Annotated in this window: 52 protein-coding genes (2 of these 52 cut by a window edge); 38 read left to right on the forward strand and 14 right to left on the reverse strand. The window is 39.5% G+C overall.

Annotated elements, in window-relative coordinates; all coding sequences use genetic code 11:
• The 6 genes in view from E3D81_RS12920 to E3D81_RS12945 are tightly spaced (at most 41 nt apart) and all read left to right on the forward strand, a layout consistent with a single transcriptional unit that may run on beyond the window.
• Positions 1-749: the 3' end of an FAD-binding and (Fe-S)-binding domain-containing protein gene (locus E3D81_RS12920; RefSeq protein ID WP_245153218.1), read on the forward strand. It extends 2,179 nt beyond the left edge of the window; 749 of the gene's 2,928 nt are visible here — the last part of the coding sequence; its start codon lies beyond the left edge, outside the window; it ends in the stop codon at positions 747-749.
• A gap of 41 nt (positions 750-790) precedes the next feature.
• Positions 791-1,432, forward strand: coding sequence for a hypothetical protein (locus E3D81_RS12925; RefSeq protein ID WP_099368021.1), 642 nt, complete (start codon positions 791-793; stop codon positions 1,430-1,432).
• Positions 1,433-1,461: 29 nt separating this feature from the next.
• Positions 1,462-2,355, forward strand: a complete 894-nt coding sequence (locus E3D81_RS12930; protein ID WP_134777687.1) for a hypothetical protein — start codon at positions 1,462-1,464, stop codon at positions 2,353-2,355.
• On the forward strand, positions 2,355-3,173 hold the full coding sequence (locus E3D81_RS12935) for an alpha/beta hydrolase (protein WP_134777688.1): 819 nt from the start codon (positions 2,355-2,357) through the stop codon (positions 3,171-3,173). The genes E3D81_RS12930 and E3D81_RS12935 overlap by 1 nt, the downstream gene beginning before the upstream one ends.
• A 28-nt stretch (positions 3,174-3,201) precedes the next feature.
• Complete coding sequence (locus E3D81_RS12940) at positions 3,202-5,538, forward strand: TonB-dependent receptor (RefSeq protein ID WP_134777689.1); 2,337 nt, start codon at positions 3,202-3,204, stop codon at positions 5,536-5,538.
• A gap of 4 nt (positions 5,539-5,542) precedes the next feature.
• Positions 5,543-6,343, forward strand: coding sequence for a DUF4249 domain-containing protein (locus E3D81_RS12945; RefSeq protein WP_134777690.1), 801 nt, complete (start codon positions 5,543-5,545; stop codon positions 6,341-6,343).
• Between the two features lie 25 nt (positions 6,344-6,368).
• Here E3D81_RS12945 and E3D81_RS12950 read toward each other — a convergent pair whose 3' ends face one another.
• Entirely contained in the window at positions 6,369-6,977 is a 609-nt protein-coding gene (locus E3D81_RS12950; RefSeq protein ID WP_134777691.1) for a polysaccharide deacetylase family protein, read from the reverse strand.
• 67 nt (positions 6,978-7,044) lie between these two features.
• On the opposite strand from E3D81_RS12950, the gene E3D81_RS12955 reads away from it, so the two are divergent.
• Positions 7,045-8,034 (forward strand): ComEA family DNA-binding protein, encoded by a 990-nt coding sequence (locus E3D81_RS12955; protein ID WP_167554296.1) that lies wholly within the window; start codon positions 7,045-7,047, stop codon positions 8,032-8,034.
• On the forward strand, positions 8,031-8,567 hold the full coding sequence (locus E3D81_RS12960; RefSeq protein WP_134777693.1) for an adenine phosphoribosyltransferase: 537 nt from the start codon (positions 8,031-8,033) through the stop codon (positions 8,565-8,567). The genes E3D81_RS12955 and E3D81_RS12960 overlap by 4 nt, the downstream gene beginning before the upstream one ends.
• 307 nt (positions 8,568-8,874) lie before the next feature.
• Here the strand turns inward: E3D81_RS12960 and E3D81_RS12965 are convergent, their stop codons facing one another.
• Positions 8,875-9,435: a hypothetical protein gene (locus E3D81_RS12965; RefSeq protein ID WP_134777694.1), complete on the reverse strand. Its 561-nt coding sequence runs from the start codon at positions 9,433-9,435 to the stop codon at positions 8,875-8,877.
• Positions 9,419-10,954, reverse strand: coding sequence for a 2,3-bisphosphoglycerate-independent phosphoglycerate mutase (gene gpmI, locus E3D81_RS12970; RefSeq protein WP_134777695.1), 1,536 nt, complete (start codon positions 10,952-10,954; stop codon positions 9,419-9,421). Before gpmI ends, E3D81_RS12965 begins: the two co-directional genes overlap by 17 nt.
• Positions 10,955-11,148: 194 nt before the next feature.
• Here gpmI and E3D81_RS12975 point away from each other — a divergent pair, with 194 nt between their 5' ends.
• The 7 genes from E3D81_RS12975 to E3D81_RS13005 all read left to right on the forward strand — a co-directional run bounded on the left by E3D81_RS12975 (position 11,149) and on the right by E3D81_RS13005 (position 19,367).
• Positions 11,149-11,490 carry a DUF4783 domain-containing protein gene (locus E3D81_RS12975; RefSeq protein ID WP_167554297.1) on the forward strand — a complete coding sequence of 114 codons (342 nt, stop codon included), beginning with the start codon at positions 11,149-11,151 and terminating at the stop codon, positions 11,488-11,490.
• A 74-nt stretch (positions 11,491-11,564) separates the two neighbouring features.
• Complete coding sequence (gene nadC, locus E3D81_RS12980; RefSeq protein WP_099368009.1) at positions 11,565-12,422, forward strand: carboxylating nicotinate-nucleotide diphosphorylase; 858 nt, start codon at positions 11,565-11,567, stop codon at positions 12,420-12,422.
• Positions 12,423-12,435: 13 nt separating this feature from the next.
• Entirely contained in the window at positions 12,436-13,086 is a 651-nt protein-coding gene (plsY, locus tag E3D81_RS12985) for a glycerol-3-phosphate 1-O-acyltransferase PlsY (RefSeq protein WP_099368008.1), read from the forward strand.
• A 73-nt stretch (positions 13,087-13,159) separates the two neighbouring features.
• Complete coding sequence (locus E3D81_RS12990; protein WP_134777696.1) at positions 13,160-13,960, forward strand: M48 family metallopeptidase; 801 nt, start codon at positions 13,160-13,162, stop codon at positions 13,958-13,960.
• Between the two features lie 126 nt (positions 13,961-14,086).
• Positions 14,087-14,971: an ABC transporter ATP-binding protein gene (locus E3D81_RS12995; RefSeq protein WP_134777697.1), complete on the forward strand. Its 885-nt coding sequence runs from the start codon at positions 14,087-14,089 to the stop codon at positions 14,969-14,971.
• A complete protein-coding gene (locus E3D81_RS13000) occupies positions 14,964-18,626 on the forward strand; it encodes an ABC transporter permease/M1 family aminopeptidase (RefSeq protein WP_134777698.1) in 3,663 nt (1,220 codons plus the stop codon). The genes E3D81_RS12995 and E3D81_RS13000 overlap by 8 nt, the downstream gene beginning before the upstream one ends.
• A gap of 33 nt (positions 18,627-18,659) precedes the next feature.
• On the forward strand, positions 18,660-19,367 hold the full coding sequence (locus tag E3D81_RS13005; protein WP_134777699.1) for an AAA family ATPase: 708 nt from the start codon (positions 18,660-18,662) through the stop codon (positions 19,365-19,367).
• Positions 19,368-19,651: 284 nt separating this feature from the next.
• Here the strand turns inward: E3D81_RS13005 and E3D81_RS13010 are convergent, their stop codons facing one another.
• Together E3D81_RS13010 and E3D81_RS13015 are read right to left on the reverse strand one after the other, a co-directional pair.
• Entirely contained in the window at positions 19,652-21,277 is a 1,626-nt protein-coding gene (locus E3D81_RS13010) for an ABC-F family ATP-binding cassette domain-containing protein (protein ID WP_134777700.1), read from the reverse strand.
• A 60-nt stretch (positions 21,278-21,337) separates the two neighbouring features.
• Positions 21,338-22,228, reverse strand: coding sequence for a hypothetical protein (locus E3D81_RS13015; protein WP_099368002.1), 891 nt, complete (start codon positions 22,226-22,228; stop codon positions 21,338-21,340).
• Between the two features lie 244 nt (positions 22,229-22,472).
• On the opposite strand from E3D81_RS13015, the gene E3D81_RS13020 reads away from it, so the two are divergent.
• From E3D81_RS13020 to E3D81_RS13030, 3 genes are all read left to right on the forward strand, one after another.
• Positions 22,473-23,930 carry an alanine/glycine:cation symporter family protein gene (locus E3D81_RS13020; protein WP_134777701.1) on the forward strand — a complete coding sequence of 486 codons (1,458 nt, stop codon included), beginning with the start codon at positions 22,473-22,475 and terminating at the stop codon, positions 23,928-23,930.
• 337 nt (positions 23,931-24,267) lie between these two features.
• A complete protein-coding gene (locus E3D81_RS13025; RefSeq protein ID WP_134777702.1) occupies positions 24,268-25,593 on the forward strand; it encodes a Na+/H+ antiporter NhaC family protein in 1,326 nt (441 codons plus the stop codon).
• Positions 25,594-25,690: 97 nt separating this feature from the next.
• On the forward strand, positions 25,691-26,950 hold the full coding sequence (locus E3D81_RS13030; RefSeq protein WP_167554298.1) for a TlpA family protein disulfide reductase: 1,260 nt from the start codon (positions 25,691-25,693) through the stop codon (positions 26,948-26,950).
• 118 nt (positions 26,951-27,068) lie between these two features.
• Here E3D81_RS13030 and E3D81_RS13035 read toward each other — a convergent pair whose 3' ends face one another.
• A complete protein-coding gene (locus E3D81_RS13035; RefSeq protein WP_245153219.1) occupies positions 27,069-27,671 on the reverse strand; it encodes an NUDIX hydrolase in 603 nt (200 codons plus the stop codon).
• Between the two features lie 22 nt (positions 27,672-27,693).
• Here E3D81_RS13035 and pyrE point away from each other — a divergent pair, with 22 nt between their 5' ends.
• Together pyrE and E3D81_RS13045 are read left to right on the forward strand one after the other, a co-directional pair.
• The gene (pyrE, locus tag E3D81_RS13040; protein WP_099367996.1) at positions 27,694-28,341 is read left to right on the forward strand and encodes an orotate phosphoribosyltransferase; all 648 of its coding nucleotides are present in this window, start codon (positions 27,694-27,696) and stop codon (positions 28,339-28,341) included.
• 17 nt (positions 28,342-28,358) lie between these two features.
• On the forward strand, positions 28,359-28,757 hold the full coding sequence (locus E3D81_RS13045) for an SRPBCC family protein (RefSeq protein WP_099367995.1): 399 nt from the start codon (positions 28,359-28,361) through the stop codon (positions 28,755-28,757).
• A gap of 106 nt (positions 28,758-28,863) precedes the next feature.
• On the opposite strand, the gene E3D81_RS13050 is transcribed toward E3D81_RS13045, so the two are convergent.
• The 4 genes from E3D81_RS13050 to E3D81_RS13065 all read right to left on the reverse strand — a co-directional run bounded on the left by E3D81_RS13050 (position 28,864) and on the right by E3D81_RS13065 (position 32,075).
• A complete protein-coding gene (locus E3D81_RS13050; protein ID WP_134777704.1) occupies positions 28,864-29,793 on the reverse strand; it encodes a transporter in 930 nt (309 codons plus the stop codon).
• Positions 29,793-30,821: a cytochrome-c peroxidase gene (locus E3D81_RS13055; RefSeq protein ID WP_134777705.1), complete on the reverse strand. Its 1,029-nt coding sequence runs from the start codon at positions 30,819-30,821 to the stop codon at positions 29,793-29,795. Before E3D81_RS13055 ends, E3D81_RS13050 begins: the two co-directional genes overlap by 1 nt.
• Positions 30,814-31,623, reverse strand: a complete 810-nt coding sequence (locus tag E3D81_RS13060; protein ID WP_134777706.1) for an MbnP family protein — start codon at positions 31,621-31,623, stop codon at positions 30,814-30,816. The genes E3D81_RS13055 and E3D81_RS13060 overlap by 8 nt, the downstream gene beginning before the upstream one ends.
• Positions 31,624-31,706: 83 nt before the next feature.
• Positions 31,707-32,075 (reverse strand): hypothetical protein, encoded by a 369-nt coding sequence (locus E3D81_RS13065; RefSeq protein WP_134777707.1) that lies wholly within the window; start codon positions 32,073-32,075, stop codon positions 31,707-31,709.
• A gap of 140 nt (positions 32,076-32,215) precedes the next feature.
• On the opposite strand from E3D81_RS13065, the gene E3D81_RS13070 reads away from it, so the two are divergent.
• On the forward strand, positions 32,216-33,157 hold the full coding sequence (locus E3D81_RS13070; protein ID WP_134777708.1) for a 3'-5' exonuclease: 942 nt from the start codon (positions 32,216-32,218) through the stop codon (positions 33,155-33,157).
• 18 nt (positions 33,158-33,175) lie between these two features.
• Positions 33,176-34,138 (forward strand): thioredoxin-disulfide reductase, encoded by a 963-nt coding sequence (trxB, locus tag E3D81_RS13075; protein ID WP_134778447.1) that lies wholly within the window; start codon positions 33,176-33,178, stop codon positions 34,136-34,138.
• Between the two features lie 279 nt (positions 34,139-34,417).
• Here the strand turns inward: trxB and E3D81_RS13080 are convergent, their stop codons facing one another.
• Entirely contained in the window at positions 34,418-35,206 is a 789-nt protein-coding gene (locus E3D81_RS13080) for a Cof-type HAD-IIB family hydrolase (protein ID WP_134777709.1), read from the reverse strand.
• Between the two features lie 98 nt (positions 35,207-35,304).
• On the opposite strand from E3D81_RS13080, the gene E3D81_RS13085 reads away from it, so the two are divergent.
• The 12 genes from E3D81_RS13085 (at position 35,305) to E3D81_RS13140 (ending at position 50,302) form a co-directional block, all read left to right on the forward strand.
• Positions 35,305-36,492 (forward strand): class I SAM-dependent methyltransferase, encoded by a 1,188-nt coding sequence (locus E3D81_RS13085; RefSeq protein WP_134777710.1) that lies wholly within the window; start codon positions 35,305-35,307, stop codon positions 36,490-36,492.
• 43 nt (positions 36,493-36,535) lie between these two features.
• Positions 36,536-38,929, forward strand: coding sequence for a phenylalanine--tRNA ligase subunit beta (gene pheT, locus E3D81_RS13090; protein WP_134777711.1), 2,394 nt, complete (start codon positions 36,536-36,538; stop codon positions 38,927-38,929).
• 24 nt (positions 38,930-38,953) lie between these two features.
• On the forward strand, positions 38,954-39,262 hold the full coding sequence (locus E3D81_RS13095) for a hypothetical protein (protein WP_099365601.1): 309 nt from the start codon (positions 38,954-38,956) through the stop codon (positions 39,260-39,262).
• A gap of 49 nt (positions 39,263-39,311) precedes the next feature.
• Positions 39,312-39,602 carry a cell division protein ZapA gene (locus tag E3D81_RS13100; protein ID WP_099365602.1) on the forward strand — a complete coding sequence of 97 codons (291 nt, stop codon included), beginning with the start codon at positions 39,312-39,314 and terminating at the stop codon, positions 39,600-39,602.
• A gap of 260 nt (positions 39,603-39,862) precedes the next feature.
• Positions 39,863-41,422 carry a ribonuclease Y gene (rny, locus tag E3D81_RS13105; RefSeq protein ID WP_099365603.1) on the forward strand — a complete coding sequence of 520 codons (1,560 nt, stop codon included), beginning with the start codon at positions 39,863-39,865 and terminating at the stop codon, positions 41,420-41,422.
• Between the two features lie 150 nt (positions 41,423-41,572).
• On the forward strand, positions 41,573-42,262 hold the full coding sequence (locus tag E3D81_RS13110) for a response regulator transcription factor (RefSeq protein WP_134777712.1): 690 nt from the start codon (positions 41,573-41,575) through the stop codon (positions 42,260-42,262).
• The gene (locus E3D81_RS13115; protein WP_209023067.1) at positions 42,259-43,593 is read left to right on the forward strand and encodes a sensor histidine kinase; all 1,335 of its coding nucleotides are present in this window, start codon (positions 42,259-42,261) and stop codon (positions 43,591-43,593) included. The genes E3D81_RS13110 and E3D81_RS13115 overlap by 4 nt, the downstream gene beginning before the upstream one ends.
• A gap of 68 nt (positions 43,594-43,661) precedes the next feature.
• Positions 43,662-44,915, forward strand: coding sequence for a TolC family protein (locus E3D81_RS13120; protein WP_134777713.1), 1,254 nt, complete (start codon positions 43,662-43,664; stop codon positions 44,913-44,915).
• 3 nt (positions 44,916-44,918) lie between these two features.
• A complete protein-coding gene (locus tag E3D81_RS13125; RefSeq protein ID WP_134777714.1) occupies positions 44,919-46,019 on the forward strand; it encodes an efflux RND transporter periplasmic adaptor subunit in 1,101 nt (366 codons plus the stop codon).
• Positions 46,019-49,114, forward strand: a complete 3,096-nt coding sequence (locus E3D81_RS13130) for an efflux RND transporter permease subunit (RefSeq protein WP_134777715.1) — start codon at positions 46,019-46,021, stop codon at positions 49,112-49,114. Before E3D81_RS13125 ends, E3D81_RS13130 begins: the two co-directional genes overlap by 1 nt.
• 16 nt (positions 49,115-49,130) lie before the next feature.
• Positions 49,131-49,649 (forward strand): hypothetical protein, encoded by a 519-nt coding sequence (locus E3D81_RS13135; RefSeq protein WP_134777716.1) that lies wholly within the window; start codon positions 49,131-49,133, stop codon positions 49,647-49,649.
• A gap of 59 nt (positions 49,650-49,708) precedes the next feature.
• Positions 49,709-50,302, forward strand: a complete 594-nt coding sequence (locus tag E3D81_RS13140) for a hypothetical protein (RefSeq protein ID WP_134777717.1) — start codon at positions 49,709-49,711, stop codon at positions 50,300-50,302.
• A 53-nt stretch (positions 50,303-50,355) separates the two neighbouring features.
• Here E3D81_RS13140 and E3D81_RS13145 read toward each other — a convergent pair whose 3' ends face one another.
• The 3 genes from E3D81_RS13145 to E3D81_RS13155 are packed head-to-tail and all read right to left on the reverse strand — an operon-like array spanning position 50,356 to position 52,870.
• A complete protein-coding gene (locus tag E3D81_RS13145) occupies positions 50,356-50,856 on the reverse strand; it encodes a GNAT family N-acetyltransferase (RefSeq protein ID WP_134777718.1) in 501 nt (166 codons plus the stop codon).
• A gap of 4 nt (positions 50,857-50,860) precedes the next feature.
• A complete protein-coding gene (locus E3D81_RS13150; RefSeq protein ID WP_134777719.1) occupies positions 50,861-51,700 on the reverse strand; it encodes a prephenate dehydrogenase in 840 nt (279 codons plus the stop codon).
• Between the two features lie 3 nt (positions 51,701-51,703).
• Complete coding sequence (locus tag E3D81_RS13155) at positions 51,704-52,870, reverse strand: pyridoxal phosphate-dependent aminotransferase (RefSeq protein ID WP_134777720.1); 1,167 nt, start codon at positions 52,868-52,870, stop codon at positions 51,704-51,706.
• 505 nt (positions 52,871-53,375) lie between these two features.
• Between E3D81_RS13155 and E3D81_RS13160 the strand changes: the two genes are divergently transcribed.
• From E3D81_RS13160 to E3D81_RS13175, 4 genes are all read left to right on the forward strand, one after another.
• Complete coding sequence (locus E3D81_RS13160) at positions 53,376-54,431, forward strand: substrate-binding domain-containing protein (RefSeq protein WP_134777721.1); 1,056 nt, start codon at positions 53,376-53,378, stop codon at positions 54,429-54,431.
• Positions 54,432-54,552: 121 nt separating this feature from the next.
• Positions 54,553-56,376, forward strand: coding sequence for an ABC transporter ATP-binding protein (locus E3D81_RS13165; protein ID WP_134777722.1), 1,824 nt, complete (start codon positions 54,553-54,555; stop codon positions 56,374-56,376).
• Positions 56,377-56,437: 61 nt separating this feature from the next.
• A complete protein-coding gene (gene mqnE, locus E3D81_RS13170) occupies positions 56,438-57,637 on the forward strand; it encodes an aminofutalosine synthase MqnE (protein WP_134777723.1) in 1,200 nt (399 codons plus the stop codon).
• A gap of 12 nt (positions 57,638-57,649) precedes the next feature.
• Positions 57,650-57,671, forward strand: the 5' end (the start) of a protein-coding gene (locus E3D81_RS13175; RefSeq protein WP_134777724.1) for a histidine phosphatase family protein. Its footprint extends 596 nt past the window's final position; the window shows 22 of its 618 coding nt (coding positions 1-22); the start codon lies at positions 57,650-57,652; the stop codon falls past the right edge of the window.

The raw sequence follows: 57,671 nt of genomic DNA on the forward strand, positions 1-57,671 counted from the left end.
GGCAAGGGAAAAGACAGGTTTACCTGTATGCCGATGAGTTTACGAATTATAATGATACTGAAATAGGGATTACTGCCTATAAATTACTTACGGCTTTAGGTTATGAGGTTTTGGTTCCAAATCTTAAAGAGAGTGGCAGAACGTACCTCTCCAAGGGTTTTGTGAAAAAGGCAAAGGTTCTAGCCAATAGCAATGTGGATTTGGCTTCGGCTATTATTTCGCAGGAAACGCCTTTATTGGGGGTAGAGCCATCGGCCATTATTACCTTTAGGGATGAATATGTGGATCTGGTGGATGCCGATAAAAAATCCAAGGCGGTGGAGTTGGCGAAACATGCGTTGATGATCGATGAATTCTTGGTGCAGGAGATGATTGCTGGTAGGATACATCAGGAACAGTTTACAGCGGCGCCTCAAAAGATCAAACTTCATGGACATTGTTATCAAAAGGCCTTTAAGCTGCTGGAATACAGCAAACAGATCCTTTCCTTACCATTGAATTATGAAGTGGAAGTGATCCCTTCGGGCTGTTGTGGAATGGCAGGTTCTTTCGGTTATGAAAAGGAACATTATGAGGTTTCCCAAAAAGTAGCGGAATTGGTGTTGTTTCCTACTTTGAGAAAAACAGGTGAGGAATACGTAGTGGCCGCAGCAGGAACATCCTGCAGGCATCAGATAAAAGATGGTCTGGAAAGGAAATCCTATCATCCTGTGGAAATACTTTATGACGCTTTAATTAACAAAGCATAAACATTAATTCCTTATTTTTGTTTAACAATAAACATATGATTATGAGAAAATTATTAAACATTGGATTAAGTCTTACAGCGGTTATGGCCATGATGTCATGTGGAAATTCTTCAAAAACCAATAACAATACAAGTGATTCCACGGGCGCTACAGGTTCAACCCTTAATCAATTAACAGCGAATACCGATGCGGAGTCTCTGCATTTGTATTTCCACCTTCAAGAAAACAGCCAAACGGATTCTTCGGTGATTTATGAAGCAAAATCCTTATATAATCAAGATACAGTAGGTTTTCAGGTCGAAGTGATCAAGAATATCCCTGCTGGTGTTACGGCGATGGGTGCTGCTGATGAACAGGCTGGGTTTAGACAAGGAGCGATCAAGTTTTCATCGATAGGAGCACCTTCGGATAATTTTGTGAAAAGCCTTGGAACCTTGATGAAGTTGCCAACCGATGGGAAAATGAGCACACAAACGCTTTTACCTTTGGTGTTTTCTTCCAATAAGGATCAAGTCGATCTATCAAAATCGGCAACTTATTCTTTCAAATATTTCTTTGAGAATGGAACGGGTACTCCGGCTGAATTATTTGGCGTTTTAGATACCTATAAAAAATCCTTTGAATTGACGGAGAAGGATTCTACCTATAGAAAGGCGATCATCGCTTCTTTTGAAGGAAAATAATGAATAAATGGAATGGCTAACCTTTTAAAGTGATTAGAATAAATAGCATTACGCTTTTAAGCGTCATATTGTTCCTGTTCAGTGCCTTAGCTGGAACTGCCCAGGACTTAATTCCTACTACTCGGGTTTCAAAAGGGAAACTGATTGCACCTGAGCTTAACGAAGTTTCCGGGGTTATTGCATCTGATGCTAATCCCGGTTCTTTTTGGATGCACAATGATAGTGGAGACAAGGCTAGGATCTTCCTGGTGGATTCTTCCGCTAACTTGCTGCAGATCGTGAACTTAGAAGGTGTTATAGCCATTGATATGGAAGAGATCGGTAAGTTCAAGAGAGATGGGAAAAACTATTTGGTTTTGGGGGATATTGGGGATAACCGAGGGTTGAGAAAGGATATCCGCTTATATATTTTGGAAGAACCTGTTTGGGAGCAAGGTGGCAAAAAAGAGAACCTTATCAAATCATCGCAGATTCAGACCATCATCCTTAACCACGATGGTAGAGCCAGGGATGCAGAAGCTTTTTTCATTGATCCATTGGACAATCGGTTTTTCCTGATCAGCAAGCGGGAATTTAAATCAATTGTTTATTCAGCTGATATTTTTCAAGATGTTGAAAAACATATCCTTAAACCCCTTATTACTTTGCCATTTACCTTTGTCACTGCTGCTGATATCAGCCCTTCAGGCGATGCCATTTTGATAAAAAATCTTACCAATATTTATTATTGGAATCGTGCATTGAATGAATCTATTCAGCACAGCCTTTCTAAGCCGTATAAACGCTTAGCCTATCAACAAGAGCCACAAGGTGAAGCAATTACATTTGATAATTCTGGTAAAACCTTTTTTACTGTAAGTGAGCGCCCCTTTGGATTAGATTCTTATCTTTACCAATATAATTTTTCTAAACCTCAAAATTGATGAAAATACGTTTAACATTCTTATTGATGCTTGCCGCATTTTTTACCGCACAAGCAGCTCAGGTGGATACGGTTTTGGTGAAAAGCACTGCAATGGGTAAAGCCATTAAAACGGTGGTTATCCAACCTGAAAACAGTAAGTCTAAAAACCTGCCTACGCTTTATCTCTTACACGGGTATTCGGGTAACTATGCTAATTGGGTAGATAAGGTTCCAAAAATCAAGGAGCTGGTCGATAAATTGGAAATGATTGTTGTTTGTCCGGATGGAGGGTATGGAAGTTGGTATTGGGATATTCCGAATGATAAGAATTATCAATATGAAACCTTTGTTTCTAAAGAGTTGGTAGACTTTGTGGAAAGTAATTATACAGTTGCTAAAGATCGCTCCAAACGAGGAATTACCGGTTTGAGTATGGGTGGTCATGGTGCATTGTATTTAGCGATTAAACATCAGGATACCTTTGCAGCTGCTGGTAGTACTGCCGGGGGAGTAGATATTCGTCCTTTTCCGAACAATTGGGAAATGGCTAAACGCTTAGGACCTTACCATGAGCAACAAGAGTCTTGGAACTCACATACCGTCATGGAGATGACACATTTGATCAAACCGAACTCACTTTCATTGTTTATTGATTGCGGTACGGAGGATTTCTTTTATAAAGTGAATTTGAAATTACACGAGAAATTGACTTACCTAAATATCCCACATCGCTTCCTGACCATGCCTGGAGCTCATAATTGGGATTATTGGAGTAAATCAATCTTATATCAGATGATGTTTTTCCATGATTTTTTCTATCAACCCGCTAAAAAATAATTCCCTTTAAATTTACGCTGCCCATTCTATGAATAAACTGCCCATACTTCGGATTTTAGGAACCATGATCATGGTTCTATTTTCTGTATTCCATGTATATGCCCAGAATAAGGTAACCCTAAGCGGTTATATCAAGGATGGAGGTTCGGGCGAAAGTCTTATCGCCGCCCTGATTAAGTTTCCTGATCTTAAACTCAGTAGCTATTCAAATAATTATGGTTTTTATTCGGTGTCCATTCCTGCTGGAAAACACGCAGTAGAAATTAGTTTTGTAGGTTATCAAACCTATCAGGATACCCTGCAGGTGGATGCCTCTAAGCAAATGAACTTTGAGTTGATCTCGACCTCCAATACCATTGAAGAGGTGGTTGTTTCTGCAAAAAAGGAGGATGGAAATGTTACTTCCGCGCAGATGGGCTCTTTGAAATTTACGATGGAGGAGGTAAAGAATGTGCCCGTCATCTTTGGCGAGCGCGATATTCTTAAAACCATCCAATTATTGCCTGGGGTAGCTTCTGGAGGTGAAGGAAGTTCGAGTTTTTATGTACGAGGCGGGGGAGGAGATCAAAACCTTATTCTTTTGGATGAGGCTACGGTGTATAATGCATCCCATCTATTGGGATTCTTCTCTACATTCAATTCCGATGCGGTAAAAGATGCTAACCTGTATAAAGGAGGGATCCCGGCACAATATGGTGGCAGGATTTCGTCTGTTATGGACATCAATATGTTGGATGGAAACAATAAGAAATTTGCTGTGGAAGGTGGTTTAGGGTTAATCGCGTCGCGATTGAAGGTGGAAGGACCAATTGTTAAGGACAAAAGTTCCTTTATGTTGAGTGGTCGTAGAACCTATGCGGATATGTTCCTAAAATTATCGAAGGATGAAACCGTCAATCAGAGTAAGCTTTATTTCTACGATCTGAATGCTAAGGTGAATTATAAATTGAACGATCGGAATACGGTCTATCTTTCCGGATATTTTGGTAAGGATGATCTTGGATATTCTGACCTGTTTGGATTTGATTGGGGAAACGCAACTGCCACGGTACGTTGGAACCATGTGTTGAACAATCAATTGTTCAGTAATACAACATTGATCTATAGTGATTTTACCTATAATGTGAATGTCAATAACGATGATTCGGATTTTACGATTGCCTCAAAAATCAGGAACTGGAACCTGAAGCAGGATTTCTCCTATTATTCCAACAATAATAATGTCTTGAAATTTGGGGTGAATCTATTGCAACAGCGCATCCGTCCTGCCAGTTTGGAAGCCAAGGCGGGTTCTGCAGTGAATTCTATTGCCGTAGACAACAGACAAGGAATTGAAGCGGCAGCCTATGTATCCCATGAATGGAAGCCGATTGAAAATCTTTCTATTATCTATGGCCTTCGCTTTAATGATTTTATGGTCCTAGGACCTGGAACATTTTATGATTTTGACCAGGATGGAGAGCCTATTGCAGAGAAAACTTATGGCAACGAGGTGATCAAGCACTATTTAAACGTGGAGCCGAGAGCCTCTATGGCCTATATTTTAAGTCCTCGTAATAGTATAAAGGCGAGTTATAACCGCATTGCCCAAAATCTTCATCAATTGACCAATACTACCTCCAGTCTTCCAACGGATCAGTATGTGGTAAGCAGCTTGAACATCAAGCCGCAGATTGCTGATCAGGTGGCTTTAGGATATTTCCAGAATTTCTCGAACAATGCCTATGAATTTTCCGTGGAATCCTATTATAAAAAGCTGGATAACCAGATCGACTTTAGAAATGGGGCGGACCTGCAGGCCAATAAATATATGGAAGGCGACCTTCTGTATGGTATTGGAAGGGCATATGGCGTAGAGTTCCTGCTTCGAAAAAACAAAGGGAAATTAAATGGATGGGTAAGTTATACTTTGGCGAAGAGCGAACGACAATTTGATCAGATCAATGATGGGAACTGGTATGCAGCACGCCAGGATAGGACGCATGATATTTCCATCGTTGGGATTTATCAGCTAAGTCCAAAATGGAACTTAGGGGCAACCTTTGTGTATAATACGGGAAATGCAATTACATTCCCAAGCGGTAAATATCAGGTGAATGGAACGACCATGTTCTATTATACGGAGCGTAATGGATATCGAATGCCTGCTTACCATCGTTTGGATCTTTCGGCAAATTATGAGCCGAAGAATCAGGATAAACGTTTCAATTCCAGTTGGTCGTTTGGCCTTTACAATGCTTATAACCGCAGGAATGCCTACATCATCGACTTCCGTGAAAATGAAACCAACCCGAATATCACCGAAGCGTATAAAATCGCATTATTCGGAATAATCCCTTCTGTTACCTGGAATTTTAAATTTTAGTCTTATGCGTAGTATCTTAACATATATAGCTGTTGTTTCTTTGTTTTTTTTCAATTCTTGTGAGGAGAAAATCGATATTGATCTGAATGATTCCGATCCACGGATTGTTATTGAAGCAAATTTAACGAATGAGGACAGAAACCAGGAGATCTTAGTGAGTAGGACGGTTAATTTCGATTCCCCGGAATTCGATCAGGTAGATAATGCTTCGGTTGTTGTTAAAGGTAGTAACGGAAGAAATTATACCTTTACTCCTGCAGGGAATGGCCTTTACACCAATAACAACTTCTTTGTCAATACGCAAATTACCTATACTTTAGAGGTTAGTGTTGATAATAAGACCTATTCCAGTAAGGGGACAATGGTAGACTATGTGGAAATTGATTCGATGGGAGTGACCAAGGAGAACATATTCAACGAAGATTATTACTTTGTTAATCTTAAGTTTGAAGATCCGAAGGGAGTGCCGAATTATTACTTATATACCGTTTCCATCAATGATGGCCCTTTTAAATTTAATGCGGTGCAGAATGATAAATTCAACGACGCCCAAGTCGTTACCCATCAGATTGGGGGCAGGAATGATGAGTTTAAAGTAGGGGATAAAGTTAAGGTTCGTAGGCAGATAGTTTCCAAAGAGCTGTATACCTATTGGAATGAATACCAACTGACCAATCCTGGCAGTGCAGCACCCGGCAATCCAACAGGCAACATCAGCAATGGAGCATTGGGATATTTTGGGATATCGAATGTGCGGGATTATACCGTGACCATCGCCGATGCAGACGATGATGATTTAGAATAATCCTTTCTTAAGTAGATCTAAGATTTTAGAAGTGGCTGAATTTAAATCCCTTTTCCAAAAGGTGATCGATGGTTTTGGGAAGTGCATAGCGGACATTTTCTATGGCTTTGATATTATCATGAAATACAATAATGCTACCCTTGCGGACATAGGTTGTCGCGTTGTATAAACATCTTTCTGGACTGATCCTTTTATCGTAATCGCCTGTAAGTACATCCCACATGATAATTTGATAATCTTTTGCAAGGACATTCAACTGCTTCTGGGTAATTCTTCCGTATGGAGGCCTAAAGAGCTTGGTTTTTGTCAATTCTTGGCAGGAGGCTACATTTTCCAGATATTCTTCCAATGGAGTTTCCCAACCTTTCTTATGGTTGTAGGTATGATTTCCAACAGCATGACCTTCATCAAGTAATCGCTGATATATAGCAGGATTTTTTCGGATATTATCTCCCACACAGAAAAAAGTCGCCTTAACTCCTTTTTCTTTCAGGATGTCTAAAATCCAAGGTGTTATTTCAGGGATAGGTCCGTCATCAAAGGTTAAATAAATATTATTTTCTTGTTTACTTTTTCTCCAAATCGCTTTGGAATAAAGGTATTTAAGAAAAAATATAGGACGGACAAAATGCATGTTGTGGACTTCGATAATTTGCCCCAAATTTAATCATGATTTGTTTAGAACCAAAACTATTGACCAAATGAAACGCTTGATTGATTATTTCCAATTAAATCAGAAGGAGCAAAAGGGGATATTTGTTTTATTGGTATTGTTGCTTTTTTTGATCGTTTTGAAGATGATGCTGCCTTTTTGGAAGTCTCCAGAAAGTCTAAGCTATACCTTGGTTTTTTCAGAAGAGTCAAAAGATGAAAGGGGTGATATAGCAGATGATGGTTTGGGATATATGGATAAGGAGGATCAATTCCATAATTATTCTGATTCTTTGAATAAAGACTTTGAACCATCCAAGGAGGGATTTGGAAAAAAAATGATACCTCATTATTTCTTTTTTGATCCTAACCATTTGTCAAAAGAAGGCTGGGTAAAGCTGGGTTTAAGTCCAGATCAAGCCAAAGTGATTATCAATTACAGAAACAAGGGCGGAAGATTTCGAAAAGCGGAAGATCTTTCCAGGATCTATTCTATTTCGGAATCAAAATTTAAGGAATTGCTTCCTTATGTTCGGATTGCTGAGGAAGAAATGGGGAGTGGTGGTTTTCATCAACAACCGAGTTCAGGATCTCAAAAGGATTATTCCTTTGTTCGTAAAAAAGAACCGCTTTATAAAATCAGTCTTAATGAAGCTGATACTACGGCTTGGATGCAGGTTCGCGGAATAGGCCCGGTGTTCTCCAGTCGGATTGTTAAATTTCGGAATGCGCTTGGTGGATTTCATAAAAAGGAACAATTGATGGAGGTTTATGGAATGACGCCTGAGTTATTTCAGAAGATAGAAGACCAATTGCTTGATCAGCCTTTGGCTTATGATAAAATTTTCATCAATAGAATCGGAATTGATTCATTGGCAAAGCATCCCTATATCCGATATAAGAAAGCAAGGACCATTGTGAATTATAGAATACAACATGGGCCATTCGAGAAAATTGAAGATTTAGGGAATATTCTTATTCTTGATCTGGATTTTTTGCGTAAAATTGAGCCATATTTAGATTTTGCTAGGGATTTATGATCGAAGAAAAATTAAAAACCATTATTAGGGATATCCATGATTTTCCAAAACCGGGTATTGTATTTAAGGATATTACTCCGCTTTTGCAGCATCCAGAAATAGTGGCGGAAGCTGTAGAGGCTTTTGCGGATGGGCTAAAGGATGTTGAGTTTGATGTGATTGCAGGTATTGAGAGCCGTGGTTTTCTTTTTGGTTTTTTGCTGGCGCAAAAGCTCAATAAACCGTTTATTCCTATTCGGAAGCAAGGAAAGTTGCCGTTTCATTGTATTTCAGAATCTTATAAGCTGGAATATGGACAGGCAACTATTGAAAGGCATGAGGATGCTTTTTTGCCTGGGACAAAGGTGTTGGTGCATGATGATCTGTTGGCGACTGGTGGGACAGTAGTGGCTGCAAGTAAGCTTATTGAGAAATTGGGCGGGGAGATTGCGGCTTATTGTTTTGTGATTAGTTTGGATTTTTTGAATAGTGCAGGAAGATTGAGCCGATTTAGTGAAAATGTGATTTCATTGGTGAGGTATCAGGAAGAGTAAACGCGGCCGAATCCGGTATTGCAACCCGCATGCGTCATTGCGAGGAGGTACGAGGAAGCAATCCTCCCGCATGTTATGCTGAGCATCCTGCATGTCATGCTGAGCATCGTCGAAGCATCTGTTCGTTAGTAACCGTACAGATCCTTCGACTTCGCTCAGGATGACAAAGTCTAAAGATTGCTTCGTTCCTCGCAATGACGGAGTGGGTCGCAATGACGGAGTGGGTCGCAATGACGCGAGTGGGGCGCAAAGACGGAAAGATTGCTTCGTTCCTCGCAATGACGTACAAGATGTATTGACTGAGCCCCTAAGAACCAAAGTGCCCTTGCACCTTATACTTATTCGCGCCCATTACCTTCACATCCTGGTTTTTCTCCACGATATAATACTTTCCTTTTTCATACATCAAAAACTCTGAAGTATGATACAAATTATTCTTTACATCCCTTTGAACCGTAATAACCTTAGGATTACCTTTTCCATCCAGTTCAATCCTCACACAGGAAAGATCCGATTTAGGATCATTAAAACTATATTCCAATAGATTATCACTAGAATCAACCTGAATAAAATCTGCATAAGCCGATTTATTCAAATCAATATTCTTAAAGCTTGCAAATTCAGCTTCCCAATCCTTGATCTTCAATTTCTTGGTTTCCTCCTGCTCATCCTTTGCCACCGTTTTCTCCACCATTGGATCCAACTTCTTCAACGAATCAATTTCTTTCTGGAAATAGGAGGGTAGATCGAAATACAGCACCTTTTCCGACTTCCCATTAACTTTTGTAGCAGGATCTGAACAGGCCATCAGCATTCCAAGCAGCCCAACAGCCACTACACCATAACATATTTTAATAAACCAAGACATCACCAGTCATTTCAGTTGGAATCGGAACATTCAATAAACGCAATACAGTAGGAGCAATATCTCCTAATTTTCCATCCTTAATATGTTTATAGGTTTTATCTATCAAAACACAAGGAACCAGATTTGTTGTATGCGCTGTATTTACCGAACCATCCTCATTAACCATAAATTCCGAATTTCCATGATCCGCCAGGATAATGAATGAATAACCATTCTCCAATCCCGTTTCCACAACTTTTCTTGTACAAGCATCAACAGTTTCCACTGCTTTTACCACCGCCTCAAAAACACCTGTATGTCCAACCATGTCCGGATTAGCAAAATTCAGACAGATAAAATCAGGGGCATTTTCTACCATATCCTTACAGATTGCATCGGTAATTCCGTAAGCACTCATCTCCGGTTGTAAATCATAAGTAGCCACCTTTGGCGATGGTACCAATAAACGATGTTCACCAGGGAACTGTTCTTCCCTTCCTCCGGAGAAGAAGAAGGTAACATGCGGGTATTTTTCTGTTTCTGCGATCCGTACTTGAGTCTTTTGATTCAATGCCAATGTCTCGCCTAAGGTCTGGGTGAGATTGTCCTTATGGAAAATAACATGTACTCCGTTGAAGGTATCATCGTAAGAGGTCATGGTTACATAATATAAAGACAAGGGATGCATCGCATATTCTGGGAAAGAAGTCTGCGTTAATGCCTGAGTGATTTCTCGACCACGATCGGTACGGAAGTTAAAACAGATCACCACATCACCATCCTTAATCACCGCTTTAGGTGTGCCGTCGGCATTCACCATAACGATCGGTTTCAAGAATTCGTCTGTGATTTCCTGTTGATATGAAGATTCGATCGAAGCAATAAGATCTGTGGAAGGAGTTCCAAAACCTCTGGTCAATAGATCATAGGCTTCTTTCACCCTTTCCCAACGGTTGTCCCTATCCATAGCATAATAACGTCCTATAGCAGAAGCAATGGTTCCAACCGAATGCGTTAAGTAGTTCTGTAGATCACGAACATAGCCAACACCTCCGTTTGGATCCGTATCCCGTCCATCTAAAAACGCATGGATAAAGACCTGGTCATTTCCAAACTGTGCTGCCTGTGCGGCATCACATAAAGCCTTTAAATGGTCAATATGTGCATGCACACCACCATCTGAAAGTAAACCGATAAAATGTATATTGGATTGACTTGTTTTTGCATATTCAAAGGCAGCCTGTATCGTAGGGTCTTCCATAAAAAAACCTTCCCGAGCAGCTTTGTTGATCCTTCCTAATTCTTGGTAAACAATACGACCTGCACCTAGATTCATGTGTCCTACCTCAGAATTACCCATCTGACCAGCAGGCAAGCCCACAGCTTCGCCTGATGCTTCCAGTTTTGAGTTAGGGTAGGTTGAAAGTAAGTGATCTAAAAATGGGGTACTTGCAGCTAATACTGCATTTGATTGATCGTTTTTTCCGTAGCCCAATCCATCCAGGATTAATAAAGCTACTTTACTATTTTCAGAACTCATTACACAAATATACTTGAAATATTATGCCTTGGCATAGTTTTGGTTGCGAAAAATTTGATTTTTTGGAAATTAATTGAATTTTTATTTGCTAGTTAGCGCGTGTTTTGTGCACCAAGTCAATCATGATACGAATTTTAAACAGGTTTTCTTTTAAGTTCTTACGAGTTATTGTAGTGCTTTTAATCTTGCCCCTAATGTCTTTCACATTCTGGCAGAGCAATCTGAGTGGGCAGATCGCAGAGGCATTTAAAACGAATAACGCGAAAGCAATAGCCAATTTTTTTGGGCAGAACGTCGCTGTTTCCATCAAGAATGACTCTGGTCAATACACGAAATTCCAAGCCGAGCTCTTATTGAGCGATTATTTCCGGTCCAACAAGACTTCCGAAATCAAACAACTGCAGCACACTAACCGTAACAATTCGAGTTTTTATATTGTTTATAACTTAAAGGCTAATTCTGGTACATACCGAATCTTTCTGAAGTTTAACCAGCACAATGGGGAATCCCTTATTACTGAGCTTCGAATAGAATAATGTTTAATTTTATTAGCTTTTAGTTTCCATATAAATTTAATTTTATTCATCTTCGCTTAATTTTATGTTGCTAAATGGATAGAGAATTCAAAGAAAAGCTATTACAATTTGTAAAAGAAGCATTTATTGAAGATGTGGGGAATGGCGATTTTACAACCTTATCTACAATTGATGACTCTCAATTAGGAGAAGCCCAATTATTGGTCAAAGAAGAGGGGATATTGGCAGGTGTTGATATTGCCGAGGAAATCTTTCACTATTTAGATCCTTCCATTCAATTTGAAAAATTAATCCAAGATGGTACTGCTGTCAAGTATGGTGAAATCGCTTTCCGTTTAAAAGGCAAGATCCATGATATTTTAAAAGGTGAGCGCTTGGTATTAAACATCATGCAACGCATGTCGGGTATTGCCACGGAGACCTCAAAATATGTGCAAGCCATCGCAGGCACAAATTGCAAAGTCTTGGATACCCGCAAAACCACACCCTTATTAAGATTTTTAGAAAAACGTGCCGTAGTGATCGGAGGTGGGGTGAACCACCGTTTTGGTCTATACGATATGATCCTGATCAAAGATAATCATGTGGATTACGCAGGTGGAATCACACAAGCTGTAAATGGCGCATTTGCCTATAAAAAAGAAAATAACCTAAGCATACCTATCGAGGTAGAAGTTCGCAATTTTGAGGAATTGAAAGAGGTTTTGAATTTGGAAAAAGTAGATCGCGTCATGTTCGATAACTTTTCTCCAGATCAGGTGCGTGAAGCGGTAGAACTAGTTGCGGGTCGATTGGTTACCGAAGCATCAGGAGGTATTACCTTGAACACCATTGCAGCCTATGCCAAAGCTGGGGTTGACTATGTCTCGGTGGGTGCTTTGACACATTCTGTTAAAAGCCTGGATTTAAGCCTAAAAGCTAAACTTATTTAGTAAATTGCTGGATATGATATCATTTTACCTGGTAGGAATCGTCATATTAGCTTATTTATTTGGTTCTATTCCCACGGCTGTATGGTTTGGGCAGGCATTTTATGGGGTTGATGTTCGGGAGTATGGTAGCGGTAATGCCGGTGCAACAAATACATTCCGGGTTTTAGGTAAAAAGGCAGGATCCATTGTGATGTTTGTCGATATCTTAAAGGGGTGGACAGCCACCAATCTCCCATTTTTATTAGATAGTTCTTTAGTGGGCAATCATGATGCCCCACAATTTGTCAATATCCAATTAGCCTTAGGTGTTATCGCCGTATTAGGGCATTTGTTCCCCATATTTGCAGGATTCAGAGGTGGAAAAGGAGTGGCTACTCTATTCGGAATGGTCCTGGCTATCCATTGGCCGGCCGCTTTAATGTGTGTTTCGGTGTTCCTGATCGTTCTTTTTGTTACCCATTATGTATCATTAAGTTCTATTATGGCGGGTTTCACCTTTCCATTCAGCATTGCATTCATTTTTAAAACAACGGTACCTTCCATTCTTTTATATGGCATTGCTATCTGTGCCTTGATCCTGGTCACCCATCAAAAAAACATTGAACGCCTACTCAAAGGGCATGAGTCTAAAATTTACTTGTTCAAGAAAAAATCAAAAGTTTAAACATTTTGGGTACAAGATTTGTTAAGTATTTCAAAATGATTGAAAAACTATTGATAAACTAAATCAACATATTATGAAGAGGGTTTTTAAATACACAAGCATGTTCCTTTTGGGAATCTCGTTGGTGGGATGTGCTACATCGGCAATTACAGGTCGAAAATACCTGAAATTGGTTGATCCAAAAGCTGTGAACGAACAGGCTGCTTTAGCATACAAGGATTTTTTAAGCAAAAATGGATCTAAGGTAGTAACAGGAACATCCGCTGCGACACAGGTAAAACGTGTGGGAAATAACATCGCTGCGGCAGCGAACAAATATTTGCAGGAAAGAGGTCTCGCAGACCAATTCGATTTCAACTGGGAATTTAACTTAGTGCAGAGTGATGATGTGAATGCTTGGTGTATGCCAGGTGGTAAAGTTGCGGTTTATACAGGTATCTTACCTATCGCACAAAATGATGTTGGTCTAGCTACGGTAATGGGTCATGAGATTGCACACGCGATCGAAGAACATTCCGTTGCCCAAGTATCCAATGCAATGGCAGCTCAATTGGGCGCACAGGTATTGGGTGCTGCTGGTGCCATGTCGGATAACAAATATTTAGGTATCATCAACCAATTGTACGGTGTTGGCTACCAGATCGGTTCATTAAGCTTCTCCCGTAAGGATGAGTTGGCAGCTGATAGAGCTGGATTGATCTTGATGGCCATGGCCGGATATGATCCTCGTGAGTCTGTAAAATTCTGGGAAAGAATGGCGGCCGGTAAAACCGGATCACCTCCAGAGTGGTTAAGTACTCACCCGAGTGATGCCCGTCGTATCAATCAGTTGCAATCACTAATCCCTGAAGCGATGAAATACTATAAAAAATAAAAGATATTCAACAACAATAGAAAATCTCTTAAGGAGCGAACCATTTGGTCGCTCCTTTTTTATTTCATAATTTTCTGTTACGAAATCATTATTTCAACGACTAATTATAAACTAAGTATATAAATTATGGAATTAACGATCAGCAACCTTACAAAAACCTATAATAATGGTGTTAAGGCTTTAGATAATGTCAATCTGAACATCGGCCCAGGCATGTTCGGACTTTTAGGACCAAACGGAGCCGGAAAATCATCCTTGATGCGGACAATCGCCACTTTGCAATCTCCAGATTCAGGCGAAATCCAATTCGGCGATATCAATGTTCTAAAAGAAAAAAATGCATTAAGAAGAGTTTTAGGGTATCTTCCGCAGGAATTTGGTGTATATCCCAACCTTTCTGCAGAAGACCTTTTGGATTATTTTGCCAACCTTAAAGGCATCAGTAACCGTCAGGATAGAAAGAAGATAGTTTCCGAGGTATTGGAGATCACCAATCTTGCCGCATTCCGAAATAAGAGCGTAAGCGGGTATTCAGGAGGTATGAAACAACGTTTCGGAATTGCCCAGATGTTGTTGAACAATCCTAAATTGATTATCGTGGATGAGCCTACTGCGGGTCTGGATCCTGCAGAACGTCATCGTTTTTTGAATGTGCTGCGTGAGATAGGTGCTGAGCATACCGTCATCTTCTCTACCCATATCGTAGATGATGTACGGGAGTTGTGCCATGAATTGGCCATCATGAATGGGGGAAAAGTACTTTTCCGTGGTTCTTCTGTGGAAGGCACCACCCATCTTCAGGGTAAAATATGGAAGAAAAGAATCGAACGTGCTGATTTTGAAACCCAGAATAGCATCCATAATATTATCTCCTCGAATTATAACCAAGATAATACCTTAAATATTCGTGTCTACCATGATGTTCGACCGGATGAATCCTTCGAGCCGGCTACGCCTATTTTGGAAGATGTTTATTTTGTTGCATTAAAGCAGGATATCGTTCATGTTTAGTACCATATTCTTCTTTGAAATAAAGCGTTGGTTGAAGCAACCTGTGTTTTATGTCTATTGTGCCATTTATTTTGGATTGGCTTTGTTTACCTCTTTATCCAACTTGGGAGCTTTTGATGGTGTTACTTCCACCACAACCAATCCAATTTATATCAATGCACCTTTAAGTATTGCGGCATTTTTTAATTCATTTGCCACATTGATCTATTTTCTGTTGCCTACCATTGTTGGAGCATCGGTGGCCAGGGATTACATGTACAATGTGCATACCCTTTTATTTTCTTATCCTTTAAATAAACCCACCTACTTATCGGCAAAATTCCTGAGCTCTTTGGTCATGGTGACCATCATAGCCCTATTATGTGCCTTAGGTTATTATGCTGCTCAATTTTTCCCTAATATTAATGCTCAATTATTGGGACCTAACAATTTTAGGGCTTATGTAGAAGGATTTTTTGCGACCATATTCCCGAATTTTCTGTTGTTTGGCAGTATCATCTTCGCCTTGGTCACTTTTACAAGGAGTATCTATGTAGGGTTTATTGCCGTATTGATCCTCTTATTGCTTCAAAGCTTGTTGGATATCTATACGCGCGATGTGGACAATCGGTATATGGTGGCCCTACTAGATCCTTTTGGTTTTGAACCGATCCAGTATTATACCAAATATTGGAGTGTGAATGAGCGAAATGTCAACCTCTTGCCAATCAAAGGTGTCCTGCTCTATAACCGATTGATCTGGATGGGGGTAGCTTTGATCATCTTAACTTTTGTCTATAAAACCTTCAGCTTTTCCCAATCGGCCTTTACGTTCAAACGCGCAAAAGAGGGAATCAGAACCGTAAAAGATAATTTCGGAAGTATCATTACGATCAATCTTCCTAAGGTTACTTATAACCATGGTTTCTGGGATAACCTGAAATTAAGTTGGCGGATTTCACATATCGATTATAAATTCCTGATTCGGAATTGGACTTTTTATATCCTCATGGCATTTGCCTTTTTGTTCGTATTGATGGCCTTGAGCATCAGTGGACAATTGTATGGAACCACGACTTATCCGGTTACTTGGCAGATGTTGCAAACCATGTCCGGCATGTACCAGTTCTTCTTGTTGATCATGGTGATGCTATTTGCCGGTATGTTGATCCAACGTTCCAGACAAGCGAATATGAACCTGTTGTTGGATGCTACTTCGGTACCAAACTGGGTACAGCTCCTTTCAAAGGCTTTGGCTTTGTACAAAATGGTACTCACTGTTTTTACCGTCAGTTTATTGAATGGTTTGATCTATCAGATCTATCAAGGATATTATCATTTCGAAATCGGGCACTACCTTTATGAAATCTATGTGTTGGGCAGTTTGTCCTTTATTTTTCTGATCCTTTTTGCACTTTTTGTCCATAGCTTCTTTAAGAACTATTTTATCGGATTTATCATCTGCCTTTTTGTGATTATTGGTGCACCATTTTTACCTCAGATCGGCGTAGAGCAACGTATATTTATTTTTAATGCCGATCCGGGATTTGACTATTCGGATATGAATGGCTATGGAAATCTAAGACCTTTCCTATATTATCGATTATATTGGATGTTGTTAGGGCTTGTCTTGTTTGCCATCACCCTGGTATTCTGGCGAAGAGGTATTGTTTCGGGTATCAAAGAAAAGTTTGCTTTAGCGATGAACCGCTTTAAACCAGCCATTGCTATCCCTATGTTGATTAGTTTAGTTGCTTTTGTGGGGTTAGGTTATGCGATCTATCACCATAATAATATAGCGGAACCTTTTCTTTCCTCCAAAGATTATGAACTGCAGCGGGTTGATTACGAGAAGAAATACAAAAAATACAGTTTAATGCCTGCTCCTCGGTTGACGGGTGTGTTTGTGGAGGTGGATATGGATCCCAAAAACAGAAACTTGTTCATCAATGGGCGTTTTACCTACCAGAATAAAACCGATCAAGCTATCGACTCGATTTTCCTGAATTATTCAGAAGGTGATCTGCTTACAGATATCCATTTTAAGAACAATGCCCAAGAAGTCCTGAACGATAGTGTACTCCATGTGCGACTTTATAAACTCGCTCAACCATTGATGCCGGGTGATAGCATGGAGGTGGTTTATCAGATCAAGAATAAGCCACATACTTTTCTCGATGATCGTTCAGAAGTGATTCGAAACGGTACATTTTTCAATAATAGTATCTTCCCATCGCTTACTTATGTGCATATGGCGGAAGTTGAGAACAACGATGTTCGTGCTAAATATGGATTGCCTCCAAAGGATCGCATGGCGGATCCTAGAGACAGCAGTAAATTAGGAAATAATTACATCAGCCAAGATGCCGATTGGATCAATTTTGAAGCGATATTGAGCACCAATACCGATCAGATTGCCATTGCACCTGGATACCTGCAAAAGGAATGGGAAAAAGATGGGAAGCGTTATTTCCATTATAAAATGGATGCACCTATCCTCAATTTCTATGCCTTCATTTCTGCTAAATTCAACGTGAAGAAAGAGAAGTATAAAGGCAAGGATTTGGAGATTTATTACCATGCCTTCCACGATTTCAACTTGGATCGCATGATGGCTTCCATGAAAAAATCCTTGGATTATTATGAAGCTAACTATAGTCCTTATCAATTCAATCAAATGCGTGTGATCGAGTTCCCTAAAACTATGGGTACTTTTGCGCAGGCATTCGCCAATACAGTTCCTTTTTCGGAAGCCATCGGTTTTATTGCAAAAATCGATGAAAGCAAGGAGGATGCGGTCGATTATCCGTATTCAGTTACTGCGCATGAATTTGCACACCAATGGTGGGCGCATCAAGTGATTGGTGCACAGGTAAAAGGGGCAACCATGATGTCGGAATCCCTATCAGAATATAGCTCGTTAAAGGTGTTGGAGCAAACGTATGGGAAGGGACAGATGCGTAGATACTTGAAAGATGCCTTGGATTCATACCTTCAGGGTAGAGCAGCAGAGCACTTAGGGGAAAATCCATTGATGTTCAATGAAAACCAAGGTTATATCCATTATAACAAGGGTTCTGTGGTGATGTATGCCATGAGTGAATACCTCGGGGAGAAGCCATTCAATAACTTTTTGAAAGAATACTTGAACAGGACGGCCTTTCAAAACCCGCCATATACTACTTCGTTGGAATTTGTTGGTCTATTGAGACAGCATACGCCAGATTCTTTGCAATACCTCATCAAGGATATGTTCGAAACCATCACGCTTTATGATAATAAAGTCAATGATGTGACCGTAAAGGATCTTAAAAATGGTAAATACGAGTTGACCATGGATTTCCAGGTATCCAAATATAGAACCGACCCGAAAGGGAAGGAGGTCTTTGAGGATGTGAAAGGTACGATGCTGAAAGGGAAAGATGGAAAAGAGGAAATTAAGTCATTGCCTTTGCAGGATTACGTGGAGATTGCGGTTTATGGGAATAAGAAAGAGGGGAAAGCTTCCAAAAAGATGGAAGATAATCCGATCTATTCGAAGAAAGTGAAGATTGATAAGATCAATAATAAGGTGAAATTGATCTTGGATCAAAAGCCGATTGAAGTGGGTGTGGATCCGAATAACATTTTGATCGATAGGAATTCCAGTGATAATCGGATGATGGTGAAGAATTAAATTATGTACCTTTGGCATTCATAGTTTTGAACCATGCATATACAGGATTTAATTATTAAGGATAAGGAGGCGATTGATATTCAGGATGTGTTCTTGAGTGATAGCAATCGGGAGAGTATTAATCAATTGATTAAGGAAAATCTTTATGTGGAGGAATTAAGTCGCTATGGATTACCTGTAAGCAATAAGATATTGTTGTATGGTAGTTCGGGATGTGGCAAAACGACCAGTGCCAAAGGTATTGCAAAAGCCTTGGGAAAACCCTTGATTATCTTGAATTTAAGCAATGTGATCAATGCCCGGATTGGTGAGACCTCGCAGCATTTAAAGCAGGTTTTTGATCGGGCTGGAAGGGATAAAGCCGTTTTGTTCTTGGATGAATTTGATCAGATTGGTAAGGCTAGGGGCGAGGATGAGAATGATGTTGGGGAGATGCGTAGGTTGGTGAATACCTTGATTCAATTGATTGATTATTTTCCGGAGGATTGTGTGTTGATTGCTGCAAGTAATCATGTGGATATTATTGATTCTGCGTTGATCAGGAGGTTTCAGTTGAGGTTGTCGTATGAAATGCCAATTCGGGAGGCCTTGGATGATTATTATGATAAGTTGTTGGTTAGGTTTCCTGCTGATCTGCATCCTGAAGAAAGGATCTATGGGATTTCCTATGCGGAAGCAAAAGATTTTGCTTTGAAGGAAGTGAAGAAAAAGTTGATCGAGCAGCTGGAAGGGAAGGGATAAACGTATTTACGAAAGCTTTTTAAACGTAATTGCGAGGAACCTAAAACGTCATTGCGAGGGAGAATACGTCATTGCGAGGAACGAAGCAATCTTTCTTTAATGTCATCCTTTCTTTTTTTGTCATCCTGAGCGTAGTCGAAGGATCTGTACGGGTACAAACGAACAGATGGTTCGACTACGCTCACCATGACATGGCTAAAGATTGCTTCGTCGTGCCTCCTCGCAATGACGCAAACTCGTCCTCGCAATGAAGCATATTTCGCAATGACGCAATACCAGATTACCTACCTATACATTTCCTCTCTTTGTGCTTTTACAGCTTCCGAGTTTATATACTCATCATAAGTCATCAACTTATCAATAATTCCATTCGGCGTCAATTCAATAATCCTGTTTGCAACAGTCTGTGTCAACTCGTGGTCACGAGAAGTAAACAACATTGACCCTCTGAAATCATTCATACCATTATTCAATGCGGTAATAGACTCCAAATCCAAGTGGTTGGTCGGCTCATCAAAGATCAAGAAGTTTGCACCCTGCAACATCATCCTGGAGAACATACAACGCATTTTCTCACCACCCGAAAGTACTGAACATTTCTTCAATACCTCTTCGCCAGAGAACAACATCTTCCCTAAGAATCCACGGATAAATTGCTCATCCGCATCCGGTTTAGTGGTATAATCCCTTAACCAATCTACCAAATTTTCATCGCGGCCTTCAAAGAAAGCAGCGTTTTCAATCGGCATATCCGCAGGTGTAATCGTGATACCCCATTTAAATTCCCCAACATAATCCTTATCTCTTCCGGCAAGAATATCATAAAAGGCAGATGTAACTAAGTTATTCTCAGCAAGTACAGCAATCTTATCTCCTTTATTGATCATAAAGCTGATGTTTTTGAAGTAAACTTCACCATTCACTGTTTTACCAAGGTTTTCCACGTTCAGAATCTGATCTCCCGGTTCACGGTCCATCAAGTTGAACATGATCGCTGGATACTTTCTGTTCGAAGGCTTGATCTCATCCAAATTGATTTTATCCAACGCCTTTTTACGGGAAGTAGCCTGTTTGGATTTGGAAGCATTGGCCGAGAAACGACGTATAAATTCCTGAAGTTCCTTCACCTTATCTTCCATTTTCTTATTCTGATCAGCACGTTGTTTAAGTGCTAATTGAGAAGACTCGTACCAGAAGGTATAGTTACCTGTATAGATGGACATTTTTCCGAAGTCAATATCCACAATATGCGTACATACAGCATCCAAGAAGTGACGGTCGTGGGAAACAACCAAGACAATCGCTTCATAGCTTGCCAAGAAATCCTCCAACCAAGCAATGGTGTTGATGTCCAAGTCGTTGGTAGGCTCATCCAGGATCAGGATATCTGGTTTTCCGAATAAAGCTTGGGCCAATAATACCCTTACTTTTTCATTACCATCCAACTCCTTAACCAATTTATAGTGTTGCTCTTCTTTGATTCCCAAATTGCTCAATAGGGTAGCGGCATTGCTTTCCGCATTCCAACCATCCATCTCGGCAAATAAGCTTTCTAATTCTCCAGCACGTTCTCCATCTGCATCCGAAAAATCTTCCTTCATATAGATGGCATCTTTCTCCTGCATGATTTTGTATAAATCCTGGTTACCCATCAATACGGTTTGAATGACGGTGAATTCATCAAAAGCATAGTGGTTCTGGTTTAATACAGACATACGCTCACCTGGGGTGAAGGCAACTGAACCGGAGGTAGGGTCTACCTCACCAGAAATGATCTTTAGGAACGTGGATTTTCCAGCACCATTAGCGCCGATAATACCATAACAATTTCCTGGGGTGAATTTTAAGTTGACATCTTCGAATAGAATACGTTTTCCATAACGAAGGGATAGATTCGATACATTAATCATGGCGCAAAGATACGGTTATTTCTTGATAATTAGAACAGTATTCCTAGCTGGGAATTTGGCCTAGATTTTCTCCAATTCCAAGGAAAGGGCTTTCAGATCTTGCTTCATCAGATTGATGTTTGATTCTAACTGGTCATACATATCCGCACGGTTTTCCAGTTGCTCACTGCTATATTTTCCGCCCGTACCAAAATACAAATCCAATAGTTCCTGTTCCGGCTTCTTGTTGATCTGCCCAAAACTCGTCCATTTTTGAACAATCTGCTCACGCAAGGAATTATTTAAACCATTTTCTGGGCTCTTATAATTTAGGTAATACCATACTGCAGGAGGGAAGTTCTGGGAAACGGGCGAGCCAAACCAGATATCCTTTAATGCATTCCGTTTATGATGGAATTCTATGGATTCATCGTTCATCAACATCATCACCCCAAAAGTAGCTTCTGCCAAACCCGTACTGATGCCCACAACAGAACTGGCTTTGTCATTTTTGATGATCCCTTCCGTTAAAATGGCGCCTAAGGCGCCCACCACAATCGCACTGATGGTCAGTTTCGATTCCCGTTCATTACTCCTTCCGATCAGGTAATTTGCAATCTGGCTGGTGCGCTCCTCTTCACAATCCATTTCCGAGGAAATAGCTGAAATCTCCAGAGAAGACATATTGATCTTATGATCGATTTCCTGTTTAAGTTCCAAAATCTCCACTCGATATTGCAGATCTTCCTTGCTTTTTGGGTTCGCTCGCAATTCAGCATACCGGGTAATGGTATTCAGGATGCCAATGGCGTTTGCCATGTTCAGATTGTTGAAAGACAGGCGATCCTTTAGCAATGGCGATATCACGCGTTCATGTAAGGGAATAGGGAGGCTATCCAAACTATATTGATAGATGTTCTGCTGGTTACAGTTGCTATGTTGAAGCAAATCCTTAATCTCCAAATTTTTCATGCTTCGGCAAGAGGAAAGCAGCCCAATTGTTAACATAAAAGGCAGAAGAATTTTAATTCGATGCAAAGTTAGTGTAGGCATAATCAATCGGGTTATTGTTAGAGTAATTAACTTGAATAGATTCCGCACTCAAATATGGAATAAAAGTATGATAAAATTAAAAAAAATGATTTTTGCCGATGATTTCTCAAAAAATTAGTTTCTTTACAATGTTTTATGATAAATAACTCAATAAACCAAATTAATGGATAATTTTATTTCAACCTTCTCCGGACTAGTCTGGAGTGAAGTCTTTATAGGTCTTTGTTTAATTACAGGGCTTTATTTTTCAATCCGAACCGGCTTTCTTCAAGTAACCTACCTCAAGGATATGCTTCGGCTTTTATTTGCCAAAAAGAAATCTGATGAAGGGATTTCCTCCTTTCAGGCGTTTGCATTGGCCATATCCGGTCGTGTGGGTACCGGAAATATTATCGGGGTAGCAACAGCGATCTTTTATGGAGGTCCGGGGGCGATTTTTTGGATGTGGATTATTGCCTTTTTAGGATCTGCTTCTGCTTTTGTGGAAGCAATGCTTGGGCAGTTATATAAACGGAAGGAAGGAAACGAATTCCGTGGTGGTCCGGCTTATTATATTGAAAAAGGATTAGGTGTTAAATGGTATGCTATTCTATTTGCGGTGTTGACCGTAATCAGTGCTGGGTTATTATTGCCTGGTGTTCAAAGTAATGCTATTGCATCATCTGCATTTAATGCCTTTGAAATTCCGACCAATTACACAGGTATTGGCATTGTGATACTTTTGGTACTCATCATTTTTGGAGGTGTTAAGCGATTGGGGACTGTAGCTGAATATGTGGTCCCATTTATGGCAGGAGGGTATATCCTAATGACCTTGATCATCATCGGAATGAATTACCAACAGATCCCAGAGGTGTTTTCCTTGATCTTCCGATCGGCATTTAGTGTGGATGCTACTTTTGGTGGAATTATAGGAATGGCGATTGCTTGGGGGGTAAAAAGGGGGATATATTCCAACGAAGCAGGGCAGGGTACTGCTCCTCATGCTGCAGCAGCAGCAGAGGTTAACCATCCTGCACAACAAGGACTTGTCCAAGCATTTTCTGTTTATGTAGATACGTTATTTGTTTGTACAGCTACCGCTTTGATGATCCTGTTCACTGGGATGTATAATGTAACAGAAGTTGATGCGGCGGGTAAAGCAACTACATTTATTACTGAAAATCTTCCAGGAGTAGATTATAATGGATTTACGCAGGCCGCTATTTCCCATCATTTTCCTGGTTTTGGAAATGAATTTGTAGCTATCGCTTTATTTTTCTTTGCTTTTACCACCATTATGGCGTATTTCTATTATGCAGATACCAATATTGCCTACTTGATCAAAAATGAAAGAGCCAAAAAGATTGTTGGATTACTTTTTAAGGTCGTATTTCTTTCTACGGTTTATTTTGGTACTATCCGTAAAGCTGATACGGCTTGGGCGATAGGTGATGTGGGTGTGGGATTGATGGCTTGGGTCAATATAATCGCTATTTTATTAATGAGTAAAATTGCCATGAAGGTATGGAAGGACTATAAAGAACAGCGCAAGCGCGGGATCGAAGATCCAACTTTTGATCCAAAAGCTATTGGAATCAAGAATGCTGACTTCTGGGAAGAAAACAATGAAAAAAAATAAAAGACACTTATTAGTTCAATCAGCTATCTGAATTTAGGATATAAATAAAGGGGCTATTTCAATGGAAATAGCCCCTTTACTGTTTTAAAATGACTTAACGTATACCAAAGCAAGTTGTTGCAAATACGAGAACGAAAGCCACAACTAGTAAGAGTACTAAAGTGGTCAAGGGTGTCCTTTTCATGTTAGTTTATCATTAAGTTTAAAATGGTGATGTTCTTAAAGTTACATATATTTTTTTACCAATGAAATAATAATTAATTAAAATTAAATATGGATTTATAGATTCTGATGATAATGTGCTACTTTTGAACCACGTAAATATTAATCTAGGCTTATGAAAGAAGGCAGATTTTGGGCCTTACTACCTTTATTGTTTTTTGTAGTAATCTATTTTGCAGGCTCTTATATATTGGGTGATTTTTATGCATTACCCGTTTTGGTCGTTTTTGTATTGGCATTATTTGTAGCATTTTTCCAATTCCCTAAGATCACATTCCAAGAAAAATTGAAGGGTTTTGCCCAGGGAGCAGGAAATGAGAACATCCTGATCATGATCTTGATTTTCTTATTGGCAGGCGCTTTTGGTGAAGTCTCCAAGAATATCGGTGCCATATCCTCTACCATCAATTTTGCGCTTACTTATGTTCCGTCGCAATTTGTGATTGCCGGTTTGTTTCTGGTTTCCTGTTTTATTTCCACTTCTTTAGGAACTTCTGTTGGAACCATCGTGGCTTTGGCACCCATTGCTGTAGGATTGGAAAACAACATCGAAGGGATTATGGCAATCGCCTTGGCCGCAGTTATTGGAGGGGCCATGTTTGGGGATAACCTTTCCTTTATTTCTGATACGACCATTGCCGCAACCCGGACCCAAGGAATAGGCATGAAGGAGAAATTTAAGGTAAATTTCCGGATGGTATTACCTGTGGCTATCCTTGTTTTTATTATTTACAGTGTGATGGGTTGGCAAATGTTGGCAGATGCTGAAGATATCAAAGTCGGTTCATTTGAACTCATCAAAATAGTGCCGTATGTATTGGTTTTTGTATTGGCTTTACTAGGGGTCAATGTGATCTGGACCCTAGGCATTGGCATTGTGTTCGCCGGCTTGATTGGTTTCTTTACCCAATCCATTGATTTCTTAGGATTTTTAAAATCCATTAACGATGGTTTTGCAGGGATGTTCGAACTGAGTATATTATGCTTGATCATTGGTGGGGTAGTGGGTATTATCCGGATGAACGGTGGTATTGAATTTTTATTGAACATGGTCACCAAAAGGATCAATTCTAAAAGGGCTGCTGAGCTTGGTATTGCCTTTCTGGTATCCCTGGTCAATTTAGCCATTGCCAACAATACCATTACCATCGTTATCGTGGGGCCCATTGCCAAGGAGATTTCCGATAAGAACCAATTGGAGGGGAGCCGGGTGGCGAGTATTTTGGATACGGTTTCCTGTTTTATCCAGGGCATAGTGCCCTACGGAGCACAAATATTGGCCGCTATGGCAGCAGCCAATGTGCTTTTATCCGAAAAAAATCTACCGCTGATGTCTCCAGTTGATGTCATGCAATATTTATACTATCCATTTTTAATGGGTATAGTAACCTTTTTGGTTATTATCTTCAAGAAACGCCAGGCAAACACTCAAACCGGTTAAAACCTGAATGCGAAGCCTATATGAACGTTTTTCAAATTTCTACGAAAAAATCGTATTTTTATTAAAAGTATATATTTTTATTGAAAATCTAATTATTATGAAAGCATTCAGATATTTAATCATTTATACCCTACTTCTAGCTTCCACGTCAATCGATGGTCATGCACAATCCTTAACCCCTGGTAAAGACCTACATTTTACAGCAGGTATAAATACCGATCTAAAACCAGATAATCTCAAGAATAAGTATATTCTGCTTGATTTTTGGGCCACTTGGTGTGCACCATGTTTAGAAGGTATGCCACATATCAATAGTTTACAGAAAAAATTTAGCCAGGTTAAAGATTTATATTTCTTATCTATTACTGATGAGCATGTCGGTAAAGCAAGACCAATCGTAGAACGATTTTCTTTTGAAACCCATGCCGTTTCTGACAGTACTGGAAATCTGCATAAAATCTTTGATATAAAAACCCTTCCAACAGCTGTTTTATTAGATCCAAAAGGAACGGTGAAATGGAAAGGTAACCCTAAAGACATCACTTCGGAAATGCTTGAGGCGCTTATAAACAATCAGGATATTACGGTAGAATCTAGCAAGATTCAATCCGTTAACTCCGAATCTCCTGCAATAGCAAGTGTAAGAAATACGAATCCAGGTGGCCAAGTGGAGAAGGCAAAGGAAATGGCAGCGGAATTTATGGCCATCTACAATAATCCCTCAATTACAGAATATTTATTTTTGGAAAGGAGTACTTCTAATAATTTCTCAAAATCATTTTCATCCAAGCATCAAGATTCAAGATTTACCTATAAATTAGCAGTTCCATTCCGTGTCTTTGCCGCTGAACTTATGGGTATCAGTACCTCCTCAATTGAACTATCAGATTCATTGGAAAACCTTAAAGTAGATTATTGTTATAAAGGAGGTAATCGTTATTTGGATAGTGCTTGGCGAGTGGATGCATTATTGAATAAACTGAACATCCAAATGGATTCCAATTTGCATACAGTTGAAGTGTTTGAACTTGGAATTTTTGATAATAATTTAATTCAAACGTCCTTAAATAAAAATAAAAATAAAAATGGTTTCAGTCGGACTAGTTCATCCGATGGACATCAAATTATTGCAGTTGACAATGTGCCACTCCGAGAGCTTGCCGATGTTTTACAAGATAATTTCGGAAATTATTTTCGATGGAAAGAAATCCTAAATGATTCAAAATATGATCTAGTCTTAAAAGCCAGTGATCTGATGGAACTTAAAAAATCATTGGGCATATATGGTATATCTCTTGATTCTAAACTCGAAAAGGTGAATAAATTTCGGTTTTCAGTGGGTAGAAATAAACTATGACAAGACCATACTTGGTTCTTACTGCAAGTGAGGTGTAAGTGACATGTAAGTGAGTTGTAAGTGCTAAAAGGCACTTACACCATACTTACATGATGCTTTTACCTTGCTTTTACTACGGCTACAAAATAGCGGCTTCGGTTTTTATTCTTTTTACGATATCATAGATCAAAGGATAGGTATTATCCTTTACTTTTTTCAGTTCGGAGACTTTAAGCCATTCCGCGGCATCAATATCTTCTTCTAATTGGGGAGTAAGTTTAGGGATTTTATTCACACCCATATCGTACCATTTCGTTTGCTTCAGCACAAACTTGCCTCGCATATAATAAGTATGGTATGAAGTGGCCACTTTTTTTCCTAGGTAGTTGATCTTCACGCCACATTCCTCTTCCACCTCTCTTTTGGCGGCTTCTTTCATCTTTTCACCATCCTCCACTTTACCTTTAGGAAGATCCCATTTTCCCAATCGGTGAATAAATAAATATTCGCCATTTCCGTTTTTTACTAAGCCTCCAGCAGCTTTAATAATCCTGGTGGTACTGATGATATTCTTGAAAACTTTTTGGAAATTTTCGTGTATGTATAAGTAGATTGTTTTTTCTTGAAGTTTTGAAGACTCTATAAAAAGTTTTTCCAAATCAATGTCTTGTAAACCAATCGTTTGAACATTTTCTTTTATATGAGGGGTGAAATCTGCCAAAATTAACAGAGATTGGTTCATATAAATTTTATAAATTTGTGCCATGAATTATTTAAATGAGGTTGAACAAAAAGTTGCTGAATCCTTATTGCAAATTAAAGCAATAAAATTACAACCTAAAAGTCCTTTTACATGGGCCTCGGGTTGGAAGTCACCAATCTACTGTGATAATCGAGTAACTTTATCTCATCCCGCTATCCGTACATACATCCGTCAGAAGCTTTCCCAATTGATCCAAGAGGAATTTGGATCGGTGGATATGATCTCGGGTGTGGCAACGGCAGGTATCCCTCAAGGTGTACTTGTAGCACAGGATCTAGGTTTACCTTTTTCCTATGTACGCAGCAGTGCGAAAGATCATGGTCGTCAGAATCTTATTGAAGGAGAGGTGATTTCTGGTCAACGTGTAGTTGTGGTGGAAGATTTGGTTTCTACAGGAAAAAGCAGCTTAGTCGCTGTTAAAGCCTTACGCGAAGCAGGATGCAATGTGGTGGGGTTGGTTTCAATCTTTACTTACGGTTTGGATGAAGCCCGCAAAAACTTTGAAGATGCGAAATGTACTTTCCACAGTTTATGTAATTATGAGGCCTTGATTCGGGTAGCTGCCTCAAACAGTTATATCAAAGAATCGGATATCGAACTGTTGGAAAAATGGAGACAAGATCCAGCTTCTTGGAACCCTGAATTATAATAATTGAATTATTCGCTATGACTATCATTCAAAATTCTACCATTATCCATAAACCTTTAGAAGAGGTTTATCAATTTCTTGCAGATCTGAACAACCATGAGCAATTGATGCCAGATAATATCTATAACTGGACCTCAACTGCTGATGAAGCGAAGTTCACCATCAAAAACATGGCAAAACTAGCGTTGAGAATCAGCGAACGTATAGAGAACAAAGAATTAGTTAGTGTACCATCGGAAGAAGCACCATTTGCAATTACCTTGCGTTGGAAAGTGGAACCAGAAACAGAAACAACTACAAAAGCTACGTTTGTTATTGAAGCTGAGCTGAATATGATGATGAAGATGATGGCTTCCGGCCCACTTCAGAAGTTGGTGGATCACCAAGTTACACGACTTAAGGAAGTTTTAGGTTAATAATCTTCTAGCTTATTGATAAGCTTTATAAAATATAGAAAAAGCAGCTTTTAAAAGCTGCTTTTTTATTCGACATTAAAATTTCTCCTATTTTTTAGCTTATTATTTAAAAGGAATAGGAGATATGGGTTAAGATCCTGTTCCCAGCATGTATCCTATGGTTTCCAAGGTCCTGATGTATCGGTTTTTGGAAATTAATCCCTAGGGAGAGCCTGTTCCAGTTGCTTTCCACTCCAATACTTCCATTCAGCAAATCTCCTCCGGTTTCATGGACCAAAAAATCATTATTCCGATCTTTCCATTGGTTTTCATAGGCTAATCCTAGATTTGGAGCTATTCGTTTGTCCTTTCCCAAAGCGATCTTATAATAGGCTGAGGCATTGGCTGCTATTTTATTGCCGTAACGATAGTGATCTTTGTTCTCGGTATTGATCTTATAGCTGACGTTACTGTTGATTCCAAAATCCTGAATCCGGATATCATACATCAAACTTGGGATGAAGTCTAAAGATCCTGTTCCTAATTGAAAAATATTGGGATTTACGGATTGTGCGTTTTTTTGTTCCTGAACATCGTATTTACCCGAAGGTAGCTTCAAGCCCATACCTAACCAAAGGCCTTGTACGATAAGTTTATTCTGCTTAGAACTACTAGATCGACCAAACACTTGGTAATAACCATGGATGACCAGGTCGCTTAGACCATTTTTTCTCATTAACGAATTATTACCTTCAGTAAATTTTTCATTGAAGTTATAGGGGATGATGCTGAGGACTCGCCATTTCTCCTTGATGTTCCATGCGCCCCATAATTCCATGGATTGATATTTTTCATCAGTAGTTAATGCTGATCGATTACCCTGTACGTCCAACTGTGTCGTCAATTGGTTGAATTGATAGCGTAATCCGATAAAACGCTTGTTGAAATCGGGCAAAAGTCCGATATAATTACCTCCAACACCACATCCACAGATGTCGCAAGCAAAGGTGGGTACAAAATGGAGAAATAAAAAAACGGATAAGATTATTTTTTTCATTAGAATTCGTGATATAAGCTGTTGTTAACAAAATTGTCATCGTTCAATGTGTTGAGAAAGGCCATTAATTGTTGGACTTCCAGATCCGATAACTCGATTTTCATTTTTTCTTTTAATAAGGGATCCAGATTTTTGGTCGCCTTTATTTCCCTGCGGTAATGATTGATGACTGCTTCTAACGTTCTGAATTGCCCGTCATGCATGTAAGGAGCAGTGTATCGCAGATTTCGTAGGCTCGGCACCTTAAATTTCAAACGGTCTTCCTCTAATTGGGAGATTTCGAATCTACCCTGATCCTTGATGCTGTTTTCGCCAATACCATTATCCCGGTATTGTTGGTCTGTAAACAAAGGTTCCTGATGGCAGGCATTGCAATTGGCTTGAAAAATTACATAGCCAGCATTTTCCTCTGCCGAAAAGGTTGCTTCCATTCGCATTACTCTATCGTATTTCGACTGATCGGAAACCAGCATGACCATAAATTGCGACATGGCCTTGAACATGTTGATGCTATTGATCTCAGAGGTTCCGAAAACTTCCTTGAATAACGTTGGATATGTCTTCGATTGTTGGAGTTTTTGCAATACATGGTTCAGTTTTTCATCCATTTCCAAGGGGTTCTCGATTGGGGCAATGGGGAATAGATCGAGGTGGAATACCCCGCCATCCCAAAAAAAAGATCTGTTCCAAGCCAGGTTGAAGAGTGGCATGCTGTTGCGTGTTCCCTGCCTGTCCTCAATTCCATGACTTACATCATGACCATGGTGTGTAAAGGCATGTTGCGCAATATGGCAACTTCCGCAGGAAATGCTATTGTCTCTTGAAAGGATTGGGTCGTAGAACAATTTTTTTCCCAATGCAAAGCCTTTCTCCGAAATAGGATTGCCAGCGAAATTATAGGTGGGTTCAGGGAAATTCAGAGGCTTTTTAAAGCCCCTGAACTTGTTTTCAATGATTTCCTCTGATTTCTGGCAGGCAAATACCAAACTTAAAATCGTCACCATTACCCAAAAGATCTGCCTATTCATTTGGGAGTTTTTGTTGGTTGTGAGTATGGTCGTGCGTGAACATATCCTTATAATTATCGGCGATAAGATCATTAGGACCACTCACCATGACCATTGGATTTTTTGCGATGCTCATTTTATTTGTGCCATCCAAAGCTTTACCAATATCGACCAAAAGATGTATATCCGAACTGTAACCTGCCTTAACCTGTGCGGAACCAGCTTTGCCTAGATCCAGGTCGATGGTTTTGATGTTGTTCTTAGTGGGTTTATCATAGCCACCGAATAAACCGATGTGATAGGCAAACCGCTTCCTATCATTTGGAACAGCGTCAGAAATGCCCTCCATTTTGAAAAAGATATAACCTGAATTCCAACCCCAGTACATGCCTGAAGTCGCAATGTCTAAAACGCCTGTTCTATTTTCGGCTGGAGATTTACTGGTTTCTTCATCGATGCCTAGTATAAACTGCAAATGGGTGTAATTTCCTTCCGGAACCTCAAACATGGGGAATAGGGAGGACGGTTTTTCCGCGTCGATCAGAAAAAAGGATTCCTTTTTTGGTAGTATGAACACCTTGCCCTGATCATTGGTCAGTTTAATGTTGCTGATATAATATTTAAGGATGTCGATCTTGTAACGTTCATTAAAACTGTTGCTGTATTCGCCAGTTTTCAATTGCAGTGTTTTTCCGGAAACAATATGGTCAAACTTTAGTTTAACGGATCCTTTTTTGTTCTGATCGTATGTGATGTCATTTTTTTGACAAGAGAATAAGGTGCTACCTATTAATAGGCAACATAGGAATAATCTGATATTCATGGTTTTTTCGTTTAAATAAAATAATCAATAGGATTCCTGACCACATCATGGATATAGTTTTAGGAATTTGGTTGAAAAGAATATTAAACGAGAGGGGGACGGAAAAGACCTCCAACCAATAGTTTTGGATGCAGGTTGGAAGCGAAGAGGTTGTAGGGTTGTTCATCGATCTCCGCGGAAATCGGGCGTTGTAAAGAAAACACCAATTCAAACATAGAAATGCTCTCTTGTAGGTTTACTTTGAAGTTTTCCTGTTCATGTTCCTGTTGGGCTTTTAGTTTTTTAGCCAGGTAACATTGGCCATGACAATTGTTGTTTTCCATATTCCGCTGAATACAGAGGTACTTCTCAATATAATTTTGGTTGTAATAAAAAGAGGTACAAATCAACAAAGTACTGTTGCTCTGCAGCAACATAACAGGAATAAGCAGATATATTAACCATTTCTTCATTGATGCGACAAAGGTAAATCATGAATTGGGAAATCAAAAATTTTACAATGAATTAATTTTTTAGTCGTGCTACTAGGCTGTTCTGATGGATAGTTTTTGTATTTTTGGGAACTTTGAAAAACCGTAATTAAAAAAACAGCATGGAATTGAATTTAAAGCGACCTTTAGCATTCTTCGATTTGGAGACTACCGGTGTGAATGTAGCTACCGATAGAATTGTTGAAGTGTCGATATTAAAGGTTTCTCCTGGAGGAAAAGAAGAAACATTGACGCTTAAGGTAAATCCTGAAAGGCCAATTCCAGCAGAGTCATCCATGTTTCATGGTATCTATGACGAAGATGTAAAAGATTTGCCTCCTTTCAAGGCTCGTGCAAAAGAAATTGCAGAATTTATTGGCGACGCTGATTTAGCTGGTTATAATTCCAATAAATTTGATGTGCCTATGCTGATGGAGGAATTCCTTCGTGCTGGTGTGAACTTTTCGTTGGAAGGCCGTGCATTTGTGGATGTACAGAATATTTTCCATCAAATGGAACAGCGGACATTGAAGGCGGCGTATAAATTTTACTGTGATCAAGACCTGACGAATGCCCATACTGCAGAGGCGGATGTGCGAGCTACCTATGAAGTGTTAAAAGCCCAGTTAAGTAAATACGATGGAGTAGATTATGAAGACAAGCACGGTCAGGTAAGTAAACCGGTGGTGAATGATGTGGAAGCTTTGCATAGTTTTACCAACTTGAGCAAGCCAGTGGATTTTGCTGGCCGTTTGGTATTTGATGAAGATGGCGATCCAACGATCAACTTTGGAAAACATAAGGGCAGAAAGGTGGTGGATATTTTCGAGGTGGAGCCAAGTTATTATGCATGGATGCAGAATGGCGATTTCCCTTTGTACACCAAAAAGGTGTTGGAGAATATATGGAACGACTACAAGAACAAAAGAAAAGAAAATAAGCAAGGGACAAGTGAGCCTGTAAGACCGTCTAATGTGGTAAAACCGGCATATAAAAAACAAGAACCGGCAAAACCGATCACGGATGATATGTTGAAAGGTTTACAAGATAAGTTTAAGAAATAGAACCAATATAATATTATGATGAAAACTGAGGAAGAAATAGAAAGAGTAAGTTGTTTGATTATCGGGTCTGGACCTGCGGGTTACACTGCAGCTATCTATGCAGCTAGAGCCGATTTAAAACCTGTTGTTTATACAGGTATGGTACCAGGTGGTCAATTGACCCAGACTACAGAAGTAGATAATTTTCCGGGATATCCGCAAGGGATTACTGGCCCGGTAATGATGGAAGATCTTCGTGCGCAAGCGGAACGTTTTGGAACTTCCGTTCGTTTCGGCTATGCGACAAAAGTTGATTTTTCAAGAGATGGTGGTATACATAAAGTAGAGATTGATGGGGTTAAGCATATTGAGGCTGAGACTGTTATTATCGCTACTGGTGCAACGGCTAAATGGTTAGGATTGGATTCGGAGCAAAAGTACAATGGTTTTGGAGTATCTGCCTGTGCGGTTTGTGATGGATTTTTCTTCAAAGGTCAGGATGTAGCTATCGTAGGCGCTGGAGATACAGCGGCGGAAGAGGCAACTTACTTGGCGAAATTGGCTAGAAAAGTATATATGTTGGTTCGTCGTGATGAATTCAGGGCTTCTAAGGCCATGGTTCACCGCGTGATGAACACCGAAAATATTGAGGTATTGTATAATACCGAGACTGAGGAGATTTTAGGAGATGATCAGGTTGTAACTGGACTTCGCGTGAAGAATAACCAGACAGAGGCGGTAAGTCATATTGATATTACTGGATTTTTTGTGGCGATTGGGCATAAACCGAATACGGAATTGTTCCAAGGTGTTTTGGATATGGATGAGACTGGTTATTTGATTACCAAAGCAGATAGTACAGCGACGAATATTCCGGGTGTTTTTGCATGTGGAGATGTGCAGGATCATGTTTTCCGCCAAGCGATTACTGCAGCTGGAACAGGTTGTATGTCTGCGCTAGAGGCGGAAAGATATTTGATGGCTAAACAGGATATTGTTTAGGTAGGAGGTTTTCGTCATTGCGAGGTTGCCTTCATTGGGATCCGCACGCGTCATTGCGAGGAACTTTACCCGTCATTGCGAGGAGGTACGACGAAGCAATCTTCCCGCATGTCATGCTGAGCATCGTCGAAGCATCTGTTCGTATGTAACCGTACAGATCCTTCGACTGCGCTCAGGATGACAAAAAAACTGCGCTCAGGATGACAAAGTCTAAAGATTGCTTCGTTCCTCGCAATGACGCTTACCCTTGCAATGACGCTTACCCCAAATTTTTTCTCTTTAAATCACCTCAAACTTTTTCAGCGCGTTCCAGATTCCATCATCATCCACATCATCCGTCACATAATCTGAAATTTCCTTCACTTCAGGGTTTGCATTTCCCATCGCTACACCCACTTTCACATGCTTCAGCATGCTAATATCATTACCACCATCACCAAAGGCCATTGTTTCCTCCAATTCCACCCCAAAATGCTTACAAAAAATATCGATCCCTACTTTTTTGCTCAATCCTTTCGGATTCACATCCGCAAACAGTGGCGTCCAACGAGAAGATAACGAGTTCGGCATCACCTTTTCCATAAATTCCTGTTCCTCCTCAGGACCCAGAAAAATATTGGTCTGCAATATACTTCCATTATCTACGGTCTCCATATCCACCAATTTCGGAACTGGTAAATTCAAATGAGCATACATCCCCGCAATTTCCGGCGTAACATCATGTATGGTTATCTCTCTTTCCGACATGAAAGAAAAACTCAAAGCCTTTTCCTTTGCATAGGCCAATACCGATTCAATATCTCTCGCATCAATGGGCTCCCTGTACAATACCTCCAAATCCTTCGTTAAACAATACCCTCCATTGAAGGTGATATAACCATCAAAATCAAGATGTTTTACATGTTCAATACTATTGATGGACCTTCCAGTTGCCAGAATGGCCTTGATCCCTTTATCTTGCAACTCTTTAATGGCTTCAATGGTAGACTTAGGTACTTCATGGGTTTTGAAGCTAATCAATGTGCCGTCTATATCAAAAAAGACCGCTTTTATCTGTGGATTCTGCATATCCCAAAGATAGCTAATCCCACAACCTTTGCCTACTTATAATCATTCATTTTATTGTTAAAAATGCTATAACTATCTTTGGGACTTAATACAATTATATGAGCCCATTCGACCATTTTATCTCCTCATTTGATGAAGGGATAAAAAAACAGGATTTACAGAAACTAACCTTATCAAACTATAAAGGTCCGGAAAGCGAACTGAAGAACGTTTATATTAAATTGGTCCTGATCAAACGGGAACTGATGCTGTCTTTTGTTTACCGTTATAAAACGAAGGATGTCACAAAGAACTTTAATTCTTCCGATGCTTTAGCAACCATTTTAAATCTCACCGAATTTAAAGGCTTCCGGAATATCAGTCTGCAAAGGACAAATGAAATCCTCCATTTCCAAAGGAATAAGAAAGGAGATTGGATGGAGAGGAGAGAAAACGTGAAGGAAGAGACTTTTGTAAATCTATTGCACGATAAGCAGAAGGAAAGAAAAATTACTGATCTTTCCAAGCCATACCTTCAATCGCTCAACTTAACTGATGCTTCAGGTAAAGTCTATAAAAATGCGCAGGACAAATGGAAACAGATCAACCATTATATCGAAGTACTAAGTTCTTCCTTGGTTGAATTACCCAAAGATAAAAAGCTGAACATCGTGGATATGGGTGCAGGTAAAGGCTATTTGACCTTCGCGCTTTATGATTATTTAAAATCCAGTCTGCAGCAGGATGTGCTGGTAAATGGGGTGGAATTCCGTGAAGATCTGGTAGAATTCTGCAATCAGGTCGCTAAGGACAGTGCTTTTGATGACCTTCATTTCGTTCAAGGAACGATTGAGAATTATAAACCCGAAGAGAAGGTTGATGTTTTGATTGCGTTGCATGCCTGTGATACGGCTACAGATGATGCCATTTATAAGGGCCTGCAGGATGAATCGGCTTTGATTGTTGTTGCTCCATGTTGTCATAAACAAGTTCGTAGAGAATTGGAAAAGTTCAAGGCAAAAAATGAACTTGTTTTTATGTTGAAATATGGGATATTTTTGGAGAGACATGCGGAAATGTTGACCGATAGCATTCGAGCCCTGGTATTGGAATATTATGGCTATGAAACCAGGGTCATGCAATTCATTTCCGATCAGCATACGCCTAAAAATGTGATGATCGTAGGCTTGAAAAAAGAGGTAAACCCCAATAAACAAACACAAATACTGGAGAAGTTAAAATCGATTCAGGAATATTTTGGAATTGGCTACCATCATTTGGTTCGATTATGTGGTTTAGATAGGTAATTCGGTCATAATTTCTATCTTTGTAATTCGAAAAAAAGAACATATGAGAATTTCATATAATTGGTTAAAAAACTTTATAGATATAAATAAAACTCCAGAGGAGTTATCCCTTATTCTTACTGATATTGGTCTTGAGGTGGAACTGTTAGAAGTGGAGCAAAGTATTCCAGGTGGTTTGGAAGGATTGGTTGTGGGCGAAGTAATTACTTGTGAACAACATCCCAATGCAGATAAATTGAGGGTTACCACGGTAAATGTCGGTGCAGAAGAGCTGTTGCACATCGTTTGCGGCGCGCCAAATGTGCGTAAAGGTTTGAAGGTAATCGTTGCTACGGTAGGAACCACCTGTCATCCGACCAACGGAGAACCTTTCAAAATCACGAAATCTAAGATCCGTGGCGAAGTTTCGGAAGGCATGTTATGTGGTGAGGATGAGATTGGTTTAGGTACTTCTCATGCGGGTATTGTAGAGCTGGATGAACATGCAGAAGTAGGTAGTTTAGTGAAGACCTATTTCAACATGGAGGACGATTATTGTTATGAGATCGGATTGACACCGAACCGTGCCGATGCGGCTTCTCATCTAGGAGTTGCCAGGGATTTGGCGGCTTACTTCAGATCGTCTACCAAGCCAGTGGATACTTCGGATTTTCAATCTTCAGATGCAACAGGAACCCTAGTGGAAGTCTTGTCTACGGAGGACGCACCAAGATATTCCGGTGTCAATATCAGTAATATCAAAGTAGGAGAGTCTCCAGAATGGTTAAGGACAAAACTACAGGCTATAGGCGTTCGTTCCATCAATAATATTGTAGATGTGACGAATTATATCCTTCATGATTTAGGTCAACCATTACATGCATTCGATGCGGATAAAATCGCTGGAAATAAAGTGGTTGTCCGAAGAGCTGTTGAAGGTGAATTATTCAAAACTTTAGATGGCGTAGAGCGTAAATTAGCTGCAGAAGATCTGGTGATCGCTGATGCGGAAAAACCGATGTGTATTGCAGGGGTGTTTGGTGGTGAGTATTCCGGAGTAACGGAAGGCACGACTTCCATCTTCTTGGAATCAGCCTATTTTAACCCCGTAAGCGTTCGTAAAACTTCTAAACGCCATAGTCTTAAAACAGATTCATCTTTCCGTTTTGAACGTGGTACAAATCCGGATATTACTGTCGAAGCATTAAAAAAAGCGGCCATATTGATCGCTGAGGTAGCAGGCGGAACAGTTTCTTCTTCCGTTGTGGATATTTACCCTGAGCCTATAAAACCATTTGAATTCGCGGTGAATTACCGTCGTGTGCAACGCGTGATTGGTAAGGATATTCCTGCAGAAGAGATCAAATCCATCATTACGAGTTTAGGGATCGAAACAAAGAATGAAACATCGGAAGGTTTTGATGTATTGGTTCCAGCATTTAAAGTTGATGTTACCCGTGAAATCGATGTGGTAGAAGAAGTTTTACGTATCTATGGATATAACAATATTGAATTAAAATCGCAGATCAAAGCTTCGCTGAATACTTCGGAGAAACCGGATAAAGAAGTGCTATTGAATCAGGTTGCTGATTTCCTTATCGGAAATGGATACCGCGAAATCTTGAGCAATTCTTTAACCAAGTCCGATTATTTGGAAGATGATGCAACAGCAGTTCATCTGTTGAATCCCTTGAGTTCGGATTTAGATGTAATGCGTCAGAATCTGTTGTTCTCGGCATTGACAGCGGTAGGGTATAACCAGAATCGGAAAAACGGAGACTTGAAAGTTTTCGAATACGGACGTTCCTATAATCTTTTGGATGGACAATATGTAGAGAAACAATTGTTCGGGTTGGCTATTGCCGGAAGAAAAGACGCGGAACAATGGAACAATGCAGGATCAAACGTTAGTTTCTACGACATCAAAGCAGCTGTAGATGGCATCATCAAGCGCTTAAAGGTGGAAGGGATTCGTGTAGAAGAATATGCCGGAAACTATTTTGATTTTGGTTTGAGTTATAGAAAAGGTGAGAAGGTATTGGTATCCTTCGGATCGGTATCCAAAGCGAACCTGAAAAAGGCGGATGTGAATGGTCCCATCTATTTTGCCCAATTTGATTGGGATCTGCTGTTGAAGGTGATCAAGAAAAATCGGATTACCTATAAGGAGGTATCGAAATTCCCATCTGTGCGTAGAGATTTAGCCCTTTTATTGGATGATCAAGTCACTTTTGACCAATTACGTTTAATTGCGAATAAAACTGAACGTAAATTGTTAAAAGAGGTTCAGATCTTCGATGTGTACAAAGGGGATAAATTACCTGAGGGTAAGAAGTCTTACGCGTTAAGTTTTGTGCTTCAGGATGAGGAGAAAACGTTAACCGATAAACAGATTGATGGCATAATTCAAAAATTAATTATTAACTTTGAGAAAGAGGTTGGCGCATCAGTGCGTTAATTCAACATATAATTGCGAAATACTATGGCGTCTTTATCTTCACAAATGAATATTATCGTTGAGAAAACGAAAAACCTTATTCAATTAAGTGAAGCCCTGCAAGAGGAAAACGATCTATTAAAACTGGAAGTTCAATCATTGCAGGTAGCCTTCGAGACGAGTTCTGAAAAGGTTAAACAGCTGGAGGAAAAGGTTAAAGCTCTGACAGTTGCCAAATCCTTGGAGAATTCGGACGTGGATAAAGCCGCAATAAATGAAAAAATACTTGACACAAAACAAAAAATTAACGATTTTGTGCGAGAAATAGACAAATGTATAAGTCTTTTGAAGTAGGATAAGCAGGGTTAGGAAAGATTTATAACGTTATTAAGCTCAAAAAAACATGGGAGAAATTTCCATAAAAATAAATATCGCTGATCGAGTATACCCTTTACGTGTTGACACGGAAGAGGAAGAGGTTATTCGTCATGCAGCGAAATTAATAAACGAAAAAATAAAGGAACTGCAGGATAATTATGCAGTTCGTGATAAGCAAGATCTTTTGTCCATGTGTGTACTCCAGTATGCTACAGGGATGATCAAAGCTGAAAAGAGCGCTACGAGCCAAGATGTTGGTTTGGAACGCAGCATTCACGAATTGGATAACCTATTGACAGATTTCTTTAAGAAATAACGTTTGCGTTCTTATACATTAGAGCTTCTAACGACGAATTTGCCGCAATTAAATTCGGGTTGTCACTATTTTAAACTTAACGCTTCAATATCACGAGCAATTACAAAGATGTAGGCCATTTTGCGAAAGCCATCTAGGTCATGATCATACGCTCAAATCATGTGTAATCGAAGTTTAATAATACATGGTACCTGATTAATTTAATTGCGGTTTTTTTTTGGAAAATAATTGCTATTACATTAACATATAAATCAATAAAAATGGAGATATCAACTACTATATCAATAATAATTGCACTGGTTGTGGGTGTTTTTATTGGACGATATCTATTACAGATGTTGTTCAAGAAACAGGAACAATCGGCGCAGGAAAAGGCTGCACAGATTATTAAGGATGCAGAACAGCAGGCAGAGCATGTCAAGAAACAGCGTCAATTGGAAGCTAAGGAGAAATTCCTTCAATTGAAAGCTGAGCATGAAAAAGAAGTAAGTCAACGTAATAATACTGTTGCTCAAAAAGAGAATACCATCCGTCAGAAGGAACAATCCCTGAACCAGAAATTGGAGAACCTGAATCGCGAGAAACAGGATCTGGACGGTAAAGCTAAGAAGCTAGATCAATTGGTCGAGCTGAACGAAAAGAAAAAGGAAGAGGTTGAACTATTGAAAGGTCAACACATCAAGCAATTGGAAACCATTGCAGGTCTTTCTGCGGATGAAGCCAAAGAGCAATTGGTTACTTCCCTAAGAGAAGAAGCAAGGTCCCAAGCGATCATTCAGATCAAGGATATTGTGGATGAGGCGAAATTAACAGCGTCTAAAGAAGCTAAAAAAGTGGTTATCCAAACCATCCAACGGACAGCAACCGAAGCAGCAATCGAAAATACAGTATCGATCTTCAATATTGAAAACGATGAGATCAAAGGTCGTATCATTGGCCGTGAGGGAAGAAACATCCGTGCACTAGAAGCAGCAACAGGTGTGGAGATCATCGTTGATGATACGCCTGAGGCGATTATCCTTTCCGGATTTGATCCTGTACGTCGTGAGATTGCAAGATTATCCTTACACCGTTTGGTTACGGATGGTCGTATCCACCCAGCTCGTATCGAAGAGGTGGTTGCAAAAACCAGAACACAAATCGAAGATGAAATTGTGGAGATTGGTGAGCGTACAGTAATCGATTTAGGTATTCATGGTCTGCACCCGGAGTTGATCCGTATGGTAGGAAGAATGCGTTATAGATCTTCTTACGGACAGAACCTATTGCAGCACTCCCGTGAGGTGGCAAACTTTGCGGCAACCATGGCGTCAGAGCTTGGATTGAATGTGAAACATGCAAAACGTGCTGGTCTATTACATGATATTGGTAAAGTGCCCGATGATAATCCAGAATTGCCTCACGCGATTTTAGGTATGCAGTTGGCAGAGAAATATAAGGAGCATCCAGATGTATGTAACGCCATCGGAGCGCACCACGATGAAATCGAAATGACATCGATGATCTCTCCAATCGTACAGGCATGTGATGCTATTTCCGGTGCTCGCCCAGGTGCACGACGTGAAGTAGTGGAAAGCTATATCAAACGATTGAAGGAATTGGAAGATTTAGCTTTATCTTATCCTGGAGTTGAAAAGACCTTTGCTATCCAGGCTGGTCGTGAATTACGTGTTGTAGTGGAAAGTGAGAAAGTATCCGATGCCCAAGCAGAGATTTTGGCGGCTGATCTTTCGAACCGCATCCAAACAGAAATGACCTATCCAGGACAGATTAAAGTAACAGTAATTCGTGAAACACGTTCGGTTTCCTACGCGAAATAATTAATTCAAAAATATCTTAAAAGGGCTTATCAATCGATAAGCCTTTTTTTGTTTAATTTATTTTGATTCAACATTAAAGTTTGATTAGAATATAAGTTCTTTTTTTAAATTATGTATTAATATTTCTAATTTTACAGAAAATATTAGTTTATGCATATATTGTTGGTGGAAGATGACCATCGGATAAGTTCTTTCCTGATTAAGGGCTTGGAAGAATGTAGGTATATGGTTTCTTTATGTAAAAGCGCGGAAGATGTGATCAATGGTAATTACCTGGATCTACCCTTGGACATTATCATTTTAGATGTGATGCTGCCGGGAATGGATGGAATTCAATTTGTTCAGACCTTACGATATAAGGATAATTATACGCCTGTTTTGATGTTGAGTGCGCTCAATACGGTCCAGGACAAAGTGGCCTCACTGGATTATGGTGCTGATGATTACCTGACTAAACCTTTTCACTTTGATGAGCTTTTGTCACGGATTAATGCCTTGAGCAGAAGAAGGCAGACCCAATACCATGAGAAGGTTAAAAATCCTATTCTCGAATTCGGTAGTCTCAGCATCGATACAGAACAATACCAAGTCAACCTGCAAGGCAAACAGATCGATCTTTCACCTAAAGAATATAAACTGTTGATCTATCTGGTTGAGAATAGGAATAAAACAGTTGCCAGGATGCAGATATTGAATGCAGTCTGGGGAATAACGTTTGACAATCATACCAATGTGGTGGACGTATATATTTCCTATCTACGTAATAAGATTGAAATTGGTTCGCAGAAATTCATTTATACCGTAAAAGGCGTTGGGTATATGTTCAAATATGAGCTATGAAACTGAAACATAGATTATCTCTTTATTCCATCAGTATATTTTCAATTGTTTCCTTGTTACTCTCGGTATCGGTCTATTTTGCCTACTATTTTCAGATGGAAAAAATGGAGGAGCATTCGTTGGAAAATAAAACCTTATTGGCCGCTATCTATTATTTAGAGCAGGATGAATTGAGTATACTAGAACATGAAAATATTCAGCGCCAGATGCAAAGGACGATTTCAAGAAAGGATATCGCCGTGTTTGATAGCCTGAACATTAAATCAGCTGGAGATATGGTCTCGCTTACCGATATACAGCCTTGGTTCTTGGATCAGGTTAAATCCAATGGGAAAGGGGATTTCAATACGGAATCTTATTTTTATCATGCAATCTATTACCACGATAACGAAGGTGATTTTGTGGTATTGGCCAGAAAAGCCAAAACGGAATTCAATGAACAGATGCATTCTTTACTACGGATCCTTTTAATCGCATTTCTGCTTGGATTGGTCATCATTTTCTTTTTTTCCAGGTATTTAGGGCATATTGCCTACCAGCCTATCATCAATATTATTAATCAGATCAAGGAAAGGGATACCAAGAATTTTGATCAGCCCATTAAATTGGAGAAATCCTATTCAGAAATCAATGATCTAGTGGATACCTATAACCATTTTGTAGATCGCATTGCTCAAACCTTCAATGTACAGAAGAATTTTATAGATTATGTATCGCATGAATTACGTACTCCGATCACGGCTATTTTAGGAACCCTGGAAGTGACCAATCAACGTGATCGTTCAACGGAAGAATATGCCGAAGCCATCCATCAATTGAAAATGTTGACCAATGACCTACAAGAAACCTTGGAACACATGATGCTCTTATCAGGTGCTAAAACGAGCTTTGAATTTAAGCAGGTCCGGATGGATGAAATCGTTTGGCAGGTTATAGAGAATGCCATTCTTTACCATAAAGCAAAGATAACGGTAGAAATGCATGTGCAGGATCCTAACGTATTACAATGGGAAGGCAATGACAAATTACTCGCCCTCGCCATCAACAACCTCCTGGAAAACGCCATCAAGTATTCGGATAATAAACCTATTCAGGTGATGTTTCGGGAGGATGAGGGAAGACTACAGATCTGGATCATCGATCAGGGCATAGGGATACCTCAGGCTGATCTTGAACAGGTAAAGCAGAACTTTTTTCGGGCATCCAACACCAAAACCTATAACGGTAAGGGCATTGGACTTTCCATGGCTAATATTATATTTTCTTTACATCACATACAGATGCAGATTTGGAGTAACCGAATTGGTACACAGGTATTTCTAAAATTCTAATGGATTTCTAATTTAAACCCAAAATCGCCTTAATCTGTAAGCGATAAGTTTGCAGAAAACAAAAAAAGGTGAAGAAAGTATTTTTAATTTCTCTTTTCTACTGCTGTTTTCAAAGCCTCTGGGCACAGACCTATACCCTGGAGGCATTGGAAAAAGCATTTCTGGAAAACAATCTATTATTATTGGCCGAAAGGCATGAAATTGATAGGGCAGAGGCTGCCATCATACAAGAGCGACTCTGGAGCAATCCATCACTTACTATAGACAATGTTAATCTATGGACCAATTCTACTTTTGAAAAGCAACCTTTATTGATCGGTAATTTCGGCAGAAACCAACAATTTGCCCTTGAATTGGAGCAATTGATCGAAACCGCCTCAAAAAGAAGAAAGCGCGTAAAAATGAGGGAAAGTGAAAAGCTGAATCAAGAACTGGAATTTGAAGCATTGCTGTTAAGTCTCAGATCGGAGTTGCGGAAAAATTACAAACAGCTTTTCTATACCAAGAAACAATCGACCATCTTAGCAGAAAGTATTGCTGCATATACGGAATTAAAGCAGATCTATGCGAAGCAATCTGAAAAACAGTTGATCCCTGTCGCTTCTTTTTACCGCATCAATAGTGAATTGATCGGTTTACAAAAAGAAGCTTTAGCCTTGAAGGAGGAGGAGATCGCTTATTTTCATCAAATCGCTGTATTGACACAAATCCCCAATCTGCAATCAGAAGATGTTTATTTTTCGGAGGAACTGCCTTCAATATTCCTAAAGTCAAATGAAGAGATCCTTAGCCTAGCTAAAGAACATAATCTTTCTTTAAGACTGAAAAAGTCGGATATCTCCATTCAGGAAAATGAACTGGCATTAGCAAAATCCAATAGGGTTCCTGACCTGAATTTCCTGCTTAATTATGAAAGAGGTGGGAATGTTATGCAGAATTTTGTAGGGATTGGATTGAAAATGGATATTCCCATATTCAATAGGAATACAGGAAATATACAGGGTGCCAGACATGCCCTACAAAGTTCGCAGAGAATGTATGAAGCAGAAGGGGTGACATTGGAACATCAGATCCAGTCCATATTACAGAGAATTGCCAACCTAAAGCAAGTTCTAGGAGGAATGGGGCAACCTGCGAAAACTTCAGTTACAGACTTATTAAGGAAGTTTAGCAATCAGCTGAAGAATCAACAGATTACTTTATTGGAATATTTAGATTTTACCCAATCCTATAGGCAGTCCCAGATTGACCTTTTGGACTGGGAGGAAGAATACATGGTTTTATTGGAAGAATTAGATTTCTTAATGGGCACAGGACATTAATATATGAGAGCATTAAACATACTATCCACTTTTGGCGTTCTACTGATTTTTGGTTGCCAAAGTGGGCATGAGGAAAAACAGACAGCAGCACCTATTGAACAGCACTATTGTTTAAATGAGGCATTAAAAGAAAAAACTCTCATCCAGGCTGTTGCTGAAGAAAATCTCATTGAACAGATTAGTTTGCCAGGCAAGATCGAATATAATGAAAACGATTTGGTGGTATTCAAAAGTCTGTTATCAGGTCTGGTAAGTGCCGTTAAATTTGAAATGGGAGACCGTGTTGTTAAAGGCCAGGTTTTGGCGGAAATAAAATCGACGGAAATTCAGTCTTTGGTCCAACAACGGAAATATCAAAAAAGTCAACTATCGCTTTTGCGTGACCAAATAGCTAATAAAAAGCAATTATTGGCTGATGGATTGTTGGCCAAACCGGAACTGCTGGAATTGGAGCATGCCTATGATGCCGCTCGGATAGAATTAGATAGGATCGATCAATCTTTGGCTATGTTCAAGGCTGCAGGCGAAGGTTCATTCCAATTATTGGCACCAAGGACAGGTTATGTTATCCAGAAAAATATTAATGTTGGACAATCCATTCATGCAGAGTCAGAGGCTTTATTTTCCATATCCAATCTAAATCAGGTTTGGGTAATGGTGAATGTTTTCGCCAGTAACCTGCGGCATATTCAAGTCGGCGATAGGGTTAAGGTCAAGAGTATTGCTTATCCCGATCAGATCTATCATGGGAAGATCGATAAGATTTTCAATGTATTCGATGATGATGAACATGTAATGAAAGCCAGGGTGGTATTGGATAATCCCAAGTTAAACCTTAAACCTGGTTTGAGTGCAGATATTATCATTGATAAACAAATTCCGGGAGAAAAGGCCTATGCCATACCTAACAAGGCTGTGCTGTTTAATAACAATACCAATTATATTTTATTGTACCATGATGATTGCCATATAGAAGCAAAACAAGTGGAGGTGGTCTATAGCAATGAAGATTTTAGTTATATCAAAGAAAAATTGGCGGAAGGCTCCAAAGTGGTCAGTAGCAATGCTCTTTTGATATTTGAAGAAATAAACAATAGGCCATAATGAAGAAGTTTGTGCAACATATCGTGACGTTTTCGTTGCGGAATACCACTTTTATTTTATTTGCGACAATGGCATTATTGTTCGTCGGGATCTATGCCTTAAGGCATACAGCCATTGAGGCCTTTCCAGACGTAACGAATACCAGGGCAAGAATCATCACCCAATGGCCGGGGAGAAGTGCCGAAGAGATGGAGAAATTGGTGACCCTGCCAATTTCCAAGGAAATGAACAGCATCCCTAAGAAATCAACTATTCGATCCATCAGTCTTTTTGGTCTTTCGGTGGTTACTGTGCAGTTTGAAGATGGGGTGGATGATTTCTATGCCCAACAATATGTTTCCAATAAGATTTCGGGGGTCAACCTTCCGGAAGGGACCGAAGTGGAGATTGAGCCCCCTTCGGGTGCAACCGGGGAAATATTCCGTTATATGATCAAAAGTGATCTTCCGTTAAAGGAGGTTACGGCGATTCAGGATTGGGTGATCGAAAGGGAATTGTTAGCTGTGCCTGGAGTGGCCAATGTGATCAGTTTTGGAGGTGAAGAAAAGATCTATGAGATTAAAATCAATCCCACGGAATTGAAATCGTTCGATTTGACTCCATTGGATGTGTATGAAGCAGTCTCCAAATCCAATATCAATGTTGGTGGGGATGTGATTCAGCAAGGGGATCAAGCCTACGTGGTGCGTGGTGTTGGTCTATTGGATAAGATGGAGGATATTGGCAACATCACAGTGAAATTGAACGGTTCAACCCCGGTACTGATCAAGAATGTGGCAGAAGTTGTTGTTTCGGGTAAACCTCGCCTGGGAAAGGTGGGTTTCAATGAACAAGATGATGTGGTAGAAGGTATCGTCGTGATGTTGCGTGGTGAAAACCCTTCGGAAGTTATTCAACATCTAAAGACCAAGATTGAGGAACTTAATAGCCGTACATTACCTTCGAACGTTCAGATCGAAACCATTGTTGATCGAACTGTTTTAGTCAATAATACGGTAAAAACCGTATCAAAGAATATCGTAGAAGGCGTTCTATTGGTGTCTTTGATCGTTTTTATCTTTTTGTATAATTGGAGGTCCACGGTCATTGTGGCATCAGTTATTCCATTGTCATTTCTTTTTGCAATTATAATGCTGAAGATCCAGGGCCTGCCTGCTAACTTAATTTCTATGGGATCCCTGGACTTCGGCTTATTATTGGAAGGAACATTAGTCATTGTGGAAACTGTTTTTGTGGCATTGGCTACCATGTCCCATCGGGTTGGGCCAGAACGTTTCGCCAAAATGAGCAAAATGGGGATAATCAAAAAAAGCGCTGGAAGTGTGGCATCCTATATTTTCTTTGCTCTGCTCATTCTTATTGTTGCTTTATTGCCAATTTTCTCTTTCCAAAAGGTGGAAGGAAAAATGTTTACCCCTTTGGCATTTACCTTAGGCTATGCCTTATTGGGTTCTTTGATACTCAGTCTGACCTATGTGCCGGCCATGTGTAAATTGTTGTTTACTAAAGGGATGAAGGAGCGGGAGAATTTTATCAGTCGATTTTTCAACCGGACTATTTATGGCTTATACCGCATGTCCATGAAATACAAAAGATGGACACTTAGTTTATTTTTAGGATTGCTGACCTTGTGTGGACTGAAATTTCTGAACTACGGTTCGGAATTCCTTCCTCAGCTGAACGAAGGTGCCATCTATATTCGAGCTACCTTGCCAAACAGCGTGAGCTTAGATGAATCCAGCAAGCTGACCAAAGAGATGAAAATTTTGATGCAGGAAAGTTGTAAGGAAATAGATTTTATTTTAACCCAGACCGGACGTCCAAATGATGGAACTGATCCTACGGGATTCTTCAATATTGAATTCAATGTGCAGCTTAAGGAGCCGAAAGATTGGACCCGTAACGTTTCAAAAGAAGATATTATTCAGGAACTACGGGATCTGTTGAATGTATATCCAGGTATTACCTTCGGATTTAGTCAGCCGATACGGGATAATGTGGAGGAATATGTTGCAGGAGTGAAGAGTTCATTGGTGATCAAGATTTTTGGAGATGACCTCTATCGTTTGGAGGATTATGCTACGCAGGTGGCGGAGCAGATCGGCAAGGTTCGAGGCGTCACGGATATCAATGTTTACAAAAATATTGGTCTTCCGGAATTGAGGATACAATTGCATGATTCTAAAATGGCCAAATACGGTGTGTTTACTTCAGATGTGCAAGCAGTGGTTTCCATGACCATCGGAGGTCAGGCGGTGACCAAATTTTATGAAAAGGATAGGCAGTTTGATGTGGTATTGCGTTTCAGCAAGGAATATCGGGATACGCCGCAAAAAATTGGCAATATCCTGATTCCTACAAGTAGTGGGAAAAGTGTTCCTTTGCAGGAATTGGCTACCATTGGCTATGTTACTGGTCCTGCTTTTATCTATAGAGAAGGGAATAGCCGGTACATAGGCGTTGGATTCAGTATTGCGGGGAGAGATTTGGGAAGTACGATCGAGGAAGCCAGGGCATTGGTTGATAAAGAGGTGAAGCTGCCCAAGGAGAATTATATGGAATGGGCAGGGGAATTTGAGAGTAAAGAACGTGCAACGAAACAATTGATGACGGTTATTCCGATTTCATTGGCCTTGATCTTACTGCTGTTGTACAGTAATTTCGGCAACATGAAAGATACCATTATCGCTGCAATCACTATTCCATTTGCTTTTATTGGTGGTTTTCTATCCTTATGGGCAACGGGGACTGTTTTTGGTATTTCGGCTGGTATTGGGCTCATCATCCTGTTCGGTGTGAATACCATCAACGGTATTATACTGATTGCGGTAATGCGCGAAAACATGAAGAAAATGAAGCTGATGGAGGCGATTCAAGAAGGGGTAAAAAGTAGGATCCGTTCCATTGTGATGATTGCATTAATGGGTGCTGTAGGTCTATTACCTGCTGCCATGTCTACGGGAATGGGGTCTGAAATCCAGAAGCCACTTGCTATTATGATCGTAGGTGGGCTGTTGATCTGTTTGCTGTTGTCCTTTGCAGTACTACCGGTATTGTTTTATTATGCCTATAAGGATAGCAAAAACAGGCAATAATCCTTACCTTTGCGCTATGAACAAAAAGGATAAAAAGACTTTGCAAAAACCTAAATTTTCAAGACCGGTTGAAAAGCATTTTTATGAACTGGATCAGGCATATGGTACATCCAATTTAGGTTTCATAGCCTTGTTTTTAACCTTGTCATTTTTCGGGATTATGGGGTTGATCTGGATGATTCCATTTCCGCAACTTGCTTTTTTGGTTAAAATGAATGCCCATACCTTCTTGAACTGGGGATCATTTTTCATTGCCATTGTCATCTATTGCTACCTGAAATTGGCGCCAACCTTATCTTATGCTGTTTTGTTCTGCATTGGTATCATGAGTTTCTTCATTGTACAATTGGAATATGTGGAAAGAGATGGTGGACCGACAGTGGTTTTGGTATGTAGTATCCTTGCTTTGATTGGTTTGATAGGCTTATTCCTTGTTTCAAAAAAGAGTGGTAAAGGTAATTTTGTCCAACTTTTAACAATTGGTCCGATCTGGTTATGGTCTAAAGTATTTGACCGTTTGAAGTGGAAATATTAATACGTAGCTTCTATAAATCCTTTTTAAAAAATTATTACTTTTAGATCTTATACTTATTTATGAAAGATCTAAAATATCCTTTACATTTTCAATTTAAAGTAACCAGTTTTGCCAATGATTTTGTGGCAAAAGATGCCGAAGGTAGAACTATTTTCTACGTAAGGGAGAAGATTTTCTCTTGGCGTGACCATATCATGGTTTATCGCGATGAATCCAAATCGGAATTGGTTTATGAGCTTATCTCCAATAAATTAATTGATTTTCAACAGTCATTTACCATCAAGAATGCAGAAGGTAAAGTGGTGGGAAAAGCCAGACGTAAAACGATTAGATCCTTATGGAGGTCCACCTTCAACCTGATGGATGCAGAAGATGTACATGATCATACCATTAAAGAAAAAAATCCTTGGACTAAGTTCTGGGACGGGCTTTTCGGTGAGCTGCCAATAATCGGCATGTTATCCGGATATATTTTCAATCCTTCCTATATCTTACGGAATGATCTGGATGAACCCATGTTTGAGATCCGTAAGGAACCTTCTTTTTTCGGTAGAAAATTCTCAGTCGTGAAAATTACGGATAAAGAGGTGGATGAGGAACGATTTGTGCTCAGTTTGATGTTGATGGTGTTGATGGAAAGGAGCAACGGATAATTAAATTCGAAGGATATAAAAAAGGGGCAATGTTTTAGTCATTGCCCCTTTTTTTATTTTTTTATGGAATATTCCAGTTGTATTCCTGAATGATCTGGTGCAGGATATTCCTTGATAAATTGGGCATTGATTTTTTCCAAGGCTTTTTGAGATCGGAGATTTCCTTTTCTGACATGGAAAAATACTTCATCTAATGATTCAAAAGCAAAATTCAACATCAATTGTTTAATGGATTGGTTGTATTTACCACCCCAATAGTTTTTCGCTAAGAACGTATAACCGATGGCAACCGATTTTTGGTCCGCGTTATAATCGTAAAAGGAAGTTCCGCCTATAACACGTTCTGTCTCATTATCCACAATGAGATAGGCAATATCATTCTGTAGAAGCTTTTGAAAGTATTTCGTGAACCCAAGAGGGGTATAGCGCATATTATCAGGATGTTGTTCCCAAATTTCGGGGTCAGATGCTGCTGCGTATAGCCATTCGAAATCTTCTTTGATCAGCGGGATCAATTTGACTAAATCATTGCTTAAAGTCTTTCTTTCCAACATAAAACTATTTGATTATGCGTTTGATTTTATTTGATTTCTTGATCCATTTATGCACAGCATCATAATCCTCGCTTTCAATTTTATCATAGATATGCTGCAGTTGTTTGATGTGCTCCTCCAGTACCTCCAGCACATTGCTGCGGTTCTGTTTAAAAATGGGAGTCCACATATCGGGAGAAGATTTGGCCAAACGTACGGTGGATTGAAAACCTGAACCTGCCAATTCAAAGATTCTTCCTTGGGATTTTTCTTTTTCTAGGACAGTCAAGGCTAAAGCAAAGGAAGTCAAATGGGAGATATGGGATACATAGGCCGTATGCATATCATGCTCATCGGCCGTCATGAAGGATGTTTTCATCTCCAACTGTTCCGTAATGCTGTCTGCCAATTCAAAGGCATCCTCATCCGATTTAAAAGCCTCCACATAGACCATCATTTTATCCTTGAACAGATTTGGAATGGCCGCTTCTGGACCGGAATATTCCGTTCCAGCCATTGGGTGTGCTGCTACATAACGACCGCGGTTCGGATGATCACTGATCAGATTCAGGATATTGGTCTTCGTGGAGCCCATATCAATGATAACCTGATCCGTCACCTTATCCAAAATCTGGGGGAGGAGCACCATGATGGCATCCACAGGAATGGTCAATATGATGACTTTACAATTAGCTAATGCATCTTCCAACGATCGGAATTCATCCACCAGCCCTAATTGTAATGCTTTTTTCTGATTGGTTTCGCTTTTATCTACCCCGATGAGGTTTTCACAAAACTGGGTTTCTTTTAGTCGGATGCCTATGGAACCTCCAATTAGACCAACTCCGACAATTGCTATATTCATTATTTATAATCCTAAAGATTCTTTTATTCTATTAATTGCCAATTCGTAAACAGCTGTTTGTGCACATAAGCTGATACGGATATATTGTTCTCCGGCAGATCCGAAGATGCCTCCAGGTGTTATAAAAACATGGGCTTTATAAAGGATTTCATCCGCCAATTGATAAGAATCCTGATAAGTTGCTGGTATTTTCGCCCAAACAAACAAACCTACCTGATTTGGGTCGTATTTGCAATTCAATAAATCCATTAGTTCGAATACTTTAACCCTTCGCAGCTTATATTCTTCGTTAAGTTGGGTGTACCAAGATTTATCTAGGCTCAGGGCTTTTGCAGCGGCCATCTGTAATGGATAGAACGTTCCTGAATCCATATTGCTCTTGAAACGCAGGATTTCTCCAATGCGCTGTTCATTGGCGATCAACATACCGATTCGCCATCCGGCCATATTAGAGGATTTGCTCAAGGAATTGAGCTCGATGGCTGTTTCCATCGCGCCTTCCACCGCCATGATACTCTGTGGATGTTCATTAAGGATGAAACTGTAAGGATTATCATGGCAGATCAGGATGTTGTGCTTTTTACCAAAAGCAATGATTCTTTCGAAAAAAATGCTGTTTGCTAAGGTTCCTGTTGGCATGTGTGGGTAATTGATCCACATCAGTTTTACATCTTGCAGATCCGATTGTTCCAATTCTTCCAGATCAGGCAGCCAATAATTATCAGCGGATAGTTGGTAAGGTTCGATGGTTGCTCCGGAAATACGTACTGCACTGGCATACGCAGGGTAACCAGGATTGGGGATCAATGCCTTATCACCTTCTTGAAGATAGGTCATACAGATATGGACAATCCCTTCTTTAGATCCGATCAACGGTAGGATTTCGGTATTTGGATTTAGCTCAACTTGATAATATCGACGATACCAATCAGTCATGGCTTGTCTTAGGACGGGGATGCCTTTGTAACTTTGATAGCCATGTGTGTTTGGTAATGCGGCCTGCTCCTGAAGGGTTTTGATCACTTCTGGATGTGGAGGTAGGTCCGGACTTCCGATACCTAGGTTGATGACCTGGGCACCGTTCTTGTTCATTTCATCGATCTCTCTCAACTTCTTCGAAAAGTAATATTCTTCCGTAAGTTGAAGTCGTTTTGCTACTTCAATTTCCATTATTCCTTATTTGGCGTTAAAATTATAAAAAGTTCCCGTGTTTACTTCAATATTCTTAAAGAATATAATCTTCCGATGCTATAAATGGAATTTTCGAGAATCTTAAATATTACATTGAGGTGTTTTGAGGTTAAAATTTACTAATAGTAAAAAATCAATAAATTATTGGTTGTTTTTGACCAAATTTTACTCTTATCCTTTGAATTTTCATTGCAATAAATTTAAGGTTTGAATTGCTGTCATATACCCTAAAATGGTATTTAAACTATTCTAATCACGCTTATTTGGCCATTTTCACCTAGGAATAGCTGAATTTTCATTCTAATCAATGTGATTATTGAGAAATAATCAATAACTTATAATAGATGGAAAAACACGAAAAACGGAAAATTTAATTTCTATTAACCGTAATGTAAGTGTTAAATTAATAAGTGTACTATTGATAAACAATTTTAATTATTAAATTAGCTTTATAATTAAAAACATTTCAATTCTAAAGGATTATATGAAGATTACAGAACTGTCAGGAGTAAAAGAAATTGCTCGACGCGCCGATGTGTCGATTGCGACGGTGGATAGAGTATTACATAACCGTTTGGGTGTAGCTCAGAAAACGAAAGAGAAGATTTTGAATATTATTAAAGAGATGGATTATAAGCCCAATATCCTGGCAAAGCGATTGGCCTCCAAAAGGGTGTACAAGTTTGGTATCCTGATTCCGAATGACCATAATAAAGCTGGTTATTGGAAGGCTCCGATCACAGGAATTGAATCTGCATATTCTGAATTTGGCGAGTTTGGGGTGGAATTGAGCTATTATTTATTTGATAAAGAGAATCGTAAGAATTTTGTGGAAATGTACGATGTGATCTTTGAACAACCCGTAGATGGAATCATTCTTGCCCCCATCTTTTTAAAGGAATCTATGGATTTCGCTATCAAATGTTTAGAAAATAGAGTACAGTATGTTTTTATCGAAACTAATATCCCTGCTGCTCGAGCATTAAGCTATATTGGTGCTGATCTTTATCAATCAGGTAGGGTAGTGGGTAATATTTGCCAATATCTATTAGAGGAAAAGGATAATGTCCTGGTTTTGAACATTGCCAAAAATGTAGATTCTGCAGAACACCTGGAAAAGCGATATGAGGGGTTTAAGGATTTCATGCTGGAAACCTTTAAAAAGATTAATATCACCAATATCAGCCTAGAATCTGATAATGCGGAAATCCTGAATTATGAGTTGGATAAATTATTAAAGAAAAGGGATGTGCGATTGATTTTTGTTACGAATGGACGGGTTCATTTAGTAGCTGAATATATCCGTAAGCATAAATTGAAGAATGTAAAGCTGGTGGGGTACAATTATACCATTCAGAATATTGAATACTTAAAATCAGGTCATATCGATTTTCTGATTTGCCAAAAACCTATCGAACAAGGATATCGGGCATTTGTAGCTTTATATGAGCATTTTATTGCCAAGCGAAAAGTTAATAATGTGCAATATATGCCTATTGATATTCTGACCAAAGAAAACTACATGTATTATGAATATTAATGTCTTTTGTCCAGCTAGTCTTTATTTTATTTGACAGTAGAATGCAACATTTTTGAACGAAAGGATGGTAAAATCAAGTAAGGTTGCAAAAATTAGTACATTTGTAATCTTAGTTTTTTAAATGAAAACATATTTTAGACTACTTTCGTTTGCCAAACCAATAGAGAAATATGCCATCCCATATATCATATGTACTTTGATAATGGTGGTGTTCAGTACCTTAAACCTTGCTCTATTGGCGCCATTGCTGCAAATCCTTTTTAATTCTCAAGATACCGTACCGGAGGCTATGGTCATGCCGAAGGGATTAAACTTATTGGACTATTTTAACTACTATGCGAATTACTTGTATATCAATTATGGAGCATATGGAGCTTTGAAATATACCTGTGTGGTCATCGTAATATCTGTTTTCATCAGTAATCTATTTAGGTACCTTTCCCAAAGGATCATGGAGAATCTACGGATTCATACCTTATTGAACCTTCGAAAGTCGGTTTTCGATAATGTCATGAACTTACACTTGGGTTATTTTACCAACCAAAGGAAGGGTGATATCATCTCTAAAGTGGCCTCCGATGTGCAGGTTGTGCAGTTTTCGGTAACCGGAACTCTTCAAGTAGTGTTCAAGGAGCCCCTTCAATTGATCGCTTACTTGGTTGCCTTATTTATGCTTTCGGTGAAATTGACCTTGTTTTCTTTATTGGTTATTCCGGTTTCCGCATTTTTCATCTCTAGGATTGTTAAAACGCTAAAACAGCAAGCGCAAGAAGGTCAGCGTACCTATGCGAATATGATCACTTACTTGGAAGAATCCCTTTCAGGTATTAAGATCATCAAATCATTTAATGCTGCGGGATACATCAAAAATAAATTCAATAATGAGAATGATAACTATGCCAAGGTGAACAGAAGGATGGTCAGAAGACAACAAATGGGCTCGCCTGTATCTGAACTACTTGGTGTTTGTATGGTTGCTATTATTCTTTTATATGGCGGTAGTTTGGTTCTGACCGGACAAGGCGATCTTTCAGCTGCTGGGTTTATTACCTATATAGGGATTTTTTCACAGATCATGCGTCCAGCAAAAGCATTGACGGATGCTTTTACCAACATCCACAACGGTATTGCCGCTGGAGAACGGGTGTTGCAGTTGATCGATGAGAAGAACCAAGTTGCCGATAAACCTGATGCAAAAGTGATTCATTCTTTTGAAAATAGTATAAAATTTGAACAGGTTGGCTTTGCCTATGAAGAGAACCAAGTTCTAAAAGATATTAATCTTGATATCCATAAGGGTCAAACCTTAGCTCTTGTAGGACCATCCGGTGGGGGTAAGTCGACTTTGGTGGATTTGATTCCAAGGTTCATGGATCCCACCTCAGGTTCTGTAAAGATTGATGGTCAGGATCTACGAGATTTGGATCAGGATTCCTTACGGCAATTGATTGGGGTTGTCAACCAGGAGTCCATTCTTTTTAACGACACAATCTTTAACAACATCGCATTTGCTAATGAATCGGCAACCAAGGAGCAAGTGATTCAAGCAGCCAAAATAGCTAATGCCCATGATTTTATTATGGGTACAGAATTGGGTTACCTCACGAATATTGGAGACCGGGGCTCGAAATTATCAGGTGGGCAACGCCAAAGAATCTGTATCGCGAGGGCAGTACTTAAAAATCCTCCAATTATGTTGTTGGATGAGGCTACATCTGCTTTGGATACCGAATCTGAACGTCTGGTCCAAGAATCTCTTTATAAACTGATGGAAAATAGAACCACGGTAGTGATTGCCCATCGTTTAAGTACGATTCAGAATGCGGACAAAATTGTGGTGTTGGAAGAAGGTCGAATCGTGGAGGTTGGGTCACATATGGAGCTCATTGGGAAGAATGGTCTATACAAGCGATTGATCGATATGCAGCAATTCGCTGAGGGATAAGTGCTTAAGGGATTAGCCATTTATGGCTAGTTTTCATAACTTTGTATATTAGGAGAGCGTCATGGAAACAACACAGAAATTAGCGTTTTTATTAAACGATAAGAACATATCACACGAACTAAAACAGATTGCTCAGAAGGTGCTCAATGAAGAGCGAATTACCTTTGATGAAGCCGTCTATTTATACGAACATGCTGAATTGGGATATTTAGGCGTTTTGGCCAATTATATCCGCGAGAAAAAGCATGGCGATATCACCTATTTCAACCGTAACTTTCATATCGAACCTACCAATATATGTGTTTATGATTGTAAATTCTGTTCTTATTCCAGGATGATTAAGAACCGTGATGATGGTTGGGAAATGGATGTAGACGGGATGATGGACATTGTGAAGAAATATGACAATGAACCTGTTACTGAAGTGCATATCACTGGTGGGGTAGTTCCGAAACAAAATCTGGAATTCTATGCCGAATTCTTTAAGCGTTGCAAGGAACATCGTCCAGACTTACATATCAAAGGATTAACACCGGTAGAATATTACTATATCTTCAAAAAGGCGAAATTAAGCCATTATGAGGGTATGAAATACCTGCAGTCATGTGGGTTGGATTCCATGCCAGGTGGCGGGGCGGAAATATTTCATCCTGAGGTAAGAGAAAAGATTGCTCATGATAAATGTACAGCCGAGCAATGGTTGGATATCCATGAGCAGGCGCACAAGTTAGGTATGAATACCAATGCGACCATGCTTTATGGTCATATTGAAGAGTTTTGGCATCGTGTTGATCATATGGAACGCCTCCGTCAATTGCAGGACAAAACGGGTGGATTCCAGACCTTCATTCCTTTGAAATTCCGAAATAAGGATAATCAGATGTCGGATGTGCCTGAAGTTTCCGTTATTGAAGATTTAAGGAATTACGCCATCGCTAGGATCTATATGGATAATTTCCCGCATATCAAGGCGTATTGGGCGATGATTTCAAGAAATACTGCTCAGATGTCCTTGAGTTTTGGGGTTGATGATATCGATGGGACCTTGGATGATACCACCAAGATCTATAGCATGGCAGGAGCTGAAGAGCAGAATCCGGCTATGTCTACCAAGGAACTGGTTGAGTTGATCAAAAACGTGGGACGTCATCCGATCGAAAGGGATACCTTATACCATGTGGTTACAGACTACAAGGATGTTGTCTTTGAAGATGAAAATCCAAAAAAACAATATTACGCCTTACCTGTAGTTAATTCATAGAAAGGGAAAAAATTGAAGAAAACATTTTATTTTA

It is taken from the genome of Sphingobacterium sp. CZ-2 (assembly GCF_004526235.1).
Classification (GTDB): Bacteria; Bacteroidota; Bacteroidia; order Sphingobacteriales; family Sphingobacteriaceae; genus Sphingobacterium; species Sphingobacterium tenebrionis.

What these genes read in the sequence shown, in the direction of transcription:
- E3D81_RS12925 (WP_099368021.1), top strand. Translation starts at nt 791, where the DNA reads ATGAGAAAATTATTAAACATTGGATTAAGTCTTACAGCGGTTATGGCC.
- E3D81_RS12935 (WP_134777688.1), top strand. Translation starts at nt 2,355, where the DNA reads ATGAAAATACGTTTAACATTCTTATTGATGCTTGCCGCATTTTTTACC.
- E3D81_RS12940 (WP_134777689.1), top strand. Translation starts at nt 3,202, where the DNA reads ATGAATAAACTGCCCATACTTCGGATTTTAGGAACCATGATCATGGTT.
- E3D81_RS12945 (WP_134777690.1), top strand. Translation starts at nt 5,543, where the DNA reads ATGCGTAGTATCTTAACATATATAGCTGTTGTTTCTTTGTTTTTTTTC.
- E3D81_RS12950 (WP_134777691.1), bottom strand. Translation starts at nt 6,977, where the DNA reads ATGCATTTTGTCCGTCCTATATTTTTTCTTAAATACCTTTATTCCAAA.
- E3D81_RS12955 (WP_167554296.1), top strand. Translation starts at nt 7,045, where the DNA reads ATGAAACGCTTGATTGATTATTTCCAATTAAATCAGAAGGAGCAAAAG.
- E3D81_RS12960 (WP_134777693.1), top strand. Translation starts at nt 8,031, where the DNA reads ATGATCGAAGAAAAATTAAAAACCATTATTAGGGATATCCATGATTTT.
- E3D81_RS12965 (WP_134777694.1), bottom strand. Translation starts at nt 9,435, where the DNA reads ATGTCTTGGTTTATTAAAATATGTTATGGTGTAGTGGCTGTTGGGCTG.
- gpmI (WP_134777695.1), bottom strand. Translation starts at nt 10,954, where the DNA reads ATGAGTTCTGAAAATAGTAAAGTAGCTTTATTAATCCTGGATGGATTG.
- E3D81_RS12975 (WP_167554297.1), top strand. Translation starts at nt 11,149, where the DNA reads ATGTCTTTCACATTCTGGCAGAGCAATCTGAGTGGGCAGATCGCAGAG.
- nadC (WP_099368009.1), top strand. Translation starts at nt 11,565, where the DNA reads ATGGATAGAGAATTCAAAGAAAAGCTATTACAATTTGTAAAAGAAGCA.
- plsY (WP_099368008.1), top strand. Translation starts at nt 12,436, where the DNA reads ATGATATCATTTTACCTGGTAGGAATCGTCATATTAGCTTATTTATTT.
- E3D81_RS12990 (WP_134777696.1), top strand. Translation starts at nt 13,160, where the DNA reads ATGAAGAGGGTTTTTAAATACACAAGCATGTTCCTTTTGGGAATCTCG.
- E3D81_RS12995 (WP_134777697.1), top strand. Translation starts at nt 14,087, where the DNA reads ATGGAATTAACGATCAGCAACCTTACAAAAACCTATAATAATGGTGTT.
- E3D81_RS13000 (WP_134777698.1), top strand. Translation starts at nt 14,964, where the DNA reads ATGTTTAGTACCATATTCTTCTTTGAAATAAAGCGTTGGTTGAAGCAA.
- E3D81_RS13005 (WP_134777699.1), top strand. Translation starts at nt 18,660, where the DNA reads ATGCATATACAGGATTTAATTATTAAGGATAAGGAGGCGATTGATATT.
- E3D81_RS13010 (WP_134777700.1), bottom strand. Translation starts at nt 21,277, where the DNA reads ATGATTAATGTATCGAATCTATCCCTTCGTTATGGAAAACGTATTCTA.
- E3D81_RS13015 (WP_099368002.1), bottom strand. Translation starts at nt 22,228, where the DNA reads ATGAAAAATTTGGAGATTAAGGATTTGCTTCAACATAGCAACTGTAAC.
- E3D81_RS13020 (WP_134777701.1), top strand. Translation starts at nt 22,473, where the DNA reads ATGGATAATTTTATTTCAACCTTCTCCGGACTAGTCTGGAGTGAAGTC.
- E3D81_RS13025 (WP_134777702.1), top strand. Translation starts at nt 24,268, where the DNA reads ATGAAAGAAGGCAGATTTTGGGCCTTACTACCTTTATTGTTTTTTGTA.
- E3D81_RS13030 (WP_167554298.1), top strand. Translation starts at nt 25,691, where the DNA reads ATGAAAGCATTCAGATATTTAATCATTTATACCCTACTTCTAGCTTCC.
- E3D81_RS13035 (WP_245153219.1), bottom strand. Translation starts at nt 27,671, where the DNA reads ATGAACCAATCTCTGTTAATTTTGGCAGATTTCACCCCTCATATAAAA.
- pyrE (WP_099367996.1), top strand. Translation starts at nt 27,694, where the DNA reads ATGAATTATTTAAATGAGGTTGAACAAAAAGTTGCTGAATCCTTATTG.
- E3D81_RS13045 (WP_099367995.1), top strand. Translation starts at nt 28,359, where the DNA reads ATGACTATCATTCAAAATTCTACCATTATCCATAAACCTTTAGAAGAG.
- E3D81_RS13050 (WP_134777704.1), bottom strand. Translation starts at nt 29,793, where the DNA reads ATGAAAAAAATAATCTTATCCGTTTTTTTATTTCTCCATTTTGTACCC.
- E3D81_RS13055 (WP_134777705.1), bottom strand. Translation starts at nt 30,821, where the DNA reads ATGAATAGGCAGATCTTTTGGGTAATGGTGACGATTTTAAGTTTGGTA.
- E3D81_RS13060 (WP_134777706.1), bottom strand. Translation starts at nt 31,623, where the DNA reads ATGAATATCAGATTATTCCTATGTTGCCTATTAATAGGTAGCACCTTA.
- E3D81_RS13065 (WP_134777707.1), bottom strand. Translation starts at nt 32,075, where the DNA reads ATGAAGAAATGGTTAATATATCTGCTTATTCCTGTTATGTTGCTGCAG.
- E3D81_RS13070 (WP_134777708.1), top strand. Translation starts at nt 32,216, where the DNA reads ATGGAATTGAATTTAAAGCGACCTTTAGCATTCTTCGATTTGGAGACT.
- trxB (WP_134778447.1), top strand. Translation starts at nt 33,176, where the DNA reads ATGAAAACTGAGGAAGAAATAGAAAGAGTAAGTTGTTTGATTATCGGG.
- E3D81_RS13080 (WP_134777709.1), bottom strand. Translation starts at nt 35,206, where the DNA reads ATGCAGAATCCACAGATAAAAGCGGTCTTTTTTGATATAGACGGCACA.
- E3D81_RS13085 (WP_134777710.1), top strand. Translation starts at nt 35,305, where the DNA reads ATGAGCCCATTCGACCATTTTATCTCCTCATTTGATGAAGGGATAAAA.
- pheT (WP_134777711.1), top strand. Translation starts at nt 36,536, where the DNA reads ATGAGAATTTCATATAATTGGTTAAAAAACTTTATAGATATAAATAAA.
- E3D81_RS13095 (WP_099365601.1), top strand. Translation starts at nt 38,954, where the DNA reads ATGGCGTCTTTATCTTCACAAATGAATATTATCGTTGAGAAAACGAAA.
- E3D81_RS13100 (WP_099365602.1), top strand. Translation starts at nt 39,312, where the DNA reads ATGGGAGAAATTTCCATAAAAATAAATATCGCTGATCGAGTATACCCT.
- rny (WP_099365603.1), top strand. Translation starts at nt 39,863, where the DNA reads ATGGAGATATCAACTACTATATCAATAATAATTGCACTGGTTGTGGGT.
- E3D81_RS13110 (WP_134777712.1), top strand. Translation starts at nt 41,573, where the DNA reads ATGCATATATTGTTGGTGGAAGATGACCATCGGATAAGTTCTTTCCTG.
- E3D81_RS13115 (WP_209023067.1), top strand. Translation starts at nt 42,259, where the DNA reads ATGAAACTGAAACATAGATTATCTCTTTATTCCATCAGTATATTTTCA.
- E3D81_RS13125 (WP_134777714.1), top strand. Translation starts at nt 44,919, where the DNA reads ATGAGAGCATTAAACATACTATCCACTTTTGGCGTTCTACTGATTTTT.
- E3D81_RS13130 (WP_134777715.1), top strand. Translation starts at nt 46,019, where the DNA reads ATGAAGAAGTTTGTGCAACATATCGTGACGTTTTCGTTGCGGAATACC.
- E3D81_RS13135 (WP_134777716.1), top strand. Translation starts at nt 49,131, where the DNA reads ATGAACAAAAAGGATAAAAAGACTTTGCAAAAACCTAAATTTTCAAGA.
- E3D81_RS13140 (WP_134777717.1), top strand. Translation starts at nt 49,709, where the DNA reads ATGAAAGATCTAAAATATCCTTTACATTTTCAATTTAAAGTAACCAGT.
- E3D81_RS13145 (WP_134777718.1), bottom strand. Translation starts at nt 50,856, where the DNA reads ATGTTGGAAAGAAAGACTTTAAGCAATGATTTAGTCAAATTGATCCCG.
- E3D81_RS13150 (WP_134777719.1), bottom strand. Translation starts at nt 51,700, where the DNA reads ATGAATATAGCAATTGTCGGAGTTGGTCTAATTGGAGGTTCCATAGGC.
- E3D81_RS13155 (WP_134777720.1), bottom strand. Translation starts at nt 52,870, where the DNA reads ATGGAAATTGAAGTAGCAAAACGACTTCAACTTACGGAAGAATATTAC.
- E3D81_RS13160 (WP_134777721.1), top strand. Translation starts at nt 53,376, where the DNA reads ATGAAGATTACAGAACTGTCAGGAGTAAAAGAAATTGCTCGACGCGCC.
- E3D81_RS13165 (WP_134777722.1), top strand. Translation starts at nt 54,553, where the DNA reads ATGAAAACATATTTTAGACTACTTTCGTTTGCCAAACCAATAGAGAAA.
- mqnE (WP_134777723.1), top strand. Translation starts at nt 56,438, where the DNA reads ATGGAAACAACACAGAAATTAGCGTTTTTATTAAACGATAAGAACATA.